Origin of the sequence: Geomonas edaphica (genome assembly GCF_004917075.1) — a bacterium.
GTDB lineage: Bacteria > Desulfobacterota > Desulfuromonadia > Geobacterales > Geobacteraceae > Geomonas > Geomonas edaphica.
Window position 1 is genome coordinate 1,093,728 of record NZ_SSYB01000001.1, and the last position, 55,798, is coordinate 1,149,525.

The window sequence follows — 55,798 nt, forward strand, 5'->3', positions numbered from 1 at the left end:
GTTAAGAAGCTGGGCTAAGGCTTAAAGCATCGAACGTAGAAGGCCCCGCCGGAATTCCGGCGGGGCCTTTTTTTGTTTGCTGTCACAGACAACAGTTGGATAAGACAGTCTCGACCTGTAGGGGCGAATGATCATTCGCCCGTGAACCTTACCGTCTGCAACCGCCTTCTACCTCAGAGCAGCGCCAGATCGTCCCCTCAAAGAAACCGCCCTCAAGCGTCTTGCCCCCTGCCGCATTACCGCCGCGGACATAAATAGCAGCAACACCAATGCGGCCATCGGATGCTCGACGGCGAAGATCAAGGGGAGCAGCATCCCACGCACCCCGCTCTTCATCCATTCGTGGCCGGCGATCACGTCGGCAATCGGCGGGCTCAGGCGGTAGTACGCTGAAACGAAGAGCCTGCCGGGCGCGTTGGTCATGAGCCAGTGATCGCGGAAGGCCCGCAGTTCGGCTACTTTCGGGTGGAGGTAACTGCCGTAGGCCGCCGTCGCGATGAAGCACCCTCCCCCGCCTCCGCCACCGCCTGTGCTTTGCGACGGGATGGTGAGGCGGTTGGCATCCAGCACCAGTCCGTCGTTGCCAAGTCCGGTACCATCGGTCACCGTGACCTTGTCCGCCTGGAAAGCCGGAGAGACCACCACCGGATCGCTCAAGTCGCCGTTGCCGTTGTTGCAGGCGATCAGGTAGACGACGTCCCCCGCCCCGAAAAGGGGAACCGTAATGCTCTGGGACGAGGCGTTGTAAGGATACTCAGTGACCCCGGAGGTACCGACCTTTTCTGCCGCCACTACCACAGTGGCGGGCAACCCAGTGAAGGTGATCATCAGGGTGCCGTCGGGGTTTGCCGGCAGGTACTTGTAGACCTGAAAGGTGTATGGGGCCGGTAGGGAAATGGCGGGCGCGGGTATGGTGCCGTCGACCGTGTTGGTCTGAGCAATTTTCAAGTCTCTCGAGGTGATCAATCTCATCGTCGGCAAATCGAGCAGATGACTTTCCCAGTCAGATAAGACCGTCCGCTTCGCAAACCCGAAGAAGTTGTTGCCAAGGTTGCCCTTTAGAACGGTATCAAGCGACGGAATGAAGGGGATCTCCACACCGAGATCGGGTGAGGTCGTGTTACTCGGCCTGGGCTGCGCCGCTAGATCGGTCCATACCGCCCTGATCGCGGTGCGGCTCTGCTGCAATTCGGTTAAGTAACGATTGAAGATCCAGCGCCCATACTCGGTGCCGCTACCTACTCCGGCATCCACCGCAACGGTATCCACTCTGGAAAAGTAGGCCCAAAGGTAGTCGTAGAGCTGGTTGCCGGAATCGTACACCTCGTCCTCCATCCACGTGGAGGTCATCTCGGCGAAGGCGGTATCGAAGTAGGCGTTGTACCCGAACTGAATCGCGTGATGGAACTCGTGGGCCGCGGTGATCCTAAGGCTCGTGATCGGGGTGTAGTCGCTGAATATGGGCGCTGTGAAGGACCGGTCAATCTGGATCCAGCTTGAATAGGAGACCGAACTGCCGGTGACAGGCGTCGAGTCGTTCTGGGTGTAACCATAGACCGCGTCCGTTGCCAGGTCCTGCAGGTAGACATCGTAACTCGTGTCGGGGGGGGGATGATACCCCATCTTCTCCACTTCGACGCTGTAGACGTATTCGAACACACCGGCAACCGTCTCGACCCAGTCGGGCACGCCGTTGCCGTTGTTGTCGGTGGTGTCGACGGCGTCACCGCCGCTCGTCGTGTAGTGGATGGTGAAGTGCCCGCCGACCGGGGTGCAGGTCTTCTCCTTGCTGAGCGAGGGGCGAGCGAGGTACTTGGCCAGCACCTTCTGGGTGGGGGCCTCGAGCCGGCTCCAGTCCTTTTTCAGTTGTCTAAAGAACCCGGTACGGCACCTTTCGGCGTGCGTCGTCTGGGACTGAACCGAGCTCAGCGCCTTGGCAACACTCGCCTCATGGCCGAACCTGGCAAGGTAATAGTCGTCGAGAGCCGCCGCAGAAGCGAAGGCCGGAAAGAGCAGTGCCGCGCAAAGCGCAGATGCAAAAAGTTTGTTTACCACTAGTCCACCATCCTTTTGCCCACTCGAAGCGGGACCAGTTTTGTTGCGCCCACCTCAACCTTCACCTCGACTCCCTGGTTGCCTACCCGGTAGGTGCCGACCGGGAGTACCGCCACATAAAAGCCGTTGCCGTCGGTATCCACCGTCGTCACCAGTTTGTCCCCGGCAGCGATGGGAACCGGAAGCAGCGGCACCGCATGGTACCCAGCGGCGGGGCGCAGCTTTCCACCGTACGACTGCACGAAGCAGACCCCCGCGATCGCCCCGGTGCCTTCGGTCAGCGCCACCTCACGGATCCTCTCCTCGTTGGTCTCCACCACGGGACGGAACCCGGGGCGCACCGCCACGAAGGGGACGAAAGGCTCTCCCGGTTTGCCGGCAGCGAACCCCTTCCCGTCGAAATGAAGGTAGGACCAGAGTTCGGAAGGGCGCTTGGCGAAGGCATGCGCAGTCAAAGCGGTTAGGGCTACTGTCAAAGCAGCAAGAGCTAGGCGTCTGAGACCGTGCATGTGAATCACCTGGATACTGATCGGATGGGAAGCGAAAAACATGAAGGGAAATGCTGATAGCATTACACGAGGCGGCAGCAGAATTACAGTAAAAAAATGTAAAGGCAGGAAAAGGAAGCCAGGCGGCTTCCTTTTCCTGTACTGCGGTTCAGAGTGTGTTGCAGACGACTAGAGAGATTCTATTTCGCGATCGGTAGCGAAGTAGAGTCGGTTCAGCGCATCGATGTACGCCTTTGCCGAGGCCTCGATGATGTCGGTGGAGGAACCGCGCCCGACGACCGGGTTGCGCTCCCCCTCGGTGATGCGGACGGTGACCTCGCCGAGCGCGTCGGTGCCGCCGGTGATCGAGCCCACGTTGTACTGAAGCAGCTGCGCGTCGCGCTTGGCGAGTTTCTTGATCGCCTTGAGCGTTGCGTCTACCGGGCCGTCGCCGAGCTCGGCCGTTCTCACCTGCATGCCGTCGATCTCCATCTGGACCGTTGCCGTGGCGACGGCGAACGAGCCACAGGTGACGGTGATGTGGGAGAGCTTGTACTTCTCGTCGATCTTCTTCGCCTGGTCGGCGACGATGGCGTCCAGATCCTCGTCGAAGACCTCCTTCTTCAGGTCCGCAAGCGCCTTGAACCGGGTGAACGCCTTGTTCAGCGCGTCATCGTCCAGTTCGTGTCCGAGTTCCTCGAGCCGCTTCTTGAAGGCGTGGCGCCCGGAGTGCTTGCCGAGAACGAGCGCGCTCGCCTTGAGGCCGACCGACTCAGGCGTCATGATCTCGTAGGTCGACTTGTCCATCAGCATGCCGTGCTGATGGATCCCGGCCTCGTGGGCAAAGGCGTTCGCACCGACGATGGCTTTATTCTGCTGCACCGCGATGCCGGTAACCTGGGTGAGCAGGCGGGAAGCCGGGGTGAGCTGCTCGGTGACCACGTTGGTCTTGAATGGGAGGATGTCGCCGCGCGTCCTGATCGCCATGACGAACTCCTCGAGCGAGCAGTTGCCGGCGCGCTCGCCGATGCCGTTGATGGTGCACTCGACCTGTCCCGCGCCCGCCTGCACGGCGGCGATGGAATTGGCCACGGAAAGGCCCAGGTCGTTGTGGCAGTGAACAGAGATGATCGCGTCGTCGATGTTCCTCACGTTGTCCTTCAGGTACTTGATGATGTTGAAGTACTCGAAGGGGATGGTGTAGCCGACCGTGTCGGGGATGTTGACCGTGGTAGCGCCTGCGTCGATGACCGCACCCACCACTTCGGCGAGGAATTTGAGGTCGGTGCGCACCGCGTCCTCACAGGAGAACTCAACGTTTGCGGTGTAGGAACGTGCCCTTTTCACACCTTTGACCGCCGCGTCCAGCACCTGAGCCGGGGTCATCTGCAGCTTGTACTTCATGTGGATGTCAGAGGTGGCGATGAAGGTGTGGATGCGCCCCTTCTCCTCGGCGTACTTCAGGGCCTCCCAGGCGCGATCTATGTCCTTGAAACCGGCGCGGCAAAGACCGGCGATCTCCGGCCCCTTGATGGTCTGGGCCACCTTTTGCACCGCCTCAAAATCCCCTTCCGAGGCGATCGGGAAGCCCGCCTCGATGACGTCGACGTTCAGTTTCTGAAGCTGCCTGGCAAGGCGGAGTTTCTCCTCGATGTTCATGCTGGCGCCCGGGGACTGCTCCCCGTCTCTGAGTGTCGTGTCAAAGATCTTGATGGTTTTCGGTTCCGTGTTGTTCACTTGCGCTCCCCCTCTTAGTGGTTGTGCTGCCTCGTTAGCCTGCCCTCCCCTGCCTGCTTGATCAGGTCAGACACGGTGGCAAAAACCGACAGGCCGAAAATAAAAAAGCCTCCGCCCCAGCAAGGGGCGAAGGCTTCAAAAAGCTTCCGCGGTACCACCCTCATTCATCCACCCTGCGGCGGACCTCGTTGCCCCCTTTACGCGGGGTTTCGGCCATGGCTAGGAGCGACGCGTTCTCAGTAGAACGGGTGTTCTTCACCACGACGGCTCGAAGGCGAGTTCACCTGCTTCCTCACCGGTTTGCACCAACCACCGGCTCTCTGTAGGGGAAGTTATAGGCTACTACTCCTCGTCATTGCCTTTACATTACGGGAGATAATAGAAAACGCTCGAACCCGTGTCAAGCCTTTTTGTTTTATTTTCCGACACCACCCTACTAAAACGGCGTTGCCCATACTGGACAACGCCGTGTTTTTACCATCGAGCCGCCGGAGTACCGTTGCGTCCTACGGTCATCAACGTAGAACGTTGAACGCAGAACGTTGAACGGGTTTACTGGTTCTTCTTCCCCTCGTAGACCCGGTGCATGGCGCGTTCCAGCCTGCGCCTGCGCGGGTAACCGATGACGAAACCGATCGGACCGGAGAGGATGTAGCAGATGAAGATGGTGAAAAGCATCACCACCGGTTCCGCCGCGATCACGATGAGCAGCAGCACCGCGAGCACCAGGATGGCGAAGGGCTGCCTCTTGATCAGGCTTGGGTCCTTGAACGAGTAGTATTTTACGTTCGAGACCATGAGGAGCGCGAGGAAGTAGATGAGCACCAGGATGGCGAGCTTATTGTACGAGGCGGGCCACCCCATGTGGTAGAAGAAGAGCACCGTCGCGGATACCATGCTCGCCGCGGCAGGGGTCGGCAGACCCACGAAACGCTTGCTCTCCACCGTCTCCACCTGGACGTTGAAGCGCGCAAGCCTCAGGGCCGCGCAGGCGAGGAAGAGGAAACCGGCGAGCCAGCCTAGGCGCCCAAAGGGTTTCAAAGCCCAGCAGTACATGAGAAGCCCCGGAGCGGCGCCGAAGGAGACCACGTCGGCAAGCGAGTCGAACTCCACGCCGAACTTGCTGGCGGTCCCGGTGAGGCGGGCCACCTTGCCGTCCAGGCCGTCGAAGATCGACGATGCGAGGATCCAGAGGGCGGCGGTGCGGTAGTCGCCGTTCACGGTGGAAACCATGCAGTAAAAGCCGGCGAAGAGGCTCCCGGCGGTGAACAGGTTGGGAAGGACGTAGATCCCCTTGCGCATCCCTTCCCTTTCTACTTTTGGTTTCTCTTCACTCACGGCAGTATCCCCAGTACGGTCGCCCCGGCGACCGTTTTCTGTCCCATGACCACGTCGATCTTCGTGCCGAGCGGCAGGTAGACGTCGAGCCGCGAACCGAAACGGATCAGGCCGTACCTGCGGCCGCGGGTCAGTTGGTCCCCGGTCTTCGCGTAGCAGACGATGCGCCTTGCGATGAGCCCGGCCACCTGCACCACCACCAGCTTGAGCCCGGAGGCGGTCTCAAGGACGAGCCCCTGCTGTTCGTTCTCGAAGCTCGCGCGCTCGTCGCGCACGTCGTAGAACTTACCCTTGTTGTAGAAGCCGTCCACCACCTTCGCGGTCAAGGGCGCGCGGTTCACGTGGACGTTGAAGACGGACATGAAGATGCTGATCTTCTCCATCTCAGTCGAGGTGTGCGGCTCGATCACCTTGCCGAGGAAGATCACCTCGCCGTCGGCCGGGGCGATCACCTTGTTCTCACCGGCAGGGGTGTTACGTTCGGGGTTTCTGAAGAAGAAGACGGAGAACAGGGTGAGCAGCGCGAAGAGGGCTGCCGGGAAGAAGAAGCCGCAGTGCAGGAACTGCCCCATGACCGCGAAGACCGCGGCCACAGCGGCGAAGCCTGCTATGAACGGGTACCCCTCGACGGCGATCGGGGTATTGGTATTGCGCATCTAGTACCTCTGGTTGAGTTATTGTCGCGGACAACAAAAAGGCCGTTTCCGGGCGTCCGCGCAGCAAAGCGGGAGTATAGCCCGAAAACGGCCCATCATGCAATGAAAAGAAGCTATTACCCCTTCCACCCCTTGGCGCCGCGGCCGATCACCACGGGGCCGGTGCTGACCAGTTCCTTGAGCCCCAAGGGGCGCAGGAGCTCGATCATGGCGCCCACCTTGGCGGGGGTACCGGTTGCCTCGAGCGTGTAGGACTTGGGCGTCACGTCGATGACCTTGGCGCGGAAGATGTCCGCGATCCTTAAGACCTCGGCACGGCTTTGGTCCTCGGCGGCGACCTTCACGAGCACCATCTCGCGCTCGATGGCGTTCTCCGCCTCGAAGTCGATGACCTTGATCACGTCGATCAGCTTGTTGAGCTGCTTGGTGATCTGCTCGATGATCTGTTCGTCACCGCGGGTGACCAGGGTGATGCGGGAAAGCGCCTCGTCGTTCGTGGGCGCCACGGTAAGGGAATCTATGTTGAAGCCGCGGCCGGAAAAGAGACCGACCACGCGGGAGAGAACACCGAATTCGTTCTCCACGAGCACAGCTATCGTATGTTTCATCGTATCCTCCATGGGCAGGCAGTTAGCTAGCAAGAACCATCTCGGTCAGCGAAGCGCCGGCCGGGACCATCGGGAGCACCTTCTCCTCGCGTGCGACCTTGAACTCCATCAGAACGGGTCCCTTGATGGAGAACCCTTTCTTGATCACGTCGTCCACCTCGTCCACCTTGGTCGCCTGCAGACCGGTGGCGCCGAAGGCCTCGGCGAGCTTGATGAAGTCGATGGGAAGTTCCATGCAGGTCGAGGAGTAGCGCTTGTCGAAGAAGAGCTCCTGCCACTGGCGTACCATGCCCAGGAAGTTGTTGTTCAGGATGACGATCTTTACGTTGAGACGGTTCTGCACGATGGTGGCGAGTTCCTGCATGTTCATCTGGAAGCCGCCGTCGCCGCAGATCACCATGACCTGACGCTCGGGGAAGCCGGCCTGCGCCCCCATGGCCGCCGGGAGGCCGAAGCCCATGGTGCCGAGGCCGCCGGAGGAAAGGAGCGTCCTCGGTGCGGTAAAGCCGAAAAACTGCGCCGTCCACATCTGGTGCTGCCCGACGTCGGTGGCCACGATGGCGTCCGGGTCGGAGAGCGCCCGCAGCCTCTGGATCACGTACTGCGGCTTGATGGTGGAGGTGGTCTGCTTGTAGGACATCGGGTGCTTTTCTTTCCACTCGTCGATTTCGGCGCTCCAGGTAGCGACCGCCTGGCGACACCCTTCGGCGTCCGGACCGATTTCGTCTGCGATCTTCAGCATCTTCGTAAGCACGTCGCGCACGTCGCCTACGATGGGGAGATCGACGCGCACGTTCTTCTTGATCGAGGTGGGATCGACGTCGACATGGACGATCTTCGCGTGCGGCGCGAAAGAGGCGATCTTGCCGGTGACGCGGTCATCGAAGCGGGCCCCGATCGCAATCAGCATGTCGCAGTTGGAAACCGCCATGTTCGCGTAATAGGTGCCGTGCATGCCGAGAAGCCCCAGCGACAGCGGATCGTTCTCGGGGAAGGAGCCAAGGCCCATGAGGGTGGTGGTGACCGGAATGGCGAGGCGCTTCGCGAGTGCCACGAGTTCGGCGGAGGCGTTACCAAGGATGACCCCCCCCCCGACGTAGAGCACCGGTTTCTTCGCCTGCATGATCATGGCGACCGCCTTCTCGATCTGTTTCGGGTGCCCCTCGACGGTGGGCTTGTAGCCGCGGATCTCGACGGTTTCGGGATACTTGAACTCGGTCTGAGCGACCTGGACGTCCTTCGGGAGGTCGACCACGACCGGGCCGGGGCGGCCGGTGCGGGCGATGTAGAACGCCTTCTTCATGATGGTCGCGAGGTCCTTCACGTCCTTCACGAGGAAGTTGTGCTTCGTGCATGGGCGGGTGATGCCGATGATGTCCGCCTCTTGGAAGGCGTCGTTGCCGATGAGGGCGGTCGGCACCTGTCCGGTGATGATCACCATCGGGATGGAGTCCATGTAGGCTGTGGCGATACCGGTGATGGTGTTGGTGGCACCAGGTCCCGAGGTAGCGATGGCGACACCGACCTTACCGGTTGCACGAGCGTAACCGTCGGCCGCGTGAACCCCTGCCTGCTCGTGCCTGGGCAGTATGTGCCTGATCTCCTTGAACGAGAAGAGCTCGTCGTAGAGGTTGATGACCGTCCCGCCGGGATAGCCGAAGATCGTGTCGACCCCCTCCCGCTTGAGACACTCCAATAGAATACGTGCACCGTTCATCTTCATGCGATGTCCCCCTTGCCGCGGCAGTTCGCCTGCCTGCGTATTGATCGATCCCACGCCTGGTAAGCACGGAATCACTAGTAATGAGTTTCCCCTGGGGCCGATCCGTCCCGGTAAGGAAGGGACCTGCCCCTGCCCCTCACGGTAGAGGGGGTCGAGGTTTTATTCAGCGGTGGTGATGGCACCGGTATGGGCCGAGGTAACCACCTTCGCATAGCGGGCGAGCCAACCCTTCTTGATCTTCGGCTCCGGGGCGACCCAGCGGGCGCGCCTTGCCGCCAGTTCCTCGTCGCTCACGAGGAGCTTCAGGGAACGGGACGGGATATCGAGTTCAATCTTGTCGCCGTCTTCAACAAGGGCGATGGGGCCGCCCACCGCGGCTTCCGGCGAGATGTGGCCCACGCAGGGACCGCGGGTGCCGCCCGAGAAGCGGCCGTCGGTGATGAGCGCCACGGAGTCGCCAAGGCCAAGGCCCATGATGGCGGCGGTCGGCGCGAGCATCTCGCGCATCCCCGGTCCCCCCTTGGGTCCCTCGTAGCGGATCACCACCATGTCGCCGCTCTTGATCCTCCCTTCCATGATGGCTGCCATGGCGAGGTCCTCGGAGTCGAAGCAGCGTGCGGTACCGGTGAACTGCATCATCTTCTCGCCAACGCCGGACTGCTTGACCACGGCACCCTCTGGGGCGATGTTGCCGAAGAGGACCGCAATGCCCCCTTCCTTCTTGACCGGCGCATCGATCGGGCGGATCACGCTGTCGTCCACCGCTTTGAGGCTCGCCGCGATCTCCTTGGTGGAGAGGCCCATGAGGGTCGGGCAATCGTGGATCTTGTCCCCAAGCTGCTTCATGACACCGGCGACACCGCCCGCCGCGTCGAGGTCTTCCATGAAGTGCTCGCCGGCCGGGTTCATCGACGCGATCTGCGGGGTCTCTTTGGAGAGGATATCGAAGGTGTTGAGCGGCAGATCCACGCCTGCCTCGTGGGCGATGGCAAGGAGGTGCAGCACGGTGTTCGAGGAGCCGCCAAGCGCCAGATCGACGCGGATCGCGTTCTCGAACGCCTCGCGGGTCAGGATGGAGCGCGGGGTAACGTTCTCGCGCACGAGGTCGACGATGCGCTCGCCCGAGGCAAAAGCGATGCGGCGCTTGAGCGCCGAGACGGCGAGTGCGGTGCCGCAGCGCGGCAGGCTCATCCCCATGGTCTCGGTCAGGATCGCCATGGTGTTCGCGGTGAAGAGCCCCTGGCAGGAACCCATACCGGGGCAGGCGTTCTCCTCGCAGCGGGCGAGTTCCTGGTCGTCGATGACGCCGGCCTTGTAGCGGGCCATCGCCTCGAAGGTGTCGGTGACGAAGGAGTACTTCCTGCCGGCGTCGCCGCGGCCGCTCATCATGGGGCCTGCGGTGACCACGATGCAGGGGATGTCGAGACGAGCCGCCGCCATGAGCATGCCCGGGGTGATCTTGTCGCAGTTGGTCAAAAGGACGAGGCCGTCCAGGCGGTGCGCCTCGGCGACCGACTCGACCATGTCAGCAATCAGCTCCCGGGTCGGCAGCGAGTAGTGCATCCCCTTGTGCCCCATGGAGATGCCGTCGCAGACGCCGGGAATCCCGAAGAAGAAGGAGTAGCCGCCGCCGGTGTGCACCCCCTTCTCGATGAAGCGCTCGAGGTCGCGCATCCCGACGTGGCCGGGGATGAGATCGGTGAAGCTGGTGGCGATGCCGATGAAGGGTTTCCCCATCTCGCTCTGCGGGAGGCCGGTTCCTTTCAAAAGGGCGCGGTGCGGGGTGCGCTCCAGCCCTTGGGTGATCATGTCGCTACGCATGCAGTTCTCCCGTGACGCCGGCGGCACCCTTGTTCAAGGAGGCCAAACCGGCAGTTGATATTGCCAAAAACTGTGTAGTTGAGAACAGTTACCGAGAATTGGTAGGAAGGGTCACCATAATACATTAAAACGAGGCTGTCAACAGACTAAAACGGTGTTAAAGGGACTCGCGCTTTCGCTTCGCGATCTCCGCCTCGGAGGCGCGCAGGTAGATGGGGTTCAGCTGGGCAAGCGGGGTGAACTTACCGGCTCGGGCCGCTTCGCGTGCCAGCACAGCTCCGGCGCTCGCGCGCGGCAGGTTCGCGTGCCAGGGAGGGAAGATGGCGAGCTCGCCGACCGTAGCCGAGATCAGGTCGCGGTATCGCACCGCGCCGTCCCCAATGAAGACGGTCGGCTGCGTGATGCGGGAAAGAAAGTCCTGCGGGGGAAGGACCGCATCGGCAAAGACGGCTTCGGGGAACGAACCTAAGCGGTAAAGGGCGGCGTAGACCTCGGCCTTCCTCGCATCGAACATGGGCGCCACCTGGGCCGAGCAGTAAGGGAGGTTCATGGCGAGCATGGCGAGGGAGGAGAAGCCGACCGCGGGCTTGCCGGTCGCGATGGCAAGCCCCTTGACCGTTGCGATCCCGACACGCACCCCGGTGAAGGAGCCGGGGCCCAGCGAGACGGCGAAGGCATCCACCCCTTCCGGGGCAAGGCGCGCCGCCTTCAAAAGCTCGGAAACCGAGTCCATGAGGCGGCCCGAGTTGCAGCGGTCTTCGCCTAAGATGCACTCACCGAGTAGGGTCGCATCGTCGGAGAGCGCAACCGAGGAGCAGTTGCTGGAGGTGTCGATGGTGAGTATCTTCATCGATCAGGCCTTGCTGGCGAACATGCGCGCGATGTCGTTGTAGAAGGCGAGCATCATGAGGCTTATGAGAAGGACGAGTCCTACCTGCTGCGCGATCTCGCGGGTTCGCTTGCTGACCGGCCTGCCGAGTACCAGTTCGATCACGAAGAAGGCCAGGTGCCCGCCGTCCAGGATCGGCACCGGCAGAAGGTTAAGCACACCGAGGTTCACGGAGAGAAGTGCTACGAAGGCGAGGAAGCTCACCCCCCCGGCGGCGGCCTGTTCGCCCGCCATCTTCACGATCATGATCGGTCCGCCGATGTTGTCCAGCGGGATGGCTCGCTCCACGAGGCGCACCAGCGAAAGCACGGTGAGCTCGATCACGTTCCAGCACTGGGCGCTCCCCTTCACGATGGCTTCCCCCGGAGGGAAGTGATCGATTACGGTTTCCCCGGCGGCGACGACGCCGATGATCGGCTGGGTGACGGTCTCGCCCAGAACGTTCTTCGCAACGCGCTTCTCCGGGACCATGTTGAAGTTTAGGCGTGACTGGCCGCGCTCGACCTCGACCTGCACCGGCGCCCCTTTCCCCTCGGCGATCACCTTGGCGAACTCGTCCCAGCGCATCACCGGTCTGCCGTTCACGGTCCGGATCGCGTCGCCGGTTTTGATCCCCGCCCGCGCAGCGGGCTTGTCCGGCATCACCTCACCGACCTTGGTGGTCAGCGACGGCACACCGACCATGAAAAGGACGATGAAGATCAGGTAGGCGAAAAGGAGGTTGAAGACGGGGCCGGCGGCGACGATGACGATGCGCTGCAGCACCGGCTTGTCGGCGAAGGAGCGTTTTGTGTCCTCCTCGGAGAGTTCAGCCTCCTCCCCCTCCCCCACCATCTTCACGTACCCGCCCAGCGGAAACGCCGAGACGAGGTATTCGGTCTCCCCCACCTGCTTGCCGAAGATCTTCGGGCCGAACCCGAGGGAAAACTTCTCGACACCGACCTTGAAGGCCTTGGCGAAGAGGAAATGACCAAGCTCGTGAATGAAGATCAGCGCCCCGAGGGCTATGATTGCGAAAAGTATGCTCATCGTCGTCCCTTTTTTCGGCGGGCGGCACCCTGCCGTCACCGCCCCTTTGGCACGTCATGCGTGCGGATCGGCGGTGGTTTGAGTTATTCCGACACCCCAAGGACTTCCCTGGCGGTTCTTCTTCCCCAGCGATCTGCCTCCAGCACCTCTTCGATGGAGTGCAGGGCGTGGGGGGTGTGCAGGTCCATGACCTTCTCGATCGCCTCGGCGATGGCCATGAAACCGATCTTTCCTGCAAGGAAGGACTCCACGGCGATCTCGTTGGCGGCGTTCATCACGGCGGGCATGCTCTCACCCGCGTTGGAGGCCTCGTAGGCGAGTCTTAACGCCGGGAACCGGTCCGTGTCCGGTTTGAGAAAGGTCAGCCCGGAGAGGGCGGTCAGATCGAGCGCTTTCACCCCGGAAGCGACCCGGCAGGGGTAGGTAAGCGCGTAAGCGATCGGCCCCTTCATGTCCGGCACCCCCAATTGAGCCATCACGCTGCCGTCGATGTATTCCACCATGGAGTGCACGATGCTCTGCGGGTGCACGTTGACGGCGATGCGCTCCACCGGGATGTCGAAGAGCCAGCGGGCCTCGATCACCTCGAGTCCCTTGTTCATCATCGTGGCGGAGTCGACGGTGATCTTCTTCCCCATGCTCCAGTTCGGGTGGTTCAGCGCGTCGGTTACGGTAGCGTTTCTAAGCTGCTCCAGCCCCCAGTTGAGAAACGGCCCGCCCGAGGCGGTGAGGATGACGCGGGCGATGTCCTCGCAGCGGTGTCCCGCCATGGACTGGAAGACGGCGCAGTGTTCGCTGTCCACCGGGTAGAGGCGCACCCCTTTGTCACGCACCATCTTCATGATCAGGTGACCCGCGGTGACCAGGGTCTCCTTGTTGGCGAGGGCAACGTCCTTGCCCGCCATGATGGCGGCGGCGGTCGGAATGAGGCCGGCCGCACCGACGATGGCCGCAACGACCATGTTGCTCTCGGCGGCGGTGGCCGCCGCGATGAGCCCTTCGACTCCGTACATGATCTGGGGTTTCTTCCCGCTCAAGGATCTGCTGAGCGTTTTCGCCTTTTCGGCGGTGAGCACCGAGACCAAGTCCGGCTTGAAGGTCTCGATCTGCTGCTGAAGAAGTTCAAGGTTGGAGCCCGCGGTGAGTGCCACCACGCGGAACTTGTCGGGGTGGGCCGCCACCACTTCGAGGGTGCTGACCCCGATCGACCCTGTCGAGCCCAAAATCGTAAGATTTTTCATTTTCCCTCGCAGACGTCTCAAGTCAACCGACGCCGATGCCGGATTACGCACGCCCGCGTGAAAAATCGGGCGAGCGGCCGGGCCTTCTGACGCCGTTTAGAACAGGAAGTAGGCGTAGTAGTACGCCGCAGGTGCCGCAAACAAGATGGAATCGATCCGGTCGAGAACGCCGCCGTGACCGGGGATGATGGAGCCGGAATCCTTCACGCCGCAGCTCCTTTTGACGAGCGATTCAAACAGGTCGCCCAGTTGCCCGAGCACGCCCAAAACGAGCGCGGCCCCGAAGCAGTGGACGATGGAAAGCTCAGGGAAAAAGGTGAACTTTGCGATGACCGCACCACTCACGCTGCCTGCCAGCCCCCCCAGGGCCCCCTCGACGCTCTTTTTCGGACTCACCGCCGGGTAGAGCGGGGTTTTACCGATACTGGAGCCGACGTAGTAGGCAAAGCTATCCCCGGCCATGACGATCACCATGATGAGGAACAGCCAGGAGGTCCCGTGCGGCAGCGCACGCACGAGCACGAGGTGCGCCAGAAGAAGCGGCACGTAAAGAAAGCCGGTGAGGATCAGCGCCACGTCGGGAGCCGCCTGTCTGATCTCCTTCAGCCGGAAAAGCGCCACGAGCGAGAAGGCGAGCACCAGCGCGGTGAGGGTCAGAAGCGGGACAACGGGGCTGCCGGAGAAGATGACGAAGACGGAAGCGGCACCGGCCAAAGCGGCGCCCCGGCCTTCGGCGCGGCGATGCGGCAGCGCCATGCGGTAGAACTCGTCGAGCCCCAAAAGGGAGAGCAGGAATACCAGCAGCGAGAACTGGAACACCGTCGCCTTGAGGATGAAGAGGATCACGAGGGGCAGCAGGACGGCTGCGGTGATTAGTCGTTTGATGGCGGACTCCTTCGGGGCACCTGCCCCTGCAAGGCTTTAGCCTTTTTATGCAGGCAGCTGACCCAGCTGCTCGCTGGTCATGCCGAACCTGCGCTCGCGGGACTGGAAGTCGCGGAACGCGCGCATGAGTTCTTCTCTGTCGAAATCGGGCCAGTTAACGTCGGTGAAGTAAAGCTCGGCGTAGGCCAACTGCCAAAGCAGGAAGTTACTGATACGCATCTCCCCGCTGGTTCTGATGAGAAGGTCCGGATCCGGAATCCCGACGGTGAAGAGCGATGCGCCGAAAGCGCGCTCGTCGATGCTCGCAGGATCGAGTCTGCCGGCGGCGGCCTCGGTTGCGAGCTTCCTGGCGGCGGACACCATCTCCTGGCGGCTGCCATAGGAAAGGGCCAGGGTGAGGAGCATCCCCTTGTTGCCGGAGGTCTTGTCGATGGTCGACTGGATTTCCCGATCCACGTCCGGCGGCAGATCGCCGCGGTTGCCGATCACGTTGAAGCGGATGTCGTTTAGCATCATACGGTCGGTCTCGGCGCGGATGTACTGCTTCAAAAGCGTCATGAGCGCCTTGACCTCGGCCTTCGGCCTCAGCCAGTTCTCGGCGGAGAAGGCGAAGAGGGTGAGGTAACCGATGCCCAGACGCGAGCACTCCTCGACGATGACCCGCACCGTCTCCACTCCTTTTTGGTGTCCAACGATCCTGCGCAGCATGCGCTGCTTGGCCCACCGGCCGTTGCCGTCCATGATGACGGCGAGGTGCTGCGGGAGTTTCTTCGGGTCTAAGCGTTTGTCCATGAGCATCCTGAAAACAAAAAAGCCCCTTTGAATAGGGGGTTTGCCTGTGAACGCGAAGGCCGGGCGGCAGCGCGAAAGGGAGTTGCCTCCCCCTCGCGCCTCGGTCCGTTAGACCTCCATCACCTCTTTTTCCTTGTGAGCCAGCACTTCTTCGACCTTGGAAACGTACTTGTTGGTCCCGTCCTGGACATCCTTCTCGGCGCGTTTCAGGTCGTCCTCGGAGATCTGCTTGTCCTTCTCGAGCTTCTTCAGCTTGTCGATGGCGTCGCGGCGGATGTTCCTGAGCGCCACCTTGGCTTCCTCGGCGTCGCGCTTCAGCTGCTTCACGATGTCCTTGCGGCGCTCCTCGGTGAGGGGCGGAAGGCAGAGGCGGATCACCTTGCCGTCGTTGGCCGGGGTGAGCCCGAGGTTCGCGTTCATGATCGCCTTCTCGATGGGACCGATCATCTTGTTGTCCCACGGCTGGATCGTGATGGTCCTGGCCTCGGGGACGGAAAGAGTCGCCACCTGGTTGATCGGGGAGAGCATCCCGTAGGAGTCCACCTTGACGTCCTCCAGAAGCGAGGTGCTGGCGCGCCCGGTGCGGACCTTCTGGTAGTCCTTCCTGAGGGAATCTATGCTCTTGTCCATATGGACGTTCATGTCGGCAATGACATCCTTGATCATGCTATTCTCCTTCTTTCACGAGAGTGCCGATCGGCTCGCCCGTGACAACCCGCACGACATTGCCGTCGGTCGTCACGTCGAAGACGATGATCGGAAGGCTGTTGTCCATGCACAGCGAGATGGCGGTCGCGTCCATGACCTGAAGCCCTTTTCTCAGGACCTCCAGGTAGCTGAGCGTACCGTACTTGGTGGCATTTTTGTCCTTGGCGGGGTCTGCGGAGTAGACGCCGTCGACCTTGGTCCCCTTGAGGATCACGTCGGCGCCGATCTCCATCGCCCTAAGGCTCGCCGCAGTATCGGTGGTGAAGTAGGGGTTGCCGGTGCCGGCTCCGAAGATGACCACCCTTCCCTTTTCCAGGTGCCTGATGGCGCGCCTGCGGATGTAGGGTTCGGCAACCTCGGCCATGGCGATGGCGGACTGGACGCGGGTGTCGACGCCGACCTTCTCGAGGGCGTCCTGCATGGCCAGCGAGTTGATCATGGTGGCGAGCATCCCCATGTAGTCAGCGCTGGCGCGATCCATCCCTTTGGAGGATGCCGCCACGCCGCGGAAGATGTTGCCGCCGCCGATGACGAGGCACAGCTCGACGCCCAGTTCAACCACCTGCTTCACCTCGCGGGCGATCACGGTGATGGTGTTGGGATCGATACCGTACCCCTGGTCGCCGCCGAGGGCCTCGCCGGAAAGCTTGAGAAGTACTCTTTTGTAATAGGGTTCTGCCATCGTAGTCACCTTGCCTTTTTTAGACGGCAAAAAGCCTTCACGCAGAACAGGTTCGGGCAGAGCCCGTTCGCCTGCCGGGGCTTGACGCCGCCCGCGCAGGGCTTTTTGCCTTGCTGCAGATAAAAAAAGAGCCGCCCATTTTCATGGCCGGCTCCCTTTGGGACGTGTTACACGCCGGCCGCCGCGGCGACCTCTGCCGCGAAGTCGCTCTCCTTCTTGGCGAGCCCTTCGCCAAGTACGAACTTGGTGAAGCGGCGGATGCTCATGTTCTCGCCGATGGAAGCGATGGTCTCGTTCAGGAAGGTCTGGATGGTCTTGTCCGGGTCCTTCACGTAGGCCTGCTCGAGGAGACAGATGTCGCCGTAGAACTTGTTGATCTGGCCTTCGAGGATCTTCTCGATGATGGCCGCCGGCTTGCCGCTCTCTTTGGCCTTCTCGCGGTAGATCGCCTTCTCGCGCTCGATCAGCTCTTCGGGCACTTCCTCACGACGCACGTAAAGCGGGGAGGCCGCTGCGATGTGCATCGCGATGTCCTTCACGAAGTTCTGGAAGTTATCGTTCTTGGCGACGAAGTCGGTCTCGCAGTTGACCTCAACCAGGACGCCGATCTTGCCGCCTGCGTGGATGTAGGAACCAACCATGCCCTCGGTCGCTGCGCGGCCGGCCTTCTTGGATGCGGCGGCCAGGCCCTTGGTACGCAGGTAGTCGATCGCCTTCTCATGATCGCCGTCGGTCTCGGTAAGAGCCTTCTTGCAGTCCATGAGGCCTGCGCCGGTTGCTTTCCTCAGTTCGTTTACCTGTGCAGCTGTAATGCTCACGTTATCCTCCACAGTAGCCCGCACCGGTTTCGGCGCGGGCTTCTTAGTGATGTAGATTTTTTAAAAAGGTGATGCCGGTACGGTGACCGAAGGAGCCTTAGGCTTCTGCGGGGGTTTCTTCGGCAACCTCGCCCTCGGTGAAGGCCACTTCTTCCTCAGCGCCGGTCTGGAGACGGGCGTTGCGAGCCTGGGCACCTTCGAGGACGGCGTCAGCCATCTTGCTGGTCAGCAGACGAATGGCGCGGATTGCGTCGTCGTTGCCCGGGATGACGTAGTCGATGTTGTCCGGATCGCAGTTGGTGTCGACGATGGCGACGACCGGGATGCCCAGCTTCTTCGCCTCGGATACCGCGATCTCCTCGTTTTTCGGGTCAACCACGAAGAGCATGCCCGGGGTCCTGCCCATACCCTTGATGCCGCCCAGGGTCTTCTCGAGCTTCTCGCGCTCTTTGCCGAGCTTCAGCTGCTCTTTCTTGGTGTACGCCTCGATGGTGCCGTCGGCGATCATGCTGTCAAGACGCTTGAGACGGTCGATGCTCTGCTTCACGGTGGAGAAGTTGGTGAGCATGCCGCCGAGCCAGCGGTCGTTGACGTAGAACTGCCCGCAACGCTGTGCCTCTTCAGCCACGGAATCCTGAGCCTGCTTCTTGGTGCCGACGAAGAGGACGGTCTCGCCAGCCTGCGCCATTTCGGTCACGAAGCTGTAAGCGTTTTTGAAGAGCCTGACGGTCTTCTGCAGGTCGATGATGTAGATCCCGTTACGAGCGCCGAAGATGTACGGCTTCATTTTCGGGTTCCACCTCTTGGTCTGGTGTCCGAAGTGGACGCCGGCTTCGAGCAGTTCTTTCATGGTGATGTTCGACATTTTTACATTCTCCTTTTGGTTTTCCCTCCGCCACCAGTTAATGCCGGAACCCGCGAGCGGGCACCACCGACACGACTGTGATGGCGTGTGAATTTTGAACAGCGAACTTATATAGCACAGGGGAGAAATGAAGGCAAGACCAAAACCATGTCACGAAGAGCCGCAAAGCCGCAAAGAACGACAGACATAAGCCGGGCAAAACTAGAGGCAGGTACAACAGCAAAAATCGTTAACGCAAAGACGCGAAGGCGCTGAGACGCAAAGGATGAGGCTGAAAGTTTTTTTGCATTTGCATTTACCTTGTCGTTCATGGTCTTTGTCTTTCTCTTTGCGCCTTTGCGGCTTCGCGTCTTTGCGTTAGTGGTTTTAAGCTCAAGCCGCCATCGACCGCTCCTCAGCCAGTTGCCAGAAAGCCTTCACGCTTGCCCGCTGCAGGTTTCTTTTGCTGGTGCAAAGCCCGACCTGGTACGGCTTCAACACAGGAGCGTCCTGGAGCACTACTACCTCATCGCGGAAGGGACTGCGCTCAAGCACAAGCTGCGGGACGATGCCCACGCCGCAGCCAAGACGTACCATGGCGATGATCGCCTCGTTCCCTGAGACCTCTGAGGTGATATTGGGGGTGATGCGATGCTCCTTTAGCCACTGATCCAGACGTCGACGCGAGAGGCCGGTTTGCGGCAGCACGAGCGGAGCGCGGGAAAGGTCGAGCCGATCGCCGGGAACCGGCACCTCGGCCGCTCCTGCAACACGTGGGGCGATGAAGATAAGCGGTATGGTAACGATAGGGAGGAACTCGATGTTTGGGCGTGTTCCATCCGGGAACGCCGCCACAGCGAGGTCGATTTCCCCGCTTTGTACCTGGGCCACAGCCTGTTCCGCGGCGCCAGTTCTCAACTCAAGTTGCACCTCCGGGTACCGCTCCCTGAAAGATTCCAGAAGTTCCGGGAGGAGACTGTAGACAGCGGTGATGGAAGCGTATATGGAAAGGGAGCCGGTGACAGCCTGCTCATTGCGGATCGACGAGCGGAGGCTTTGCCATTCGTTGAGGCAAAGGCGCGCGTAAGCCTTTAGGCGCTCCCCCGCAGGCGACAAGGTGACCGTGCGGTTATCGCGCAAGAAGAGCGGTTGTTCCAGCTTTTCCTCCATGCGCTGGATGGTGCGAGTAAGCGCCGAGGGGCTCAAGTTGCACGCCTGGCTCGCGCGGCCGAAATGCTTCAGCTCCGCCAGGGTAAGAAATATTTCGAGTTCCCGCAGATCCATAAAAGTCTCCTTCTTCTTCTCCATCCACGGCGTCCGCAAGGCACACAAGGTCCATCACCACGCGCCTTCATTGCGTTACACGCAACACAATATGCACAACAAATCAATTTACGCAATGTTAAATATGGTATACAGTCAGCACACTTTCAGACTTGTAACCACACCAGCAATATAATCAGGAGGAGAAAACGATGGGACAGAACTATTTCAACACCCTGCCGCTGCGCCGTCAGCTGCAGGAACTGGGGACCTGCCGCTTCATGGACGCATCCGAATTCGCCAACGGCTGCGAGTACGTGAAAGGCAAGAAGATCGTCATCGTCGGTTGCGGCGCACAGGGTCTCAACCAGGGCCTCAACATGCGCGACAGCGGGCTTGACGTCTCCTACGCCCTCAGGAAAGACGCCATCGAGCAAAAGCGTCAGTCCTACGTAAACGCCTCGGACAACGGCTTCAAGGTTGGCACCTACGAGGAACTCCTCCCCACCGCCGACATCGTCATGAACCTTACCCCGGACAAGCAGCACACCAAGGTGGTGGAAACCGTCATCCCCTTCATGAAGCAAGGCGCCGTGTTTAGCTACGCCCACGGCTTCAACATCGTCGAGGAAGGCACCCAGATCCGCAAGGACCTGACCGTCGTCATGGTAGCACCGAAGTGCCCGGGTTCCGAGGTGCGCGCCGAGTACAAACGCGGCTTCGGCGTTCCGACCCTCATCGCGGTGCACGGCGAGAACGACCCCAAGGGTGACGGCCTCGAAATCGCAAAGGCCATCGCCTCCGCACAGGGCGGCGACCGTGCCGGCGTTCTCGAGTCCTCCTTCGTCGCCGAAGTGAAGTCAGACCTCATGGGTGAGCAGACCATCCTCTGCGGCATGCTGCAGGCGGGCGCGCTCCTTTGCTTCGACAAGATGGTCGGAAACGGCATCGGCGCCCCTTACGCCGTAAAGCTCATCCAGTTCGGCTGGGAGACCATCACCGAGGCACTGAAGCACGGCGGCATCACCAACATGATGGATCGCCTCTCCAACCCGGCCAAACTCGTTGCCTTCAAGCTCGCCAGCGAACTTAAGGACATCATGCGTCCGCTGTTCCAGAAGCACATGGACGACATCATGAGCGGCGAGTTTTCCAGCACCATGATGCAGGACTGGGCCAACGACGACGTGAAGCTCCTCACCTGGCGCGAAGAGACCGGGAAGACCACCTTCGAGCAGACCGAAGCTGCCGGCGAGATCTCCGAGCAGGAGTACTTCGACAAGGCGATCCTCATGGTCGCCATGGTGAAGGCAGGCGTCGAGCTCGCCTTTGAGACCATGGTCGAGACCGGCATCGAACCGGAGAGCGCCTACTACGAGTCGCTGCACGAGACCCCGCTCATCGCCAACACCATCGCCAGGAAGAAGCTGTACGAGATGAACCGCGTCATCTCCGACACCGCTGAGTACGGCTGCTACCTCTTCTCGCACGCCTGCGTACCGCTTCTGAAGCCCTTCATGGCAAAGGTCGGCACCGACGTGATCGGCAAAGGTCTCGACGTGAAGGACAACAGCGTCGACAACCAGCTTCTGGTCGCGGTGAACGCTGAAATCCGCAACCACCTCGTCGAGGAAGTCGGTGCCGAACTGCGCGCCGCCATGACCGGCATGCAGAAGATCGTTTAAGAGATCACCGCCGCAGACAAAAAAGGCGCTCCATATGGAGCGCCTTTTTTATTGCGCACAGAAACATCGCCCCCCTATCAGACCCCAGTTATCTTGGGGGGCGCATGCACGGCCTCAAGCAGGGTACTCAGCAGGTAGACCATCGGTTTAATGACGGTCTCGTCACTCCAGTAGGCGGCATGGTTGCCCGGGTTCCAGGAGGTGAGGATGTTACCTACGCTCACCTCGATGTCCTCGTTCACCGCCGCGGCATAGCCCGTGCCGAGGGGCTTCAGCGGCCAGCCGAGCACGTCGTCGGAATCGTAGAGGTTCAACCACTTCGCTTTTTTTCTAAGCAGCTCAGGAAGGGTTGGCGGCGGGAACTCGATGCAGGCGGGATTCTCGTGTACGACACAGAAAAGCGGAATGGTACTCCCCAAAGTAACCATGCCGGAAAGCGTCTCCATCCGCTCGAACGGCGTAGCTCCGTAGCGCTCCCGTCCATACCCCATCTGCCTGTCCCAGATATAGTCGCTCATGAACAGTGATCCGAGGGAGTGGGCAACTACGACAAGCGGTTTGTCGTCGTCGCCAAGCTTCACGCGCAGCTGTTTAACCGCATCATGGATAAGGCCATGAATCGTGTGGTAAAACCCGCCCGACCTGCCGCTTTGGCTGTGGTAGGCGCTCACGGTACCAAAGGCGCTCAGGAAGAACTTGCGCAGCTTGGCCCAGTTCAGGTCGTTGTTCGCGGCAAGGTCCACCCAGAGTTGGTGTTCCCGCGCCGAGAGCAGCGGTGCCCAATACACCCCATGCCAGGCTATCTCTTCACGATTCAGGCCGCGTCCCGCAATCCGTTCGCGCAGTTCATGTACCGTATCGTGCGCAAAATCGTCGGACATCGTCCCCATTCCATGCACAAGCAATACGCCGAGCTTCTTATCCATGTTCGCCTCCTGTAGCCTAGAAGTTTCCAGCCCTCGTCCCACGCCAAACACATAAACTACAGCTAATGGGTGCAAACAAATATAACTGGATAATCAGCCTGTGCAAGCAGAGCCGAAACAAGACCCATGGTGCGGTCTGCACTAGAGGGGAGGCGCCAGAAAAAGACTTGTTATTCAGAAAGGAAAAAAGTAGTCTGCCGGGAGCAAAAGGATCCCTCTAAGGAGTCATTACATGAACCAAGTACTGAAACACCTCTTCCTGCTGCTTATGTTCGCCGTCTTGACCGCTCATCAGGCCGGCGCGGCGGACACCGCCCGGAAAGAGATCCCCCTTTCCGGCAAGGTCCTGGAGACCATGGACGGCGGGGGATACACCTACCTGCTGTTGCAAAACGGACCGGAAAGGGTGTGGGTGGCGATACCGCTAAGCAAGATCACCGTGGGACAGCAGCTTACCCTCACCCCGGGCTTCGCCATGAAGAACTTCAGCAGCAAGGCTCTCAACCGCAAGTTCGACCAGGTCATCTTTTCGGCGGGGCCGAGCGATGCGAAGAAGATGCAACTGAGCCCGTCCGCCATAAAGGCGCTGCACCAGGGCGTTCCCGGTGCGCCCGGTGGGCAGCAGGAGCAAGCGACTAAAGAAAAAGCAACCACCCAGGCAGCTAAACCAGTTCCCAAGAGCCAGAAAGTCACCAAGGCAAAGGGTGCCAATGCATACACCATCGCCGAAGTGTTCGCCAAGAGTAAGAAACTCGAAAAGAAACAGGTGGTGATCAAAGGCCGCGTCGTGAACGTCGCGGAGAAGATCATGAAGAAGAACTGGATTCACCTGGAGGACGGCACCGGCTCCAAGGCCAAGAAAACCGACAACCTCGTGGTGACTTCGAAAGAACTGCCAAAAGTGGGAGATGTGGTGACCATCACAGGCACCCTCTACAACAACCTCGACTTCGGTTCGGGCTACCGTTACAAGGTCCTGATTCAGGACGCGAAGCTGAAAAAGTAATTACCTGCAAGACATCCCTTCTCCCACCGAACCTGAGCGCCGTAGCGCTTCGGCCCACGAGGGGGGAGAAGGGATGTTCCCATCCCCTACCCTCGCCTGCTTCTCACTTCTTCGTTGAACTTCTGCATGTTGCCGCTCAACTCTCCGGTCAAGGCATGATAGTCGTCTATCGCCCGTCCCAGTAGAAATTCCGCCTCGCTGCGCACATCCATGTGCACGAAGAGGTCGGTCTCGTGCGCTGGACGACTTTCCCCACGGGCCGAGGCCCGTGCCGGCCGGAAGAGATTCAGCACAGAGCGGAAAGGCGTTTCTTTTTCGCCGGCACCGATCTGCAACAACTGCCCAAGTATCTCCTCTGCGGCACCAGCCAGGGTGATGACACTGAAGAGATCCTTCTTGGCGAAGTACAGAAGCAACGCCGTCTCCAACTGACGCAACGCGATCTCCTGTTTGTGATGTTTTTCGATATTCACGGGTCCCCCCAATGTGCAGCGCAGGTACGGGCGGGCGATGATCTCCAGTAGCGCGCGACCATAACGGCTATCTTCAAAATAAAAAGGGCCGCTCTCACAGGAGGCGGCCCTTTATTATTACAGATAGGTTCGGCTTTGCAGCGGGCCTAGGCCTTGGTGACCACGACCTTCAGGTTGGCCGCAACTTCCGGGTGCAGCTTAACGATGGCGGTGAACTCGCCCAGATGCTTGATCGGCTCGTCAAGCACGATGCGCTTGCGATCGATTTCCACGCCCTTCGCCTTCAGCTGCTCGGCGAGTTCCATGTTGGTGACTGCGCCGAAAAGCTTGTCGTCCGCACCGGCCTGGTGTGCCAGGTTGAGGGTGATTGCCTCGATCTTGGCGCCAAGCTGTTTGGCAGCTTCGAGAACCTTGTTTTTCTTGTATTCGAGGTGACGCTTGGCGTGCTCGAGCGCCTTGGCGTTCTTCTCGGTAGCCTCGATGGCGAACCCTTTCGGGAGCAGGTAGTTCCTTGCGTAGCCCGGGGCTACCTTGACGATGTCGCCGATGTGACCGAGGTTTTCAACGTTTTCCTTGAGAATCAACTTCATGTGTTGCCTCCTAGCCTGATTAGTTACAGGTTTTCCTGTTTATTGGGGGACCTGAAGTCCGCCCAGAGATCGAATATCCCAAGCGCCGCGATTGCCAGCACCATCATGGGCTGGAAAACGAGGAGCAGGGTTGCCAACAATCTGATGAAGACCGGTACCGCCAGCTTCTGAAAGAAGAAGCTGATGATGGCGAGCCCCTGGGTCGAGTACAACGCACCCAGAACGATCAGTACGTTCAAGGCGGAGAGGTGCACTATGTTCTCAGGGACCAGCACGCAAAACCCGGCCGCGATAAGCAGCCAGACAAGCGGCTCCGGATTTTTGTACTTCTTGAAGTCACCGACTTGCAGCGGCATTCCCATGCGCGAAGCGATGCCCGCTACGAGCAAAAGGTTCATGCATGCGATGACCCCGTAGGCCACGGTGACCATGGCCGGATAGATGGTTACCACCAACTGCCCCGCCTGGTGCATCGAGTCGTTGAGCGCTTTCAGATCATCACCCTTGACTCCCGCTTTCTCGTAAAGAAGCGCAGTCTGGTTGATGCTGTTTTGCACTCCCTTGGTGATCTTCGCCTGCAGGTCGGCGCCGGTAGCGAGACCGTAGACGACGGCTGCAGCCAGCAACACGGAGACGTTGACCGCCACAGCGTAGATCACCGAGCGGGCCCCACCTTTACCGCGGGCGAGGAACTCGGGAAGCGCCATGGAAAGCACACCGGCCTGCAAAAGGTAGATCGCGGTGGCCGCCGGATCGGCAATCGCCAAAAGAAGCGCGCAGCTTCCGATGACGACACCGAGACCAGTTCCCCTCCCCCGCTTCAAAGTGTAGAAAACGGCTGGAGCGGAGGCGAAAAGCCCGGGGATCATGCCGACCACGGGGAGGTAGACGAAAGCAAGGAAGAGCGTTACCGTGGCAACGCTCCCCTTGATCACATCAAAAACCTTACCCTGCGGAGGGTTCACCGGTAGCGGCATTTACGCGGTCGCGTGGCTGCCTGCGATCGGGAGCAGCGCGATGTTCCTGGCGCGCTTGATCGCCTCGGTGATTTCCCTCTGGTGCTTGGAGCAGTTACCGGAGATACGACGCGGGATGATCTTGCCGCGCTCGGACACGAAGTAACGAAGGGTACGGGGATCCTTGTAATCGATGCTAACCTGCTTGTCTGCGCAGAAACGGCAGACCTTGCGACGCTGGAACGGACGCTTCTTCCTCGGCCCGCTGCTGGTTCTCTGGGGTGCTCTTTCGTCAGCCATCTTTTATTCCTCCACCGTAGTAGTCGTTTCGGCCGGAGCCTCGGTAGCGGCGGCTGCCACTTCCTCGGTCCCTTCCTCGGCGCTCTTAACCGGAGCGGCTGCCGGGGCAACCACTTCCTGCTCGAGTTTCACGCTCTGGTACCTGATCACCTTGTCGTCAAGACGCAGACGACGCTCAAGCTCTGCGATCAACGGGGCATCGGCGTCAAAACGGAGGTAAAAGTAACGGCCACGCGGGTTCTTGTTGATCGGGTAGGCCAGCTTCCTGGTGCCCCAGTCCTCAAGCCTCTTGAAATCGCCGTTCATGCTGGCGATGACGTCCTGTACCTTGGTGGAAAGAGCTTTGATCTCTTCATCACCGAGGTCCGGCTGGACGATGTAAATCGTCTCGTACATCCTGCTCATTGTTAAGCCTCCTCACGGTTAATTTAGCCCCGGTCCGACCCGGAGCAAGGAGATACGGCCATGGGCCGTTCTGGTGAACGCTGCTTATTACTACAGTTTTCAAACTTTGACAAGCAAAATGGCAAAAGCGTGCAAATAATTATTCCGCCCCTACAGTCGCCATGACCTACCCGAGAGGTTCGTAGGGGCGAATGATCATTCGCCCTCCCCCGCGCACAATTACACGTTGAACCTGAAGTGCATGACGTCACCGTCCTGCACCACGTACTCTTTCCCCTCAAGGCGCATCAGTCCCTTCTCCTTGGCGCCTGACTCACCACCGGAGGCTATGAAGTCCTTGTAGGCGATAACTTCAGCGCGGATGAACCCTTTCTCGAAGTCAGAGTGGATCACGCCGGCCGCCCCGGGAGCCTTGGTCCCGCGGGTGATGGTCCAGGCACGCACTTCCTTCACCCCAGCGGTGAAATAGGTGATGAGGCCGAGCAGTTCGTAGCCCGAGCGGATCAGACGGTCCAGGCCTGACTCGGCAAGTCCCATCTCCTCGAGAAAGGCCTGCTTCTCCTCACCCTCCAGTTCGGAAATCTCCGCCTCGATGGAGCCGCAGATGAACACGACGCCGTTACCTTCCTTGGCCGCGAGTTGGCGCACCTCCTCGACGTAGGGGTGTTTCCCTTCCAGGTCGTCCTCGGCCACGTTGGCGACATAAAGAACAGGCTTTGCGGTCATCAGGTGCATGTCGCGCAGGATCAGCCTTTCGTCCTCGTTCTCCGCAAGATTGCGCGGCGAAAGTCCCTTTTCCAGGGTCGCCTTCACCTTCTGGCAGAACTCCACGTCTTCCTTCGCCTTCTTGTCGCCGCTTCTCGCCTGCTTTTCGGTGCGCAGCATGCGCTTTTCCACCGTATCCAGATCGGCCAGGGCAAGCTCGGTCTGGATCACCTCGATGTCACGCACCGGGGAAACGCTTCCGCTCACGTGTACCACGTTCTCGTTCTCGAAGCAGCGCACCACGTGCAGGATCGCGTCGACGGAACGGATGTGTCCGAGGAACTTGTTACCAAGCCCCTCGCCCTGGCTTGCGCCCTTCACCAGCCCGGCAATATCGAGGAATTCGATGGTGGTGGGGAGGATGCGCTCGGGGTGCACGATCTCGGCGAGCTTGTCCATGCGCGGATCGGGAACGGACACGATGCCGACGTTGGGGTCGATGGTGCAGAACGGGTAGTTGGCGGACTCGGCGCCTGCCGAGGTGAGTGCGTTGAAGATGGTCGACTTCCCGACGTTGGGGAGACCTACGATGCCGCAGTTAAAGCCCATGATTTATCCTTTTGAGTCGTTACTTGGCGTTGAAGATGCTCATCGCCTTCGGCATCCCTTCCTTCATCGCCATCTCGATGGCGTCCAGGGAGGTGTCCAGCACTTCAAGCAGTTCGTTCATCTCTTCCTTGGCGAAGTTCGTGAGCACGAAGTTCACCACGTCGCCGTGCAGCGGCCGTCCGATACCGACACGCACACGGGCGAAGGAAGTGGAACCTAATTCCTGGGCCAGCGAGCGAAGCCCGTTGTGCCCGCCATGTCCGCCACCTTCCTTGAGCCGCACCTTGCCGAAAGGGATGTCCAGGTCGTCGTGGATCACGATGAGATCAGAGAGGGACAACTTGTAGAAGCGGAGCGCCTCGGCGACCGAGCGCCCGGAGAGGTTCATGAAGGTCTGCGGCTTGAGGAGATAGACACGCTCACCCGCCCAGTTCCCGTCACCGGAAAGCCCTGAGAAGGCCTTCCTGGTGACGGAGATACCGGACTGGCTGGAGAGACGGTCTAAAACCATGAAACCCGCGTTGTGGCGGGTCCATGTGTACTTGGGCCCGGGGTTGCCGAGCCCTACGATCAGTTTTGCAGCCATAACGGTCCTGGTTAGGCGGCAGCCTCTTCCTCAGCGGCAGCTTTACGGCCGAGGATGCTGACCACCGGAGCCTTCGGATCGCTCAGGATGGCGGTGCCCACCGGAGCCTTGATATCGCCCACGTGGATGGAGTGGCCGATGGCGAGTTCGACGACGTCGACGTTGATGTGCGCCGGGATGTGAACCGGAAGGCACTCGACCTCAACTTCGTGCATGGCGAAATCGAGGAAGCCGCCCGCCTTGACGCCGGCCGGGGTACCAACGAGGTTCAGCTTCACGTGCACCTTCACCTTGTCGGCGAGGTTGATCTTGTGCAGGTCTACGTGACGCGGGGTGTTTTTCAGGGAGTCGCGCAGCAGGTCAGCCACGATGACGTTGGCGCCTTCCAGCGCGGGAACGCCCTGCAGGGTCAGGATGTGGTTGCGGCCGCCCTCGCCTGCGATGGCTTCGGAAAGCTCTTTCTGGCCCAGGGAGATGCAGACCGGCTCGAAACCTTTACCGTACACGACGGCCGGAACGCGGCCGGCAGCGCGAAGACGACGGCAGATACCCTTGCCGGTTTTTTCTCTCAGTTCAACATTCAGCACCTGCTTACTCATACATCCTCCGATGTCAATCTTGGTATTTGATCTTCCAATGACAGTTTTATATTTGGTACTACACGAAAAGGGAGCTGACGGATTCGTCCTCGTGGATGCGGCGGATCGCCTCAGCCAGAAGGTCGGCCACGGACAACACTCTCAGTTTCTCGGTCTGTTCAGCCTTATCTCCCAGCGGGACGGTGTCCGTGATGACCACCTTCTCGATGACGGAGTTGTTGATCCTCTCGATTGCCGGCCCGGAAAGAACGCCGTGGGTGGCGCAGGCATAGACGTTGGCAGCGCCGTGCTCCTTTAGAGCCAGGGCTGCCTGGGTCAAGGTCCCGGCGGTGTCGATCATGTCGTCAAGGATGATGGCGTTCTTCCCCTTGACGTCACCGATCAGGTGCATGACTTCCATGACGTTCGGACCGGTGCGGCGCTTGTCGATCACGGCGAGAGTGCAGCCAAGCCTCTTGGCAAAGGCCCTGGCGCGCTCGGTACCGCCGGCATCGGGAGAAACCATGACCAGGTTGTTCAGGTCGTCCGCGAAGCGGCTCTTCAGGTGGGCGAGGAGCACCGGCGCGGCGTAGAGGTTGTCCACCGGGATATTGAAAAAGCCCTGGATCTGACCGGCGTGCAGGTCGATGGTGACAACCCTGTGAGCGCCCGCCGTGGTGATCAGGTCGGCCACGAGCTTCGAGGTGATCGGCGTCCTCGGGGCGGCCTTCCGATCCTGGCGCGCGTAGCCGTAATACGGCATGACGGCGGTGATGGTGGAGGCCGACGCCCTCTTCAGCGCGTCGATCATGATGAGCAGTTCCATCAGATTGTTGTTGGTCGGGCAGCAGGTCGACTGCACCACATAAATATCCCGCCCACGAACGTTCTCGCCGATTTCGACCATGATCTCGCCATCGGAAAAGGTTCTCACCTTGGCCTTGCCAAGGGGCACCTTGAGGCAGTCACAGATCTTCTCCGCCAGAACCGGATTCGAGTTACCGCTGAACACCCTGATCTTGTTTTCCATTAACGCACCGGCCCTCTCTGCTTCTTTTCTTTATAAATTAGCTGCGTGTGTACCAGCCGAAACCTCAGGAATCCGCATCCCAAATCCAGGAAACGCTACTTAATACAATACTTGCCTTGTGAAGTCAACGGAAAACCTGCCGCCACCGAAGCCATCTTCATGCCGGCACACTGCGTCTGCAGCCAACGCACCCCGCCCCGCGCCGTGCGGGAGCGACCCAAAAAACTTGTTGCAGAACTGTATGTTGACAAAATCGGCTACAGTTTGTATGGATCATGGTCGATAAGGAACCTGCCGAACATCCCATAGCATGCGAGGAGGGCTTCACCCATGAACCAGCGGCGTTTTCACCGGGTCAAACACACGGCGCCCGGCGAACTGAAGCATCATGATATGAAATATCGTTGCCGCATTGAAAACATATCGCTGCGCGGCGCGCTCATCAGTGCGGACGAATGCCTGATGGTCCCGCTCAACGAATCCTGCACCCTTTCCATTGAGGTCGCACCCGGGCAAGCCCCCATGGTTGTGACGGTCGGCGTGGTGCACTGTTTCTTCTCGATGATGGGGGTGAAGTTCATCGCCTTCGAGGGGAATGCGGAGCAGACCCTTCTGGAACTGATCAGAAGGATCACGACCGAGCCGGAAAAGCTCGCGCAGGAATGGGAAAGCATCCAGCAGGAAAAGGCGGGAGGCAAACAGCCGACCCCAGCCGAGCCTTCTGTCGCTCACTGCAACTGAAGAAGTCAAGGCTACTCTTTATATGCTAGTGGCCGCCGAAGTCGTCCGAACGCGTAGAGGAGGGAACCCGTCTCTCATAGGGAAGACAACTGTTGATGTTCAGCACCTCCTCGGCAAGCGCCACGCTTTTGTACATCAACGAAACCTGTTCCAGTTTGTCCTTCAACCGGACGAGAACGTCCAGGCTCTCCGTGCGTGCATACTCGTTGTACAACTGCATCACTTCCATGAAGACGTAGTCGAGAGATTCCTCAATGGATGGGCGTACGTCACACGGCTCGCCTTTTCTCTCGTCCGCACCGATATCTGCGTTGCGGCGTGCTTCCTCCCTGAAACGGCATAGCGCGAGCCTGTCTATCTTGTACTTGGCGTTGCCGATATCAAGGATACTTCTCACCATACTCCCCCCTCGCACTACACTGGAATAAACAGAACAACAAAAGGCATCTCTTACAGTATTAAGAAGTTCGGCACTGCTCCGGGAAACTTTAGTCTTTTTCACCCCTATCTGCTTGTGATCAGTAGGAAACAGCCGAGACGAGCAAAAGCTCGCTTGACAGGGTACAGACCTTGCGTTATCGTTCCTGCGAAATCCACAACAGCACCGATAGACGACAATACTAAACCATCCGCGAGGATGGGACGGAAAGCCTACAGGGTCTCACAGAGACAGCCGGGTCGCCGAAATATCAATAGATATTAGGCCCCGGCTTTTTTATTGCGCGGAGTTTGAGACAGAGGCTGAGATTCCCTGCTTGAACTCGGGATACAAAAGACGTGGCAAATACCATCCCGAAAGGAATCCGATATGCGCGTGAAACCACCCTCAACCTCACTGGCTGCCTTAGCTCTCACCTGCTTCATGCTGGCAACCCCGACGACAGGCCACTCAGGAACCGTCGGCGTCAACATCCAGCTAAACGGCTACATCCCCGCCCCCCCGGGAGTACACATCTACTACGACTCCGGGCGCCCTTATTACGTAGAGAACCACCAGCGGGTTTACCTGAAGAAAAAGGAGAAGGACCACCACGACCACGGCAAGAAGAAAGGACACAAAAAGCATCATCGTGACTAACAGCGGATCTCCAAACAAAAGGAGGACATCACCATGCGAAAGATCTTTGTTTCCTACCGTTATCTGCTCATCGCCCTTTGCACCGTCACCGCAGCCCTTTTATACCTGGGCGGATGCGGCGGAGGCGGCAGCAGCAGCACCAGCAAGGGAACACTCAAGCTTGCCATCACCGACCGTCAAAGCGACGAATTCCAGAACCTCTTCATATCCATCCGTGAGATAAGGCTCGTTCCCGCGGGGCGTGAAAACGCCGCCGACGACGACCCTGCCCTCCCCGTCTTCGCAAAGTACACCACGGCAAAATCGGTGGACGTGATGACGCTACGCTTCAGCCAGGAAGCACTGGGTGACGTCGCCCTTCCCGCAGGGACCTACAGCCAGATCCGCCTGATCCTCAACCCTAACCCAAACGGAAACCAGGATCCGGTCAACTACCTCGTGCTTGCGAGCGACCCGAACACCAAGATTCCCCTTACCACACCCAGTGGGCAGCAGTCCGGCCTCAAGATCCTTGGCCCCATCGAGGTCAAGCCTGGCGTCATCAACGCCGTCATGATCGACTTCGACCCAAATACGGCCGTGGTCAAACGCGGCAACAGCGGACAGTACAACTTGAAGCCTACCGGGATAAGGCTCATCCAGATGGCGAACATGCTTGAGACTTTTGGTTCTATCGCCGGCAACGTCAGCAACCCGTTCGTCAACTGGAGCAGCGCCACCGTCTCCATCAAGCGTCGCGGGACCATCAACGACACCAACCCGATCGCCGCGGGTCAGATTTTCGCGAGCTACACCAGCGGCAAGTGGCAGGCGCCTTTCTCCGCCTTCGTTCCTGCCAACACAACCGACTACGGCTACAAGGCCTTCATAAGCGCGAATGGCTTCGCCCTGTACTCGTCGGCTGCGGTATCGGTCACCGCCGGCCACGAAACATCTCTGGGTGAGATCACCCTGACACCCAACCAGTGATCCATATGTGCCCGGTCCGTCCCTCGCGGGGGGACGACCGGGCACGACTTCTAGAACAGGAGAACAGGCTGTATGCCTATTATTGAATGGAAGGACTGTTATTTGGTTGGCATACAAGAGATCGACCAGTATCACCGTCACCTGGTGCAGTATCTCAACAAAAGCTACGACCATTTTCGTGAAAACCACACGTTAGAGCCGGGGGTCCTGGAGATCCTGATCGATTTCTCGATTCAGCAGTTCAACTGTGAGGAACGCTGGATGCAGCGAACCCTCTATCCGAAACTCGCCGCTCACAAAGAAGAGCATCGGCATTTCCAAACCGAGATAGCCCTGTTGAAAAAAGGAAGCGGATTGGATACCAGGGGGTGCGTTGACCTGCTCTGGTTTTTGTGCTCTTGGGTCACCAACCACATGCGCGAGAGCGACGCGGAGTTCGGCAGATTTCTCGAGTCCCAGCCGCGACGAACCTGAACACGGCTCATAAACGGGCAGAGAGCCCGTCACTAACGAGACTGCCGGGTTGCGATTCAGGACATCGCACCCGGCTTTTTTATGCCTAGATTAAAAGCCGCGCCGGAAGTTGGGTGGAGGCGTATCATTTACCTGTAGTATTTGAGTGACAACAAAGGAGGATATCATCCATGAGAACGATAAGACTGATTACCGCGGCGATCGTCACCCTGCTGCTGGGGACGAGCATCACGCCGGCCTTCGCTGCCGGTGAGACGCGGAAGATCGAGGACTGCATCGAAGTAGTCAAGGCGATCAAGGCCATCCCTGAGCAAAGCATCCCACCCGCGCTCCTCGAGAACGCCCAGGGGGTCATGGTGATTCCGGGAGTGATCAAGGTAGGGTTCGTGGTCGGCGGCAGGTACGGCACGGGAGTGCTGACGGTCCGTGATGAAAAAGGAAACTGGACCGATCCGGTCTTCATCAAGATTGCAGGCGGAAGCCTCGGGTGGCAAATCGGGGCGGAATCCACCGACCTCATCCTCGTCTTCAAGACCAAAAAGAGCGTAGAGGGCGCTCTGAAAGGTAAATTCACCCTGGGCGCCGACGCGTCCGTGGCGGCAGGTCCGGTAGGCCGCAGTGCCGAAGGGGCCACCGACGTCACCCTGAAGGCCGAGATCCTTTCCTACTCGAGAAGTCGCGGGCTCTTCGCCGGCATCGCCCTTAACGGCGCAGCCCTCATGATCGACGACGAAGCCAACGCCTCCTTCTACGGCAAAGATATCACCCCCAAGAGCATACTGTCCGGTCAGGGAGGCAAGCGCACCCCCGAAGTCGCAGCGTTGCTGAATCTCTTCTGATTGAAGCACGCTGGCATCTAAAGGCTGTCCCCCGCTGCGTGGGGGACAGCCCCTTCAGCCTCATTGGCTGATTTTCTTTCCACTTTAATAGTTTGCTCACCCCTCAGTATCACTGCCTTATCTCTTATCCCACACTTCGTACCGCTAATGAAGCTCACCCTAGCCTTCTTCATTGCCGCTCAACTAGTTGCGAGCACGAAAGTCGCCGCTAGAATCCTGTGGTCTGGCTGGAACCTGCCGAAGAGAAGGAGGTTAGCTATGTCCTACATAAAAGTTTCCATCGACCTGAAAGGAAAAGACACCACAGTTCTCAGCACCTTGCACCGTTGCACCCGGGGATTGGAAACCCTGCGCGTGTTTAAGCAAGGGCCGTTTCCTGTAGATGAAGTGCAGGGTGCCGTGAACAACTATGACTCTTTCTACGAAAGCGCGAAAACCGGTAACCGTGTGGAGATCTTGAAACGCAACAATGCGCGCAATTTGGTCACTGAAATGTTCAAGAAAATCGCTTCATTTCTGCAATCCGTGGCCACTGAAGAGGACATTCCAGCTCTGTTGGAGGCGGGATTCGATGCCCGCGTGCCCTCGTATCGGAAAAAAACCGCATCAGCACCTGTAGCGGGTTAACTAAGGAGACGATTTCGTCAGGGCATCCAGACAGATCCTACAGTTGTTTGCAATGATCAATCCCCCGAGTGCAGCCGCACGTGCCGTGTACCCGGGGGATTCCCTTCACCTTTGCCTCCCCTTTTAGCCATCCATTTCGGGTTAGCCCATCGGCGTGTCCATGCGAACGGCAAAGTGTCGGTACCCATCGCCAAAGCGTCGGTACCCATCGCCAAAGTGTCGCTACCCACCGCCAAAGTGTCGCTACCCATCGCCAAAGTGTCGGTGCCCATCGCCAAAGTGTCGGTGCCCATCGCCAAAGTGTCGGTCCCCATCGCCAAAGTGTCGGTGCCCATCGCCAAAGTGTTGGTCCCCATCGCCAAAGTGTCGGTCCCCATCGCCAAAGTGTCGGTGCCCATCGCCAAAGTGTCGGTGCCCATCGCCAAAGTGTCGGTCCCCATCGCCAAAGTGTCGGTGCCCATCGCCAAAGTGTCGCTACCCATCGCCAAAGTGTCGCTACCCATCGCCAAAGTGTCGCTACCCATCGCCAAAGTGTCGCTACCCATCGCCAAAGTGTCGCTACCCATCGCCAAAGTGTCGGTGCCCATCGCCAAAGTGTCGGTGCCCATCGACAAGGCAATGAAACCACGTAAAGAAAAACGGGCACCTACCCGAAATGGTAGGTGCCCGTTTTTATTGGCTGGGGCGCCAGGGATCGAACCTGGGAATGACGGGATCACTGTATCCTATTGTTATTTCTAGGAATTTAGCTATCACACCAGTTAACACTATCTAACACAAGACCTTATATTCTGGCTTTTAGTGGATGTTGTGGTACCAAATGTGTACCCACTCTTGTAACTCAATTTCAATGTTATTTCTAGTAGTTCTTGGCTAATCTACCTCTCCAGAGCTGCCACTGCTAGTACCAATTTGTCAGGTCTCAGGTGAGCATACCGTTCTGTTACCTGAACGGTGATAAAAGGCCTCTTGCTTCAATGCTGCGCCTAAAAATCTGAAAGGATCTGGTCCAACGAGATTATACGAGTTGCCAAAAGTCGGACATCATCCCAGTCATAATTAGGATTTACGCCTTTAATGGCCTCGATCTTGCCGAACATTGGAAGGATTTCTTCCTCTTTGTTAACGATTATGTACTTGATATCCTTAGGTTGGAATGAGAGCTTAAAATGTTCAGCAACCTTAGCGTTGGCTTGTTCCCTGGTTGTGTCATCAAAAAACTCGTTTTTATATAAGCCTAAAGGTAAACCAAGTGCTGTTCTCTGCTCAGGATCAGGAACGAATCTCCACTCCCTTTCGTCATAGAATACCTTCTCGGTACGCGTTCTGGAATCCTCCCCTTTGTAAGGTTTAGTATACGTCAAGAATGAATCAAGAAGGAAACCTATCTTCTTGTAGCTCTCAGCTGGTCCCGATGGCTCACCTTGGAGGTTTTTTAAAACATGCCGAAAGCTTTCCTTTATGGCAGCGGTAGAGCTTGAGGTAGCTGACGCATACATCATTGGGGAAATATTCTTTTCTTCCCCCCACTCTTTCGAAAGACCAATGGCATAACCTCCATAGACATCTGCATGCTTAGTTATATGGGACAAAGGGATATCGCAAAAGCAGACCATAGGTATGGCACGTTCCAGATATGAATCAAGCCAGAAGCCGGGAGAAAACATCCTGTGGTCCTCAAGGCAATACCGAGGATGAAATTCGTAGCGGAGTATGCTTTCTAGGTTCTCCAAGCTGCGTGTAAAGTGAAAAAGTGTATTAGCGCTTACATTATTGCCCACCTATTCCTCCTATCTATAGTCCAAATTGCAATGGACCGAGGGCCTTTCAGTCGCGGGATCATTCAACTGGAAGAAACGAATAGGTATTCAATTTTTACTACGATCATAATTATCCATGCCATCATAAACAATACTGATAATACTATCATACAATGACTGACAGAAGGTTTTTCTTTAATTTCATGATGAAACGTTCTCTTAAACCAAGAGGCTTCTTCAGGCAAGTTGCCAAGGCTTTCAGCCACGTCCTCGTCAGTAATTTCGCGGGTCGTATTGAAACATATTAAATCTGGCGCGATTTTACTCTCGACTTCGGCAAGCTTATACTCCCACCTAGATTGCCAGTATTTTCCACCAAGGTTTACTTGATACCAAAGATATGAAACAAGAAATCCAAAAAAAGCCAGAGCAAAGGCATATCCATTATTCTTCAAATTCAGGAAACCCACTGCCAAGCCGCTATTCAAAACCAAAAAATAATTGGATCTTTGCCAGAATAAAGATATCTCAAAGTTTCTTGTATCGAGTATATACTTGTATATATCCTTATCCTCTATTGTTGGTGCCATATTGAACGTATTTTTAGGTTTCTCGACAATCCTTACCTTTGATATCATCTATTTCCCCACTTATATTTCAAATTATCTACAGTCGAAAACTGACTACCTACCGAAGGGCTACGACTATGCTGTAGCCAAAGCACGAACGAGGTTAACGGCCATACTTAATGAAGTCAAGAAAATCTTAAACGTGCGGCTTAAGTTGGTTCTAACGCCAAAGCTGCCAAGATCAACTTACTTGGTGTCAGATGTGCATACCTCTCTGTCACCTGAATGGTGCTGTGACCTAACCACTCCTTAACGGTATAGAGGTCAATTCCTCTGTCCAGCAGTCTGGTAGCACATGTATGACGGAGTGAGTGCATTACGAATTCTCGGTCATCATCCAACAACATCCTCTTCCTAGCCCAGTTCCATGCCTTCTGTGCTTGGTCTATGTCGATAGCGAAGGGTTTTAGCCAGTTAACTTCCTGCCTTGCTTGTAGGATTCCCCCTACCCTCTTCGTCATGGGAATACTCCTGGGCTTGTCTCCCTTGTTGATCCAGATGCTAATGAGGTTGGTATCCCAGTTGATGTCCTCATACTTGAGGTTCAAGATCTCGCTTAACCTGCACCCGGTATCCACTAAGACCTCTACCAAGTCAGCCGCTTCAGGGTAGTAGCTCCTCTTCTTACCATGATCCGTATCCCGTAGCAGAGATACCACCGTTGACTCCTCTTCCCTGGACAGTACCCGAATCCTGCCCTTGCTTTCCTTCTTGAGCTTGATATGTTCCCAAGGCTGTTGGTGATGGCGTAACAGGGTCTTCATTGTTGCAAGGTATCGGTTGATGGTGGCTCCCTTAACACCTGAGTCCTCCAGTTTCTTCACCATGCGCTTGATGGTCTCGTCCTCTATCTTGCTGAGGGGAATGTCACCTATCAGGTCCATTGTACGTTCGGCCAATCGCTTGGCCTTGAGTCCGTCCTTGTTGTCCTTCCACCTCTCGTCGTAGGTCCTTTCGATGGCAACACTTAAGAGCATCCTTGCTGCTCTTTCCCTAGGCGACAAGGCACCATCTACCATCATCCTCTTCTTCTCGACTGCTTCAACGAGCTTGGCTTCCTTCTTGGTGAACTTACCGGTACTCCTGCTAACCCGGGCTCCATCAACTGTGAAATTCATGTAATACACTGCCTTAGCTCCTCGTTTGTAGACTGCCATGGTGATACCTCCTTTGATTTTGGACATAAAAAAAGAGCCTTATGGCCCTTAGTTGTCCTGCTGATATTAGTTGTGGAATTAATGAATGGTGAGAATGGTTGCTCGGCTTCCAAATTTGACTTCTGACGGGACTTTAGACTTAGAGGCAGGCAAGGACATGGGTTTGCTTAATTACTACTTAAATTAGGGTTAAAATTAGCTTGATTAAATTTTAGCTTCAGTTATAGTACGAGCTAATATTCCTCCTCTGAGGTATGCCATGTCAAGATGCACCTATATCAGCGCCTGTCCTTTTCCGAACGACAAGCTCCCCAAAATGCCTGTCACTACGAATTTCATGGTGGAGAACTACTGCTCTTGGGACTTCGCTAGATGCAGGGTCTATAGGAAAGCTGGGCAATATAGGGCTGAAAACATGTCGAACGATGAGACTTTTGAGGACCAGTTCTTATCAGGTAAGATACTGAACTGGCTAGTATGTGGCGGGATTGGCTGGTAGGGTATTACTGAGGTTGCTTACTTGAGGTTACCAAATGGTAAAGTGCGCGCTGGTCTGTTGCTGGGAGGCTAGCGATGTGCTGGATCAGCTTGTATCCATTCTTCATGAGGGAGGTTAGTTCAGTTACCATTTTTAACATGGTCGGGTAGCTCAATGCTCTGGTGTCCAGTGAAGAGTACACGATTTGGTAAACCTTGTTCCCGCATGGTCCGCATATCACTGTCACCGCAGAGTCCGATGCAGCCTTAAATCCGGTAAGGGTCAATGTCCCGTACTTGATGCCATGTATCGTATCTCCTTCCCGTAATGCCCTCCCGCAGTATTCGCACTTCATATATGTCCCCTTTCTGCAAATGAGTAGTGGCTGTCACCGATGATGATGTGGTCAAGAACCCGCACCCCTATGAGGTCTCCTGCCTCTTGGAGTCTACGGGTAATAGTGAGGTCTTCCGTTGATGGTGTAGGGTCACCGGTCGGGTGGTTGTGCAGGAGTATCACTGCTGCTGCCGATGATAAAAGTGCTGTCTTGAAAAGTTCTCTGGGGTGGACGATGCTTTGATTAAGGGAACCGGTGCTTACCATATCGCAACACACGATTCGATTCTTCCCATCAAGGTGAAGAGCTATGAAGTGCTCCTTGGTCTCATGCCTTAGAAAGCTGAAGGTGTCATAGACCTGAGAGGCGGAGGTGTAGCGGGTGTTGGGCTTAAGGTAGTCGGTGATGGTGTCGTTGACGGTGATGGTCTGGTAGACCGCTTTGATCGTCTTGAGCTTGATGGTACGTGGCTTAGGTGATGGGACTCCTTCTGGGCCAAACAGGGTGTCGATGGTCATAGTAGTTCCTCCATTAGTTTTAATGTCTGATGCTAACAACGTGAAATACTGACCTTAGATGACAGCTTTTCATCACGTAATTTTAGTCACTTATCCACCTCCTTCCTTTTGTTACAGGCTGATAGTAGAAATTGCATACAGTACACCTTTACCTTCGGCATACAAATAAATATTGACATATAATTACAGACAGTTAGGGGAATGTGCAGAAAATGTGCAAGACGTAAAAGTGCCTATTCTTACGTTACAACCTGAGACGATATCCACAGGATTAGAGGACTTATCAACAGGGGGAGTGGAAAGGTGGATTACTAGAGGCGTTATATCAAATAGTTAATGAGCTTCTGGGTGATGTCGATAGCTGGTACGTTCTCCCAGTTTGAGCCGAATAGGTCCTTGATCTCCTTTAGCGAATGCATATAGTAGGAGTTGATCGGGAATGGCTCTGGTGACATATAGGCGTTAAGTCCGATGATTCCATGCTCTCTGTTGACGGTAAGGACATACAGGGCAATGCTCTGGCTGAAAATGTAAATGGTGTCCTTGGTCCCGGCGTACAGGTGATAGTTGTTGCCGTTATGCGTAATGATGAGGCTGCTGATGTGGATGCCGTCTTTGTCCTGGTGGGTGTGCAGTTTCAGTTCTGGTGTGATTGGTGTCATTGGTCTTCCTCCTTGGAAATAGAAAAGCCAGACTCGTTATGGTCTGGCTCTGGGGTGATCTTGATAGTTCCTAACTTGCACTGAAGACAGGTATCATCCGGCGGGTAGTAGTCCTAATAGATCGAGTTACACTCTGGCAACGGAAGTAAACCATGCTAGTTCCTCCTGCTAAATTAGCGTTAGTATGGAATCCACTAAGAAAACGGCCTGTAGGGCATTTACGGAGCTTGAGATAGGACGTTTGACTGTTACGTTAATGAGATTTAGTGCTAGTGGATTGGTTTGACAGGTGGGTTAATGAGGGAGGACGGCAGGGCATAAGTGCGTTTCAATGAAGGGGTGGTCTCCCCAAAGGCTCTCTTGCCCTAGTCACTTCCTATGCTATCATTTATCACCCCATGCGATTGTCTATGATTGGAGGTTTGAATGGAAATCATCAGTAGCAAAAACATTCTGCCTGAAAATTTTGTACATGCTGCTAAAGATAACATTACAGAATCACAGGAGCTTCCTAACGGCTTACGTATAGAATCTGGAGCTGTTGGTTTTGGGCAAACTGCAGTTAGGTTTACCACTCCCTTTTCGACCGCCCCGACGGTCGTTATGGGGATCACTGGTTTCGATCTCGACCATGGTGCTAATTTGAGGCTTGGGTGCGGACCAATGACTAACAGCGTTACGAGAGATGGCTTTACAGCGACACTCGGCACTTGGGCTAACACCGGAGTATATTCCGCTAGCGCATTCTGGATGGCTATAGGTAAGTAGAAACTAAACCATTGACTGCAATTGCATGGGGCTTGATAGCTGCGGATAACTAAATACTACTGCGGAGTCTTTTGCTTGGTCACCATCCTTCCTGTTGAGTATGTAATCACTGGCATGTTGAGCCTGGGCTGCTGCATGTACCAGTAACGTTCTATCGTTCTTGAGAGCTTTAAGCCATCCAGCTATATATGCCGCTGAATTCTCCAAGGTCTTCTGTTCGACACCTGCACAACCGCAGAGGAATGCAGCTCCCATCTCGGCTACCAACTCTTCCTTGCTATACTCATGGCTACCAAAGTACGACGGCTCCAGTATCCCTTTCCTTCCTACCCTGCTGGCATGGCCGGTGCTGTGGATCAACTCGTGAAAGGCAGTGCTGTAGTATTCCTCTGGAGACTCAAACGATTCGGGTGTCGGTAGCTTCACGTAATCAAGGGTACCGGAGTAGCATGCTTTGTTACCTCCATGTCTGATATCTGGTGGTAGTGGCATACCGGCAATGATCTCTTGTGCTCGTTGGATCGGTGAGAATGGATTGGTGGTGGTCTCCAGTGATGGTGGTGCTGTGACCCCTTCTATCTGGTCAAGGTTGAACACATTGTAATATCGGAGTAATGGCACTTTACCATTCATGGCATCCTGCTCGTCGGTGTCATTAGCATTCTTACGATCCACCCATTTCCAGAAGACAACCGGCGTTGATTTCTCTCCCTTACGTACATGGCAGCCCTTATCCTGACACTGTTTGAAGGTTACCCAGTACGGGCTGCTGTACTCCTGACATGCCAACAAGAAGACATTGGCTCCCCGGTACTCCTTCTTTGAGATAAGGTTCTTCGGATAGTTGCTCTCTGAATGCCATGTCTTCCTCCATGGGACCGTTCCTTGTTGCAAGAGTTCAATGATCTTGTTGTTGATAACATCGTAGACTTTACACATGGTAAGACCTCCTTTGTGATTTATGTGGGGTGTGCAGCCTCAGGTTTGGGCAAAACGGTCATTGTCATAACGGTTCCTCCGTTGAAATAAAAAAGCCAGACTCCTGAAAGTCTGGCTCATCGTGATGCAGTGAGTGAATAGATGTTTAAATGCGAGATACCCCCTTTCAAGAGTAGAGATATTGCCTGAAAGAGGTTTTTAAAGAAGTTAAATAAAAGAGGGGCTAACCACACTGGTAGCCCCATCAGTTGCTTAAAGCACGTTAGCTCTTATTTTTTTGAGGCCGCGCTTCCAATTACAAGAATTAAGGCGATTATACAAACAATTACTGACGCTCCTCCAAACAACATATTTCCAAATATCATGCCGATTGCTGCCCCCATAACCTACCCTCCTCTCAATAATAGTGATTTGCGGACCTCTGATCTTATCTAATTCCCATTTCTAATTTGAAATAGGCCCTGCAAGAAGGACTTTGAGGGTCTTTATCGTCCGACTCATACTTGCCATAACATCCTCGCCTATAGGCTGCCCTAGCGCTATCCCTTTGGCCTAAAATCATGTAGGCATTACCTATTTCATACGCAGATTCGTCAGTCAAAGGTTTAGAGATCGAAATTTCAGCATCGACTAAACGTAACAAATTTGAAGCATCATTTACGTTTTCAGCAGCAGCCTTCGAAGCGTACTCGTGTGCTGTATTCAGGTCTTTAGCAGCGTCTTTACCTTCCCACAGTATTCCTGCATATGTGTATTGAGCCTCCTCGCACCCATTGTCCGCAGCCCTTTTGATAAGAGCTATTCCTTCTGGTATGTTTTTCTTACAAGCATTACCCAACCAATACATTCTGCCAAGGTGATAAATACCACGAGGCTCATTCTTACTTGCAGAGCTTTTAAAGAGTTTAAAGGCTTTACTCATGCTCTTTTTTTCACCGTCAACTGTGCCGTTATTGTATTCAACCCCCAATTGGTCTTCAGCTATCGGGTTGCCATCTTTAGCAGATAACTTGAGATACTTTAGATATTTTTGCCTGTCTGGAACTACCTCATTTCCAGACGAATATATTGCACTCAGCTGCAAGGAAGCTTCGTTATTATGCGCATCTGCAAGTCCAATCAACTGCCTTATCCCTGAATTGCTGTCTTGTTTGAACAGCTCGATAGCTGCGTCAACATCGTTGGCTTTTTCTGTTTTTGCACGTGTAGGAGGGGCTGCCTGAGGTTTTGAGGTAACAACCATCCCGTTGGGAAATAACAAATAAGCAGCTATCAACAGTATGACAAATGTGCAGGAGATGATTATTAAAGTTCGTGTTGCTTTTGCTTTGTAGATAGAAACATCAGGCCCATTAGCCGACATAGGTAATCCTCCTCAGTATTGCCGTCAACGCCCCCTTGAACAAGTGGACCTTTTAAGAACACAAACATAGCAATTAAGGGCATAAGATGTACCATACAGGACATAAAAAGTCCAGACCTTGTTAGTTTAAGGTCATTACATGTTGTTACAAAACGATTTGCTTCTGCGGATACTCACCTAATAAATCAGGAGGGTATATGCAGACAGCCAAACAGCTACTTGGATTTAGGATTAGAGAGGTACGAAAGCTGAGGGGATTGTCTCAAGAGAAGCTAGCTGAAAAGGTGGGGGTAGATCCCAAGCAGATATCGAGGATCGAAGGGGGTAAGAGTGCTCCGTCTTTGGACACACTGGAGGCCATCGCTAAGCACCTCCAGGTAGAGATGAAGGACCTATTTGACTTTCAGCACCTTGTACCTGAAGTAAGCATAGAGGATCAGGCATTGAGGTTGTTGGGAATGATGGATGAGGAGAGGAGAAAGTTGGCCGTTCGAATCTTATTGACGATAGCGGGGTAAGGAGTTGGCCCTATCTGGCATTAAGCAAAGTTCCAATTTCCTCACTCAAAGCAGTGAGTTCTGAATCTAACAGTAGTGATATTCTTTCCGCATAAGTGTTCCAGAAACGGTTATCTGACTGGTTAAGAAAGGTGTAAAATCTGTCATAGGAGTTAAGCATCTCTCGCTTAACAGTTATATTTATAGGGTCATAGTCATTATAATGAATAATTGCCGCATTACCTGATGGCATTTTCCAATTAGTCTCATTATACTTTTGTGGCAAATAATCATAAGGTATCTTAGCATCGTGTATTGCGATCCCGAATCCAACCTGTTCTATCAACACACTGCCCAAGAATGAAGACAACAAGGAATTAGTCCAACCCATCCAACACTGATTTAATATTTTACAATATCGCCTAGGTACTATAACAACTCCACTATTGAAATAAGGTACTCTTTTCCAAGAGTTTAAACCTAAGCCAGTAAAGGCTTGAATATAATTTTTACCCAATCCGTGTCGGAGTCCATGTTTTAAATTCTTTCTAGCATGGACCTTCTGAACAAGGTAATCAGTTAAATCCGAGAGGTTTAAAACCAAAGTATCGTGATCAAGCATTACCATGTAATCGAAATTGAAAAGATCTACAGCGTCCAGAGCTGATATTTTGTTAGAATATGGATATATTTGTCTTGGTTGTTTAATAATGTATAGCTGCTTTTCATCAATGAGACTGACATTGGAAGTTGTGTCATTATCTGAATTTACAATTAACAGAAAAGGACTACTTGCAAAAGCAGCGCCGTATTGCCTAATTGATCTAACTAGCAACACAGCAGCATTAATCCAAGCTATTTTAGGTTCGATTACACAGCAAAATAGCACACGATTTTGCTTACAATTCATCATTTTGTTGCCTGTAAACAACCTCATTTAAACATTTAACCATAACCTCAATCCCCTGTTCCAATTGGTACATTATCTGCTCTTGACACTGGTCTACAAAAATGTTTTCTACAAGCAAAAGGTCACGTATGACTGGAAAATTAATTTTACTTACCAGCTCTGTTTTGTCATATAGAATCTCTCCGCTGGTTATATAAATATAATTTCTCCACCACCAATTGATTTCTTTTTGCACTACAGGCCATAACATTTTTAAAGAGTATACATTAGAACGGCCTCGTCTAAGGTAGGCATTTCGGACCTTGATAATAACATTATCACTTAACCTCGACTTCAAGTAATATATCAAATCATTGATGTCAGGCGCGCTTATCGGTAGAGAACCATATATTACTTTAGCCATCATGAAGAACTGCATTGTATTATAGGGTGGATACACCTTTATCTCAGCGTCTCCATAAGGTAAGATATGAATGAAGGGATGTCGCATGTGAATATTTTGCATTTCATTAATTATGCAAGGGTCAATAACGTCAAATATAGCTATTAGATCGATATCCTTCGCTTCAAAGTTATGCTTTTGCAAATAACTGCCATGTACTGCCAGATACGTCAGCCTGCTTCTAACATTCTCGAAAAGACCCCAAATTATCTCTTCTGTATACTGCACTTATCCCCCTGTTGCACATGCTATAATATTCTCCCTCGCTTCAGACGAATTTACAAGGGGTAAAATACAGTTAAAGTTGTTGGTCTCGCTTATTACTCTTTTAATTCTTTTGTCAAAGCTACTGGCAATGAGGTAAAGGCCATTAAGGCCGATATCGTTAGCGGCTAAGATGACTTGGTGATCACAAATGCTATGAAGATATTGATCTAAATCAAGATAAGGAAACTCACACACCATGTTCAATATGCCACAGTAATTGACAATACGTTTGGACGGTTTTATGGTTAGATTTGGGCCAGACATATAGCTAAAAGGTCTATACCCCCCCTCTCTCCCCCCAGCTAAAGACATATAATCTTCGACCCTTACAAAATCTAAATCACTCTGCAGTCGCATTCCCAATATTTTACCTGTAAAGAAAATAGGGGAAAACTTTATTTTTGAATAGATACCACTCTTCAATTTCACACTGAGATCATCATGATCGAAGTCAGAGCCAATCTCGTCTAGGTAATTCATTGCAAATCGATCAAACATTTCATCTTCGATCAGTAAAGATCTAAAAGAACTTGTCACATTTGAGGCAGACTTGCCCAAAAGTTCATGAACAAAAGTCATTATTGCATCAGTCGGAGTTTTGGCTTGATGGAACATATCAATACTAAACCTGACCTCTATTTTTTTGAAACGTGGGGCCATTTCCCGAATAATCTTTAAAACAACCTCATCATTGGATCCTCTTCCACACCAATTCCCAGATGTGTTAATTGTTAAACTTGATGCTTTAATGTTACCCAGCAAGTAGCTTACTTCTTTGATTGCATATAAGGGTTCTCCTCCTCCTGTTATCACTACTTCGTCAAGATTATAGCCATTCAAAGTTTCAACAATTTGTGCAATGTGATGGGATATTCCGAGAGGATTTATCTTTCGATTTGTATTGCCATACATACAGAAATCACAGCCAACATCGCAATGGTTAGTCACTTCTATGGAACATTTTCGCAAGACGGGAAGAATCCGAGAATGGGGAGGTGTGATAGGCGTTATGCCCCCAGGCCCTTTCACGTGCGCCCTAACCATTTTAATTATGTCTGATGATGTTATCATATTAACAGTGAGTTCAACGATTCAATGATATGCTCAGAACTAAAGCAAGCTAGGGTTCACAATTTAATTGGACTAATATCTTGACATATACCATAAAAGCAACGAACAATGAAAGCACATTCACACTCTTTTGCCGCCATATTTACCCCACAAACCGACTTTACCATTAGCTCAACCCTTACACTTAATTCTTGAAATAAATAACAAAACGAGTATTTTCGATCGTCATTTCAACCCCTATGGAGGGCGATCAATGACGGCCGAAAGCAAAGATACCAGTAAGAACTATAAAAAGGGTAAGATCCACGACATCAGCCTTGAGCTGCTGAACAGGGACGTTGACCAACCCCGTAAGCACTTTGACCAGGACGAACATGAATCACTCAAGAAGTCGATTGCAGACAAGGGCCTGCTCTATCCGGTCCTCTTCCGAGTAGACGAGAACGACAACCTTATCCTTGTATCTGGAGAGAGAAGGCTTAAGGCATGTATGGATTTTGGTCAGCGTGTAGATCTATCTCCTGTCGATGAGAGTGAGGCTTTATATAACTTCCAGGCCAAGTACAATCCTTCCCAGAGCAGCTAGGAAATCTGATAGGGAAGGCACAGAACACCGTAGCAGATATACTCGGGCTGATGAAGCTCTCAGAGGAGATAAGAGAGGATGCTAGGCACAGGAAGGAGCTTAGCAGAGGGGCATTGCTGAAGATTGCCAGGCTCAAGAGACCTATATCCCAGAGGAAGGCATATGATGCCCTTATTGCCTCTCTAGGTATGTCTAAGAAGGAGATTAAGAGACCTCACCGAACTGCCACCAAGAAGACCATTGATGCCACTGACAACACCCTTAAGTGCATCAAGGGCATAGACCTTGAGACCCTTGGTGATGATAGAGATGCAGTGGTATCTAAGCTACAAGAATTGTTGCAGGAGATCCAGAATAAACTTGGGAGTATAGGTGCTTAGGTTATATTGGCGCACCGATACAGCATTAGGCGCTAGAACAATTGTCACGTAACGCTTACCTCAAACCAACCGTCATCTTTCCTGGCAACATCAAGTTCTTTTTGCTTTATGAGGAAGCCAAGCACAATAATAGACACTAAAAAGGTACTTTTCCAGTCTTTGAAAACATCCACATCTGAATCGGGCCTTTTAGAACAACAGGAAAGAGGCCCTTCCTTTGTGTACAATGCCCCAGAATACTTAGACTTTATATTTTCGAATTTGAATGCGAATGGTTTGTGAGCCACGTTATTACGTAGGACATTTAGGCAATTACAATAGGCAATGATTTTTGAAGGAATTTCATCAAAGGCATCTGCGAGGTCTACTATTTGATTAAAACTCCAATTCTCGTACTGCCTTGGTAACCTTTTTATTTTTATTTGTATATAAGTCCAAAGCAAACTCTGTATGATCAGATGCAATTTAATGATTAAGTAGGAGTCATCGTCTTGCAACAAATTCTTGATGTATCCCTCTCCTACGCCTACTTCTTGTTCAACCCTCTTTAGGGGCCTATCAATTACTTCCGTTAAAAACGAAAAATATGCCTGCATTTCTCCTGTTGCATCAATTATTTTTTTGTCTTTGCCTTCAAAATGTTCAAAGACAACCTTCAGATTCTTTGCCTTACCAAAGTAGTAAGACAGAATCAGCTCTCTGGTTTGGAGCAAAAAATCAACATTAGGTAAAACACCTGCATCCCACAACCCCTCGAATGACATAGATATGGCTCCTTCATGAAAACACGACAGGAAATACCACCTTTTATATCACAAACCGCTTGATTCTAGAAGAGGAATAGCCTGAGGATCGAGCCGGGGTCGTTCATTGACCGAAATGGATCAACGCTATACGGTGAGGGAGGTGACGCTAACTTTATAAAATGAAATTGAAACGAACTACTGGCATACCTTGAGCTTATGTGTCATACCCTCCCCAAAAGGTATGACAGCTACAAACCCTGTATTCATGCGGGTTTGGCATACCTGGCATAGGTGTCACACCTTTTTTTGCTATTCGCTAATATATTGATGTGTAGGACATTATAGGAGAGAGTATCTTTTTTACCAATATAGGGTATGACAGGTATGACACCCATGACACTCCCAGTATCCATGCGGGTTCCCAGTGGCACACCCTGTTTTTAAGGGTGTGACAGGGTAGGACACTTTACCTTGATACAAGAAAACCCCTTCCATTTCTAGAAGGGGTATCTTTGTTTATTGACCACGTCAATACAGTAGATTACTCAGTTGGCCAATTCATTTCTGTATTTATGAACCTTTCGAAGCCTTTTCTACATTCTTCTAGCGAAGGGAATACGTAACAGTTCTTTCGTTCAGTTTTTTTACTGCCAGGGAGGCCAAATGATCTTTTCTCTTTTTTAAAGCTGTCACTAGGCACCATTACCTTTAGTTGCATACCTAATTCAATATCAGTAGCTTTATGTTTAAGCCCCACATCCTGGACAAACTTTTGATAGGATTGGTACAGATACTCAGTCATAATCACACCATCACCCCAACCATCTTCTAGTGAACAATGCAACTTCCCAGTATCAAGAACGTGATGCCAAAACTTTTGTACAGGTGTAAAGCTTAGCTGCTTCGCTTCCCTTAAAGCTGCTGTCTGAGGATATTGTCTAAGGTTCATGTTCGAGATATCGTAGTTCATCAGGTAATGCAACAGAGCTTCCCTGCCACCGTTATCCATCTGGCGGCCTATTGCCTCAAAATATTGATGATCCTGAAGGTGCTTATTCCCAACGTCAATGATGAAGAACCTTCTTTCTCGTGGTCCTGCTGGTGCGGCCCAATCATTGTTGGTAGCAAACATCATGTGGAGGTTGTTCTTTATAGTAAAGGCATCCTTGCCCTTCATTTCGATATTGATGGTTGGTTCGGTGATCATCGACTTCAGCTTACCCTCTGCCGCCTTATCTCCAGCCCAAAACGCTTCGTCTGCGAATAACAGGCACTTCTCTTTCATGTGACCGTTGAACTTCCCTACAAGCTGGCTGCTGTCGTTCAAGAGCATGTAGTGTTGGCCGAAGAGCTTTCCAAATTCATTAGCAAAAACACCCTTGCCCGCCCCCATAGAGCCTCGCATTACGACCGCTACCCCGATTAATTCGTCTGGGCGCTGAACCACCTGGGCCATCCACGCTATCAGGTAGTCGTACACCGCTTTGTCACCATTGGCAATGTTCTCCTCGATATGCTTTAGGTAAAGGCTGCAATCACCTTCTTTTGGCTCTACGGCGAACCCCTTCCAGATGTTGTAGTATCCCTGTGGTGTGGTCCTTGGATTGAAGGTAAGCCCTTGGTACTGCCTACGGCTTGGATGTCCAAACCATGCTTCGCCAAGCTTTTGCTTCTTGCCCTCGATTTCTACATAGCGGTTGCAGTAGAAGTCCTTGAATCCCTTAACACTCATCAGCTCAAAGTCTGGTCTATTGAACGTTGGGCAGGTGATCTCTTCCAGCACCCAACAGTTGCTTCCCATCTTGATAGCGGCATGTGTCTTGTTCAGTTCTAGGATCTCAGGAGGGATAGCACCAACCTCGTATCTATATGCGCTGGCAAGAGTCCTTTGTACCTCTTTACCTTGTAACGGTGGAACACACTTGCTGTTAGCACCAGCAACGACCTCCTCAGCCTCTGCATATGGCAGATTCTGTCTATTACACCCCATCGCCACCTTGAAAAGATGATCGTTTCTGCCACCTTCATGTACCACGTCCTCACTACCAGCAGGATACTTTGCCCCCAGAGCTTTCAGGATCAACCACTCAGGAGCATCTGCTATCTCAACGGACGCATCTACGACCTGATAGCTGACACCGTCGATGACAGACTGTGGTGCTACGACATATCCACCATCACAGCGAACATCAAGACCAAGCCCCACAAGACTTTTGCTGCCTGGAACGTGATAGCCTGGGTGCTTGAAGAAAATATGCTTTCCACCTGAAGGTGTCGTATGAGTTCTCGTCTCCGGAAGCTCACCATATTGGCGTTCCAGCTCTCTTAATGTTGCAGTCCCTGACACTCCATTCTTTTCATCAACGTCCAGCACCAACCATCCTGTCTCTGCACCGGTTGGGATTCCAATATTTGCATCGGGCCATTTATCCCACCACTGATTAATAACAGTTGTATCTGTAGTGGCGTCCTTGTGACCGTTTCCACCTTTGATTGATGGGACCTTTCCGTTCTTCCATAACGGGAACACTGGAATCCCTTGTGCTACGTAATCAAGTGCTACCTGTTTCATATTTATATTTTCCATCTTTAATACCTCGTATTAGAATAATTAGCTCCTCGCACGGAGCTTTTTGTTTATCAGCCATAGGCTCTCCTTTTTTTACGTTGGTTTGATTTGCAATTTAAAAATCAGGGTTATTACTCTTGATCGTTAATCGCCTCCTTTGCTTTCATGATCGCTTTAAGCCATTCGATTACGTCACATTCTCTGTAGCGGACCAATTTGCCAATTTTGATATAACGTGGACCAACACCTTTCCACCTATAATGTTCCAGCGTCTTCTCTGCGACCATCAAATATTGTGCAAGTTCTTTCTGATCCATCAACTTTTTACCACACCCGTCTAAGTACTCCTCATTCTCCATCTTTTTGCTCCTATCAACTCTGAATTTGATCGTCTTTTGTTTCGATCTTTATTGTTATTAACCACCTCTTCAAAAGTTGGCATAAAAATTCAAAAGTACTCGGGAACAGTCAGAGGCATACATGATATTAATCACGTCACCTCATAGAACAGAGACAGAATAAAAAAAAGACGGAAGCCTTGGTGGGCCTCCGTCTTGGGTACTGCTGAAGCAGTTGCACTGTTGCTGGAATTAGAAGTCGTCGTCCTCTTCGTAGTGTTTCTTGATATAGGCTTCTTTCCACTCCTTCTCGCGCGCAGCAAGGGTTTTCGCCTTATCAGGGTCAGTGACGGACAGTTCCCTGTGCCGCTTGTCGAAAGCTTTCTGAGCGTAGGTCTGGTAAGAGGTTGCTTTCCGCTGCTCAATACTCTCGTTGGTGATGGCCTTGGCGATTCTGTTGAGGTGCGCCTGACCTTTTGCTGTTGCCGCGAAATTTGCGTTAACGGTTTCGGTGAAGAGTTCCTCTACTTCGGTTACGGTCCAGTTCTTAGTCATTTCTTGTTCTCCTTTGTTGGTTTAGCCAGTATCAGTGGCTTGTGATGAAACCAACTTAGCAGGATCGTCCTGATCAAGAAATGTGAAGAACAAGCATCATTGTTTTTCACTATCCGACTGTATTGAGGGGGGGGGCAGATGTGAAAAAAAGGAGGTATAGGTCAGTACGGAAAGGTGCCGTGCTCTGCACTGGCGATTAACCTCTTTGCTTCATCTATATAGGTGGTCAGTTTGGCGCTGGCATTTGACATGTCACCACCAAGGTTGAAACCATACAAAGGCTTAAGGGGCGACGCATCCAAATCTCTTATGATATCCGTCTTTTTCTCCCCTTTGACATGGTGACGTATGTACGCCTCATGACATGCAAACCAATGCGTAAGTGTTTTGCTCCCCAACTCATCGTCACCAAAAATTTCGGCATGGAATAAGAAGAATGGCCCTAAACCTTTACAGTCCTTGGCAAGCTCCGTTACAACCATTTTGTATAGGGCTTTGACCGCGATTTTTAGAGAATCACAATACTCCTCCACATTCCTGATATTGACAGATAGCGGTTTAGCTAGATCTATGCTGTGTTTGAACTCAAACTTATCCGACTTTGACAATTCTTCGCAGATGGTTTGATATACGATCTCGTGATTTTTTATATACCTGCTGTAATCAAGTAATTTGTCTACATTAAAGCTATCACTTTGCATGTAGAACCTTTTTTGCCAAAGGAGCATTTCTTTTAATATTTGGTAGTTTACATCTATAGCTTTGGACTTCTTGGCTGCGCGACGAACCACAATTATAGCATTTATCAATTCATCTTCCGGAATATCTATTTCATCATAGCCTTCTGGCATTGCTTTAGCTAGTATGTGTTTAACCCTATCAGACATAGCTTCAACAATCTTCTTTGCATGACTATCTTCTCTTATCTGATCAAATACATAGTTTATCATTTCCATATAGAATTTCCCTTAGTTCAATCAAACACAATGGGATTGAGCATCCCTTGCTTATGCCATAGTCATCTTATATATCAGCCACTTGCACCTGCCAAGCATCAACTGTTGCATCTATTGCGGCAAATCGTCCAACGTCTATCACAACTAACCTCTTGAAACAACATATGATTGAGATGTTTATTGGCTCGGACCGAAGGAGATCTGTTTGCGGAGCAAATTGATCGACAGAGGCCGAAGAGGTTCTTCACCTTCCACCTCCAAATTAGCCTTCTAGCAGGACTTCTCTTGCCAGGGGATACCCATCACACCTTGACACTAAGACTCCTTATATTCTAGGAGAATGGACCCCGGGGTAGGGGATCTTGCCATTTCGGACTTCACATCTCAATCACTCTACTCACCGTATATATATAAAATGAAATCTTTGCGAGATTTTGCTTTTCTTACTGTCTGCCTTTCTGCCTGAAGCATCTACCAGACCAAGCCATCTGCCCCCTGTTTGTTGCTTCTCCGCTAGCGTGAGCTAACGACCGTGAGGAAGGAGAATACATTGCTGTGGTACTATCCTCTGCTCACCCTCATGTCACAAAAATACTTTCCCCGCCACTGCTCAAATATTGAACATGCAGATAGACCAATGCATATACGATATCTGAGAGTTAACTGTCATACCCTCGACCGTACACGTTCCATTAACATATTTAGATCAGAATGTGATTTGGGTACAGTCCCTAAGGGTCGAATCTTTTGATCTCAATGCCATAGTCCAAGTGTTTCAGGGCCTCCAAGAGAACCTTGGGCTGATACCGCTTACCATACCGGCTCATGGTCATAGCATGATTCCCATGGCTATGCCCTACCAACTCGGCAATTAATGAATCCTGAACACCAGCCTGCTTCAGGGTATCTGTCACTAGATGTCGGAACGAATGAAAAACCTTCTTAGGGTCATGGGTGACATGCTTGCGATTAAACCTCTGATACCAATTGCCAAACCCGTTACTGTAGCCGTGTACATCCATCCAGGTCAGATTCGACCATAACCTAGGAGCCGCTGTCTTCCTTATCTTTTCACAGTATTCGATGAGTCCTAGATCCACCAGTACTGGGTGTACTGGGACCATCCTCTCACTAGCTGCATTCTTTAGTCTCTTATCCTTCGCCCCATTAACGCTAAAGCACCATATACCCTCAACCTCTAGGATATCCTCAACGTACAACTGGCAGATCTCATTTAGGCGCATACCCGAGAAACACCCTATCAATGGTATCCAATATCGTTCAGGTGAGGTCTGTTTACATGGCAGGTTATTTACGATTGACGTTATGTCTTCGACACTGTAAATGCTTCGCTCTTCATCCACCCTTCTCTTCTCAGACAGCTTCAAACCGGCTGCATAGTTTGCTGTAACAATCCCAATATCAAGGCAATACCGGAGCACCCCCCCTATTCCTCCTACGTGCTTATTAACTGACTTTGTGCTCATTGGGACCATATCAGTCCTGTCCAGCAACTGTTTTATGGTCTGGTCTGGATACCTCTTGTGGAGGTTCGGTGGCAGTCTCATCAACGTAGCTCGTAGATGGAGCACTGTTTCTCTTGTTATTTCAGTTACATCAATGTCTCCAAGCAACTCCAGCAAGAGCCCGAAGACTCCACCCATCTCCATCTTGGTCTTAGGTGTCCATTGTGGTTGCTTGAACTCCATGTATTGCTTAATCATTTTGGATAGAGAGTGCCTTGCGGGGATGCCAACTTGTACCTTGCTCGACGTAGTCGCCACCGAAGGAACGATCTCGGATAACAGCTTTGCGACCATATAATCATCTAGCACACCTGACCGCAGAAGAGTGAATATCCGCATGGTCTGATACTCCATGGTAGCGAGTTGTGCTCTTGCAATGCTGAGATCGGTGGTCTTAAGTGACTTCTTAATGAAGGTGGAAGGAAAGTGCTGCTGAAGGTCAATGGGTACTTTTATCTTGTAGTAGAAGTGACCGTTACGGGATATTAGATGGGTTGGATATGACAAGACCTCTTACCTCCTTAGTATACCCACTTGTATACCCAGAGCTAAAAGGTCTTGGTTTTTCTCTAGCAAATCTAGCTAGTTATAGTATTGGCTGGGGCGCCAGGGATCGAACCTGGGAATGACGGGATCAAAACCCGTTGCCTTACCGCTTGGCGACGCCCCAATATTCACTTTTGATGGCTACAGCGTCTTCACCGCTACGGCGAACCACCCCTGCGCCGCGGCTATCTCCGTCGCGGCCTTCTGGGCGACCGCTTCGTCGTCGAAGATCCCGAAGACGGTGGCGCCGCTCCCCGACATGAGGGAACCGGCCGCGCCGGCTTCCAGCAGCATCGCCTTCAATTCGTTCAGAAGCGGATGCTTACCGCAGGTGACCGGCTCCAGGTCGTTGGAAAGAAGCTCGGCAACTTCTGCGGCGCTGCTGTATGAACCGCGGATTATAAAGTCGGCCTGTTTAGTTGTCAACCTCAAATTTTGATACACCCAGGCGGTCGGGACGTGGATTCCCGGATTCACCAGCACAACCCAGAGAGCGGGGATGGACTCGATCGCGGTCAGCTTTTCCCCGATCCCTTCGGCGAGCGCCGTTTTCTTGAAGATGAAAAAGGGGACATCGGCGCCAAGCTTCACGCCGATCTCCATCAGGCGCTCGTCGGAAAGCTTCAGGTCGAGCAGATCGTTCACACCCATGAGCACGGTGGCGGCATCGCTGCTCCCCCCTCCCAGTCCGGCTGCAACGGGGATCCTCTTGTTGATGGCGATGTCGATCCCGACGCCCTTCCCGGAGAGCTGCAAAAGCGCATCGGCCGCGCGCCAGGCGATGTTGCCCGGGCCGTCAGGAACCCCTTTCTTGCCGCAGGTGACGCGTATCCCCGGCACATCGTTCAGGGAGATGATGACCTCGTCACACAGGTCGACCCGTTGCATAACCATGCGCAGGTCGTGGTATCCGTCCGGCCGCTTGCCCAGCACGTCCAGCCGGTAGTTCACCTTGGCGGGCGCCAGCAGGTGCAGTTTTCCCACTGAAATACTCCTTTACCCTTTGCGGGTTTGTCTTTAGTGGTCCTTCATGATCTCGCTCAGCACGCAGGTCGCGTAGGCGCCGCGCGGCAGCGAGAAGTCGAACAGCAGGTCTTTTCCTTCCTCACGTACCGAAGCCGAGGAGAGCGGTACCCGGAGTGGGCGACGCTCGCCTTCCATGCGCAGACCGCCGGAGAGGTTGAAGCTCTCCGGGGTGAGGCCCTCGGCCGCGAGGATCCGGGCTTCGAGGCCCCCCTGGAGTCCCTGCGCCTCCATCATGGTGCACCCGAACATGGGGCCGGTTGGGGAGATCTCGAAAGAGAGAGCGCGCGGCGCCTCGACAGCGGCATCCTGAACGAGGAAGCAGGCGCCGTTTTCGTGCTTGAAGGCGACGTCCCCCACCTCGACCCGGTCGAAGGTCTCGAGCCGCTGTACCAAAACTGCGTCGAACAGCGAAGACTGGAAGGCGGAGAGGTACAGACGCTTCATGCGCGGCTGCACCGCATGGAAAGCCCGTTCAAAGGCGTCCGGGCGCTGCAGCAGACGTGAGAGGAGCTCCCGCTCAACGCGGAAGTGGCCGGGATAGAGCGCGAGGCTCCCGGCCAGGTCGCCGGCACGGTAGGCGCTTATCGCCTCGCGCCAACGCTCGTCGCTCACCTGTTC

The 55,798-nt window shown here is 54.2% G+C and carries 62 protein-coding genes, 1 tRNA gene, 1 riboswitch and 1 other annotated feature (2 of these 65 only partly in view); of the genes, 14 read left to right on the plus strand and 49 right to left on the minus strand.

The features are described from left to right. On the plus strand, nt 1–18 hold the final stretch of the coding sequence (locus E8K79_RS04710; RefSeq protein WP_135871471.1) for a cold-shock protein. It extends 186 nt beyond the left edge of the window; 18 of the gene's 204 nt are visible here — the last part of the coding sequence; its start codon lies off the left edge, out of view; its stop codon occupies nt 16–18. A gap of 150 nt (nt 19–168) precedes the next feature. Here E8K79_RS04710 and E8K79_RS04715 read toward each other — a convergent pair whose 3' ends face one another. The 19 genes from E8K79_RS04715 to ilvY all read right to left on the minus strand — a co-directional run bounded on the left by E8K79_RS04715 (nt 169) and on the right by ilvY (nt 19,598). Further along, nucleotides 169–2,055 carry an MXAN_6640 family putative metalloprotease gene (locus tag E8K79_RS04715; RefSeq protein ID WP_136513692.1) on the minus strand — a complete coding sequence of 629 codons (1,887 nt, stop codon included), beginning with the start codon at nt 2,053–2,055 and terminating at the stop codon, nt 169–171. Next, entirely contained in the window at nt 2,055–2,564 is a 510-nt protein-coding gene (locus E8K79_RS04720; RefSeq protein WP_136513693.1) for a hypothetical protein, read from the minus strand. The genes E8K79_RS04715 and E8K79_RS04720 overlap by 1 nt, the downstream gene beginning before the upstream one ends. A 168-nt stretch (nt 2,565–2,732) precedes the next feature. Then, nucleotides 2,733–4,280, minus strand: coding sequence for a 2-isopropylmalate synthase (locus E8K79_RS04725; RefSeq protein ID WP_136513694.1), 1,548 nt, complete (start codon nt 4,278–4,280; stop codon nt 2,733–2,735). Between the two features lie 119 nt (nt 4,281–4,399). Beyond that, nucleotides 4,400–4,645: a binding site (T-box leader), on the minus strand. Nucleotides 4,646–4,832: 187 nt separating this feature from the next. After that, nucleotides 4,833–5,582 carry a CDP-diacylglycerol--serine O-phosphatidyltransferase gene (gene pssA, locus E8K79_RS04730; protein WP_162604608.1) on the minus strand — a complete coding sequence of 250 codons (750 nt, stop codon included), beginning with the start codon at nt 5,580–5,582 and terminating at the stop codon, nt 4,833–4,835. 32 nt (nt 5,583–5,614) lie between these two features. Continuing rightward, complete coding sequence (locus E8K79_RS04735) at nt 5,615–6,274, minus strand: phosphatidylserine decarboxylase family protein (RefSeq protein ID WP_136513696.1); 660 nt, start codon at nt 6,272–6,274, stop codon at nt 5,615–5,617. A 116-nt stretch (nt 6,275–6,390) separates the two neighbouring features. Next, complete coding sequence (ilvN, locus tag E8K79_RS04740; protein WP_129126365.1) at nt 6,391–6,882, minus strand: acetolactate synthase small subunit; 492 nt, start codon at nt 6,880–6,882, stop codon at nt 6,391–6,393. A gap of 22 nt (nt 6,883–6,904) precedes the next feature. Further along, nucleotides 6,905–8,605 carry a biosynthetic-type acetolactate synthase large subunit gene (gene ilvB / locus E8K79_RS04745; RefSeq protein ID WP_136513697.1) on the minus strand — a complete coding sequence of 567 codons (1,701 nt, stop codon included), beginning with the start codon at nt 8,603–8,605 and terminating at the stop codon, nt 6,905–6,907. A gap of 159 nt (nt 8,606–8,764) precedes the next feature. After that, on the minus strand, nt 8,765–10,426 hold the full coding sequence (gene ilvD / locus E8K79_RS04750) for a dihydroxy-acid dehydratase (protein WP_136513698.1): 1,662 nt from the start codon (nt 10,424–10,426) through the stop codon (nt 8,765–8,767). 157 nt (nt 10,427–10,583) lie between these two features. Continuing rightward, the gene (tsaB, locus tag E8K79_RS04755; protein ID WP_136513699.1) at nt 10,584–11,276 is read right to left on the minus strand and encodes a tRNA (adenosine(37)-N6)-threonylcarbamoyltransferase complex dimerization subunit type 1 TsaB; all 693 of its coding nucleotides are present in this window, start codon (nt 11,274–11,276) and stop codon (nt 10,584–10,586) included. Between the two features lie 3 nt (nt 11,277–11,279). After that, nucleotides 11,280–12,344, minus strand: a complete 1,065-nt coding sequence (rseP, locus tag E8K79_RS04760; RefSeq protein WP_136513700.1) for an RIP metalloprotease RseP — start codon at nt 12,342–12,344, stop codon at nt 11,280–11,282. 83 nt (nt 12,345–12,427) lie between these two features. Then, on the minus strand, nt 12,428–13,585 hold the full coding sequence (locus E8K79_RS04765; RefSeq protein ID WP_136513701.1) for a 1-deoxy-D-xylulose-5-phosphate reductoisomerase: 1,158 nt from the start codon (nt 13,583–13,585) through the stop codon (nt 12,428–12,430). A gap of 96 nt (nt 13,586–13,681) precedes the next feature. Continuing rightward, entirely contained in the window at nt 13,682–14,470 is a 789-nt protein-coding gene (locus E8K79_RS04770; protein WP_136513702.1) for a phosphatidate cytidylyltransferase, read from the minus strand. A 45-nt stretch (nt 14,471–14,515) separates the two neighbouring features. Then, nucleotides 14,516–15,262 carry an isoprenyl transferase gene (locus tag E8K79_RS04775; RefSeq protein WP_136513703.1) on the minus strand — a complete coding sequence of 249 codons (747 nt, stop codon included), beginning with the start codon at nt 15,260–15,262 and terminating at the stop codon, nt 14,516–14,518. A 108-nt stretch (nt 15,263–15,370) separates the two neighbouring features. Then, nucleotides 15,371–15,928 (minus strand): ribosome recycling factor, encoded by a 558-nt coding sequence (gene frr, locus E8K79_RS04780; protein WP_136513704.1) that lies wholly within the window; start codon nt 15,926–15,928, stop codon nt 15,371–15,373. A 1-nt stretch (nt 15,929) separates the two neighbouring features. Beyond that, nucleotides 15,930–16,652, minus strand: coding sequence for a UMP kinase (gene pyrH / locus E8K79_RS04785; protein WP_136513705.1), 723 nt, complete (start codon nt 16,650–16,652; stop codon nt 15,930–15,932). Nucleotides 16,653–16,819: 167 nt separating this feature from the next. Then, entirely contained in the window at nt 16,820–17,470 is a 651-nt protein-coding gene (gene tsf, locus E8K79_RS04790) for a translation elongation factor Ts (protein ID WP_135871441.1), read from the minus strand. A gap of 97 nt (nt 17,471–17,567) precedes the next feature. Beyond that, nucleotides 17,568–18,335 (minus strand): 30S ribosomal protein S2, encoded by a 768-nt coding sequence (gene rpsB, locus E8K79_RS04795; protein ID WP_136513706.1) that lies wholly within the window; start codon nt 18,333–18,335, stop codon nt 17,568–17,570. A 107-nt stretch (nt 18,336–18,442) separates the two neighbouring features. After that, nucleotides 18,443–18,646, minus strand: a complete 204-nt coding sequence (locus E8K79_RS04800; RefSeq protein WP_136513707.1) for a hypothetical protein — start codon at nt 18,644–18,646, stop codon at nt 18,443–18,445. Between the two features lie 61 nt (nt 18,647–18,707). Continuing rightward, the gene (gene ilvY / locus E8K79_RS04805; protein WP_136513708.1) at nt 18,708–19,598 is read right to left on the minus strand and encodes an HTH-type transcriptional activator IlvY; all 891 of its coding nucleotides are present in this window, start codon (nt 19,596–19,598) and stop codon (nt 18,708–18,710) included. 191 nt (nt 19,599–19,789) lie between these two features. Between ilvY and ilvC the strand changes: the two genes are divergently transcribed. Continuing rightward, nucleotides 19,790–21,262, plus strand: coding sequence for a ketol-acid reductoisomerase (gene ilvC, locus E8K79_RS04810; RefSeq protein ID WP_136513709.1), 1,473 nt, complete (start codon nt 19,790–19,792; stop codon nt 21,260–21,262). 77 nt (nt 21,263–21,339) lie between these two features. Here ilvC and E8K79_RS04815 read toward each other — a convergent pair whose 3' ends face one another. Further along, nucleotides 21,340–22,143: a hypothetical protein gene (locus E8K79_RS04815; RefSeq protein WP_246043718.1), complete on the minus strand. Its 804-nt coding sequence runs from the start codon at nt 22,141–22,143 to the stop codon at nt 21,340–21,342. Nucleotides 22,144–22,420: 277 nt separating this feature from the next. Here E8K79_RS04815 and E8K79_RS04820 point away from each other — a divergent pair, with 277 nt between their 5' ends. After that, nucleotides 22,421–23,194 (plus strand): OB-fold nucleic acid binding domain-containing protein, encoded by a 774-nt coding sequence (locus E8K79_RS04820; protein WP_136513711.1) that lies wholly within the window; start codon nt 22,421–22,423, stop codon nt 23,192–23,194. A gap of 86 nt (nt 23,195–23,280) precedes the next feature. Here E8K79_RS04820 and E8K79_RS04825 read toward each other — a convergent pair whose 3' ends face one another. The 9 genes from E8K79_RS04825 to E8K79_RS04865 all read right to left on the minus strand — a co-directional run bounded on the left by E8K79_RS04825 (nt 23,281) and on the right by E8K79_RS04865 (nt 29,426). After that, on the minus strand, nt 23,281–23,667 hold the full coding sequence (locus tag E8K79_RS04825; protein WP_136513712.1) for a hypothetical protein: 387 nt from the start codon (nt 23,665–23,667) through the stop codon (nt 23,281–23,283). A 146-nt stretch (nt 23,668–23,813) separates the two neighbouring features. Continuing rightward, nucleotides 23,814–24,257 (minus strand): 50S ribosomal protein L9, encoded by a 444-nt coding sequence (gene rplI / locus E8K79_RS04830; protein WP_136513713.1) that lies wholly within the window; start codon nt 24,255–24,257, stop codon nt 23,814–23,816. A 23-nt stretch (nt 24,258–24,280) separates the two neighbouring features. Then, the gene (locus tag E8K79_RS04835; RefSeq protein WP_136513714.1) at nt 24,281–25,234 is read right to left on the minus strand and encodes a YybS family protein; all 954 of its coding nucleotides are present in this window, start codon (nt 25,232–25,234) and stop codon (nt 24,281–24,283) included. Then, entirely contained in the window at nt 25,235–25,513 is a 279-nt protein-coding gene (rpsR, locus tag E8K79_RS04840) for a 30S ribosomal protein S18 (protein WP_135871425.1), read from the minus strand. 3 nt (nt 25,514–25,516) lie between these two features. Continuing rightward, entirely contained in the window at nt 25,517–25,918 is a 402-nt protein-coding gene (gene rpsF, locus E8K79_RS04845; RefSeq protein WP_015720931.1) for a 30S ribosomal protein S6, read from the minus strand. Between the two features lie 219 nt (nt 25,919–26,137). Further along, entirely contained in the window at nt 26,138–27,232 is a 1,095-nt protein-coding gene (ychF, locus tag E8K79_RS04850; protein ID WP_135871424.1) for a redox-regulated ATPase YchF, read from the minus strand. A 19-nt stretch (nt 27,233–27,251) separates the two neighbouring features. Further along, on the minus strand, nt 27,252–27,818 hold the full coding sequence (gene pth, locus E8K79_RS04855) for an aminoacyl-tRNA hydrolase (protein WP_129126386.1): 567 nt from the start codon (nt 27,816–27,818) through the stop codon (nt 27,252–27,254). An 11-nt stretch (nt 27,819–27,829) separates the two neighbouring features. Next, the gene (locus tag E8K79_RS04860) at nt 27,830–28,417 is read right to left on the minus strand and encodes a 50S ribosomal protein L25 (protein ID WP_136513715.1); all 588 of its coding nucleotides are present in this window, start codon (nt 28,415–28,417) and stop codon (nt 27,830–27,832) included. 58 nt (nt 28,418–28,475) lie between these two features. Beyond that, the gene (locus E8K79_RS04865) at nt 28,476–29,426 is read right to left on the minus strand and encodes a ribose-phosphate pyrophosphokinase (protein WP_136513716.1); all 951 of its coding nucleotides are present in this window, start codon (nt 29,424–29,426) and stop codon (nt 28,476–28,478) included. A gap of 330 nt (nt 29,427–29,756) precedes the next feature. Here E8K79_RS04865 and E8K79_RS04870 point away from each other — a divergent pair, with 330 nt between their 5' ends. After that, nucleotides 29,757–30,167 (plus strand): PilZ domain-containing protein, encoded by a 411-nt coding sequence (locus E8K79_RS04870; RefSeq protein ID WP_136513717.1) that lies wholly within the window; start codon nt 29,757–29,759, stop codon nt 30,165–30,167. Between the two features lie 25 nt (nt 30,168–30,192). Here the strand turns inward: E8K79_RS04870 and E8K79_RS04875 are convergent, their stop codons facing one another. Further along, nucleotides 30,193–30,567: a hypothetical protein gene (locus E8K79_RS04875; protein ID WP_136513718.1), complete on the minus strand. Its 375-nt coding sequence runs from the start codon at nt 30,565–30,567 to the stop codon at nt 30,193–30,195. Nucleotides 30,568–30,776: 209 nt separating this feature from the next. Beyond that, nucleotides 30,777–30,853, plus strand: a riboswitch (cyclic di-GMP riboswitch). 122 nt (nt 30,854–30,975) lie between these two features. Here E8K79_RS04875 and E8K79_RS04880 point away from each other — a divergent pair. From E8K79_RS04880 to E8K79_RS21070, 6 genes are all read left to right on the plus strand, one after another. Further along, nucleotides 30,976–31,245, plus strand: a complete 270-nt coding sequence (locus E8K79_RS04880) for a hypothetical protein (RefSeq protein ID WP_246043719.1) — start codon at nt 30,976–30,978, stop codon at nt 31,243–31,245. Between the two features lie 33 nt (nt 31,246–31,278). Next, entirely contained in the window at nt 31,279–32,214 is a 936-nt protein-coding gene (locus E8K79_RS04885; protein WP_136513719.1) for a DUF4382 domain-containing protein, read from the plus strand. Between the two features lie 72 nt (nt 32,215–32,286). Then, nucleotides 32,287–32,688, plus strand: coding sequence for a bacteriohemerythrin (locus E8K79_RS04890; RefSeq protein ID WP_136513720.1), 402 nt, complete (start codon nt 32,287–32,289; stop codon nt 32,686–32,688). A gap of 170 nt (nt 32,689–32,858) precedes the next feature. Continuing rightward, on the plus strand, nt 32,859–33,527 hold the full coding sequence (locus E8K79_RS04895) for a lipid-binding SYLF domain-containing protein (protein ID WP_136513721.1): 669 nt from the start codon (nt 32,859–32,861) through the stop codon (nt 33,525–33,527). A 258-nt stretch (nt 33,528–33,785) separates the two neighbouring features. Further along, the gene (locus tag E8K79_RS04900; protein ID WP_136513722.1) at nt 33,786–34,154 is read left to right on the plus strand and encodes a hypothetical protein; all 369 of its coding nucleotides are present in this window, start codon (nt 33,786–33,788) and stop codon (nt 34,152–34,154) included. 174 nt (nt 34,155–34,328) lie between these two features. After that, nucleotides 34,329–34,895, plus strand: coding sequence for a ribosomal eL19 family protein (locus E8K79_RS21070; protein WP_162604594.1), 567 nt, complete (start codon nt 34,329–34,331; stop codon nt 34,893–34,895). Between the two features lie 245 nt (nt 34,896–35,140). On the opposite strand, the gene E8K79_RS04910 is transcribed toward E8K79_RS21070, so the two are convergent. From E8K79_RS04910 to E8K79_RS04935, 5 genes are all read right to left on the minus strand, one after another. Continuing rightward, entirely contained in the window at nt 35,141–35,935 is a 795-nt protein-coding gene (locus E8K79_RS04910; protein WP_162604595.1) for an abortive infection system antitoxin AbiGi family protein, read from the minus strand. 62 nt (nt 35,936–35,997) lie between these two features. After that, nucleotides 35,998–36,552, minus strand: coding sequence for a RipA family octameric membrane protein (locus E8K79_RS04915; protein ID WP_136513724.1), 555 nt, complete (start codon nt 36,550–36,552; stop codon nt 35,998–36,000). Nucleotides 36,553–36,692: 140 nt separating this feature from the next. After that, complete coding sequence (locus tag E8K79_RS04920; RefSeq protein WP_136513725.1) at nt 36,693–37,700, minus strand: tyrosine-type recombinase/integrase; 1,008 nt, start codon at nt 37,698–37,700, stop codon at nt 36,693–36,695. Nucleotides 37,701–38,529: 829 nt separating this feature from the next. After that, nucleotides 38,530–39,033 (minus strand): JAB domain-containing protein, encoded by a 504-nt coding sequence (locus tag E8K79_RS04930; protein ID WP_136513727.1) that lies wholly within the window; start codon nt 39,031–39,033, stop codon nt 38,530–38,532. A gap of 320 nt (nt 39,034–39,353) precedes the next feature. Further along, complete coding sequence (locus E8K79_RS04935; RefSeq protein ID WP_136513728.1) at nt 39,354–39,695, minus strand: hypothetical protein; 342 nt, start codon at nt 39,693–39,695, stop codon at nt 39,354–39,356. A gap of 426 nt (nt 39,696–40,121) precedes the next feature. Here E8K79_RS04935 and E8K79_RS04940 point away from each other — a divergent pair, with 426 nt between their 5' ends. After that, nucleotides 40,122–40,463, plus strand: a complete 342-nt coding sequence (locus E8K79_RS04940; RefSeq protein WP_136513729.1) for an H-type lectin domain-containing protein — start codon at nt 40,122–40,124, stop codon at nt 40,461–40,463. Nucleotides 40,464–40,466: 3 nt separating this feature from the next. Here E8K79_RS04940 and E8K79_RS04945 read toward each other — a convergent pair whose 3' ends face one another. Beyond that, a complete protein-coding gene (locus tag E8K79_RS04945) occupies nt 40,467–41,402 on the minus strand; it encodes an ArdC family protein (protein ID WP_136513730.1) in 936 nt (311 codons plus the stop codon). A gap of 427 nt (nt 41,403–41,829) precedes the next feature. After that, nucleotides 41,830–42,765: a tetratricopeptide repeat protein gene (locus E8K79_RS04950; RefSeq protein WP_136513731.1), complete on the minus strand. Its 936-nt coding sequence runs from the start codon at nt 42,763–42,765 to the stop codon at nt 41,830–41,832. A gap of 197 nt (nt 42,766–42,962) precedes the next feature. On the opposite strand from E8K79_RS04950, the gene E8K79_RS04955 reads away from it, so the two are divergent. Further along, a complete protein-coding gene (locus E8K79_RS04955; RefSeq protein WP_136513732.1) occupies nt 42,963–43,283 on the plus strand; it encodes a helix-turn-helix domain-containing protein in 321 nt (106 codons plus the stop codon). 10 nt (nt 43,284–43,293) lie between these two features. On the opposite strand, the gene E8K79_RS04960 is transcribed toward E8K79_RS04955, so the two are convergent. Genes E8K79_RS04960 through E8K79_RS04970 form a run of 3 tightly spaced genes read right to left on the minus strand, consistent with a single transcriptional unit; the run spans nt 43,294 to nt 45,793 of the window. Beyond that, nucleotides 43,294–44,175 carry a hypothetical protein gene (locus E8K79_RS04960; RefSeq protein WP_136513733.1) on the minus strand — a complete coding sequence of 294 codons (882 nt, stop codon included), beginning with the start codon at nt 44,173–44,175 and terminating at the stop codon, nt 43,294–43,296. After that, on the minus strand, nt 44,162–44,842 hold the full coding sequence (locus E8K79_RS04965; protein ID WP_136513734.1) for a hypothetical protein: 681 nt from the start codon (nt 44,840–44,842) through the stop codon (nt 44,162–44,164). Before E8K79_RS04965 ends, E8K79_RS04960 begins: the two co-directional genes overlap by 14 nt. Then, entirely contained in the window at nt 44,843–45,793 is a 951-nt protein-coding gene (locus tag E8K79_RS04970; RefSeq protein ID WP_162604596.1) for a hypothetical protein, read from the minus strand. A 412-nt stretch (nt 45,794–46,205) separates the two neighbouring features. Here E8K79_RS04970 and E8K79_RS21455 point away from each other — a divergent pair, with 412 nt between their 5' ends. Together E8K79_RS21455 and E8K79_RS21460 are read left to right on the plus strand one after the other, a co-directional pair. After that, nucleotides 46,206–46,538, plus strand: a complete 333-nt coding sequence (locus E8K79_RS21455; RefSeq protein ID WP_246043721.1) for a ParB/RepB/Spo0J family partition protein — start codon at nt 46,206–46,208, stop codon at nt 46,536–46,538. A 50-nt stretch (nt 46,539–46,588) separates the two neighbouring features. After that, nucleotides 46,589–46,918 (plus strand): hypothetical protein, encoded by a 330-nt coding sequence (locus tag E8K79_RS21460; RefSeq protein WP_246043723.1) that lies wholly within the window; start codon nt 46,589–46,591, stop codon nt 46,916–46,918. Between the two features lie 44 nt (nt 46,919–46,962). Here the strand turns inward: E8K79_RS21460 and E8K79_RS04980 are convergent, their stop codons facing one another. The 9 genes from E8K79_RS04980 to truD form a co-directional block, all read right to left on the minus strand. Further along, entirely contained in the window at nt 46,963–47,682 is a 720-nt protein-coding gene (locus E8K79_RS04980) for a hypothetical protein (RefSeq protein WP_136513736.1), read from the minus strand. A 523-nt stretch (nt 47,683–48,205) separates the two neighbouring features. After that, on the minus strand, nt 48,206–50,251 hold the full coding sequence (locus E8K79_RS04985; RefSeq protein ID WP_136513737.1) for a bifunctional DNA primase/polymerase: 2,046 nt from the start codon (nt 50,249–50,251) through the stop codon (nt 48,206–48,208). A gap of 113 nt (nt 50,252–50,364) precedes the next feature. Continuing rightward, nucleotides 50,365–50,592: a helix-turn-helix transcriptional regulator gene (locus E8K79_RS04990; protein ID WP_136513738.1), complete on the minus strand. Its 228-nt coding sequence runs from the start codon at nt 50,590–50,592 to the stop codon at nt 50,365–50,367. A gap of 231 nt (nt 50,593–50,823) precedes the next feature. After that, nucleotides 50,824–51,126 carry a hypothetical protein gene (locus E8K79_RS04995; protein ID WP_136513739.1) on the minus strand — a complete coding sequence of 101 codons (303 nt, stop codon included), beginning with the start codon at nt 51,124–51,126 and terminating at the stop codon, nt 50,824–50,826. Nucleotides 51,127–51,287: 161 nt separating this feature from the next. After that, the gene (locus tag E8K79_RS05000) at nt 51,288–52,082 is read right to left on the minus strand and encodes a hypothetical protein (protein WP_136513740.1); all 795 of its coding nucleotides are present in this window, start codon (nt 52,080–52,082) and stop codon (nt 51,288–51,290) included. 731 nt (nt 52,083–52,813) lie between these two features. After that, on the minus strand, nt 52,814–54,115 hold the full coding sequence (locus E8K79_RS05005) for a site-specific integrase (RefSeq protein ID WP_136513741.1): 1,302 nt from the start codon (nt 54,113–54,115) through the stop codon (nt 52,814–52,816). A gap of 88 nt (nt 54,116–54,203) precedes the next feature. Next, nucleotides 54,204–54,278: transfer RNA gene (locus tag E8K79_RS05010), tRNA-Gln, on the minus strand. Between the two features lie 17 nt (nt 54,279–54,295). Beyond that, a complete protein-coding gene (ispE, locus tag E8K79_RS05015) occupies nt 54,296–55,138 on the minus strand; it encodes a 4-(cytidine 5'-diphospho)-2-C-methyl-D-erythritol kinase (protein WP_136513742.1) in 843 nt (280 codons plus the stop codon). A gap of 33 nt (nt 55,139–55,171) precedes the next feature. Continuing rightward, nucleotides 55,172–55,798, minus strand: the 3' portion of a protein-coding gene (gene truD, locus E8K79_RS05020) for a tRNA pseudouridine(13) synthase TruD (protein WP_136513743.1). Its footprint extends 570 nt past the window's final position; only the last 627 of its 1,197 coding nucleotides appear in the window; its start codon lies off the right edge, out of view; it ends in the stop codon at nt 55,172–55,174.

Excerpts from the sequence above, each read along its gene's own strand:
- E8K79_RS21460 (WP_246043723.1), top strand. The coding sequence starts at position 46,589 with ATGAAGCTCTCAGAGGAGATAAGAGAGGATGCTAGGCACAGGAAGGAG.
- ilvC (WP_136513709.1), top strand. The coding sequence starts at position 19,790 with ATGGGACAGAACTATTTCAACACCCTGCCGCTGCGCCGTCAGCTGCAG.
- E8K79_RS04995 (WP_136513739.1), bottom strand. The coding sequence starts at position 51,126 with ATGACTAAGAACTGGACCGTAACCGAAGTAGAGGAACTCTTCACCGAA.
- E8K79_RS04970 (WP_162604596.1), bottom strand. The coding sequence starts at position 45,793 with ATGTATGGCAATACAAATCGAAAGATAAATCCTCTCGGAATATCCCAT.
- E8K79_RS04980 (WP_136513736.1), bottom strand. The coding sequence starts at position 47,682 with ATGTCATTCGAGGGGTTGTGGGATGCAGGTGTTTTACCTAATGTTGAT.
- E8K79_RS05000 (WP_136513740.1), bottom strand. The coding sequence starts at position 52,082 with ATGGAAATGATAAACTATGTATTTGATCAGATAAGAGAAGATAGTCAT.
- ilvY (WP_136513708.1), bottom strand. The coding sequence starts at position 19,598 with ATGGATCTGCGGGAACTCGAAATATTTCTTACCCTGGCGGAGCTGAAG.
- ilvB (WP_136513697.1), bottom strand. The coding sequence starts at position 8,605 with ATGAAGATGAACGGTGCACGTATTCTATTGGAGTGTCTCAAGCGGGAG.
- E8K79_RS04735 (WP_136513696.1), bottom strand. The coding sequence starts at position 6,274 with ATGCGCAATACCAATACCCCGATCGCCGTCGAGGGGTACCCGTTCATA.
- E8K79_RS21455 (WP_246043721.1), top strand. The coding sequence starts at position 46,206 with ATGACGGCCGAAAGCAAAGATACCAGTAAGAACTATAAAAAGGGTAAG.
- rpsF (WP_015720931.1), bottom strand. The coding sequence starts at position 25,918 with ATGAGCAGGATGTACGAGACGATTTACATCGTCCAGCCGGACCTCGGT.
- E8K79_RS04880 (WP_246043719.1), top strand. The coding sequence starts at position 30,976 with ATGCGCGTGAAACCACCCTCAACCTCACTGGCTGCCTTAGCTCTCACC.
- E8K79_RS04815 (WP_246043718.1), bottom strand. The coding sequence starts at position 22,143 with ATGTCCGACGATTTTGCGCACGATACGGTACATGAACTGCGCGAACGG.
- ilvD (WP_136513698.1), bottom strand. The coding sequence starts at position 10,426 with ATGCGTAGCGACATGATCACCCAAGGGCTGGAGCGCACCCCGCACCGC.
- rplI (WP_136513713.1), bottom strand. The coding sequence starts at position 24,257 with ATGAAGTTGATTCTCAAGGAAAACGTTGAAAACCTCGGTCACATCGGC.
- E8K79_RS04990 (WP_136513738.1), bottom strand. The coding sequence starts at position 50,592 with ATGGAGAATGAGGAGTACTTAGACGGGTGTGGTAAAAAGTTGATGGAT.
- E8K79_RS04870 (WP_136513717.1), top strand. The coding sequence starts at position 29,757 with ATGAACCAGCGGCGTTTTCACCGGGTCAAACACACGGCGCCCGGCGAA.
- E8K79_RS04900 (WP_136513722.1), top strand. The coding sequence starts at position 33,786 with ATGTCCTACATAAAAGTTTCCATCGACCTGAAAGGAAAAGACACCACA.
- E8K79_RS04960 (WP_136513733.1), bottom strand. The coding sequence starts at position 44,175 with ATGATGAATTGTAAGCAAAATCGTGTGCTATTTTGCTGTGTAATCGAA.
- E8K79_RS04860 (WP_136513715.1), bottom strand. The coding sequence starts at position 28,417 with ATGAGTAAGCAGGTGCTGAATGTTGAACTGAGAGAAAAAACCGGCAAG.
- rseP (WP_136513700.1), bottom strand. The coding sequence starts at position 12,344 with ATGAGCATACTTTTCGCAATCATAGCCCTCGGGGCGCTGATCTTCATT.
- E8K79_RS04865 (WP_136513716.1), bottom strand. The coding sequence starts at position 29,426 with ATGGAAAACAAGATCAGGGTGTTCAGCGGTAACTCGAATCCGGTTCTG.
- frr (WP_136513704.1), bottom strand. The coding sequence starts at position 15,928 with ATGATCAAGGATGTCATTGCCGACATGAACGTCCATATGGACAAGAGC.
- E8K79_RS04720 (WP_136513693.1), bottom strand. The coding sequence starts at position 2,564 with ATGCACGGTCTCAGACGCCTAGCTCTTGCTGCTTTGACAGTAGCCCTA.
- E8K79_RS04950 (WP_136513731.1), bottom strand. The coding sequence starts at position 42,765 with ATGTCGGCTAATGGGCCTGATGTTTCTATCTACAAAGCAAAAGCAACA.
- ilvN (WP_129126365.1), bottom strand. The coding sequence starts at position 6,882 with ATGAAACATACGATAGCTGTGCTCGTGGAGAACGAATTCGGTGTTCTC.
- E8K79_RS04890 (WP_136513720.1), top strand. The coding sequence starts at position 32,287 with ATGCCTATTATTGAATGGAAGGACTGTTATTTGGTTGGCATACAAGAG.
- rpsB (WP_136513706.1), bottom strand. The coding sequence starts at position 18,335 with ATGTCGAACATCACCATGAAAGAACTGCTCGAAGCCGGCGTCCACTTC.
- ychF (WP_135871424.1), bottom strand. The coding sequence starts at position 27,232 with ATGGGCTTTAACTGCGGCATCGTAGGTCTCCCCAACGTCGGGAAGTCG.
- E8K79_RS04800 (WP_136513707.1), bottom strand. The coding sequence starts at position 18,646 with ATGAACGACAAGGTAAATGCAAATGCAAAAAAACTTTCAGCCTCATCC.
- E8K79_RS04930 (WP_136513727.1), bottom strand. The coding sequence starts at position 39,033 with ATGACCATCGACACCCTGTTTGGCCCAGAAGGAGTCCCATCACCTAAG.
- pyrH (WP_136513705.1), bottom strand. The coding sequence starts at position 16,652 with ATGGCAGAACCCTATTACAAAAGAGTACTTCTCAAGCTTTCCGGCGAG.
- E8K79_RS04835 (WP_136513714.1), bottom strand. The coding sequence starts at position 25,234 with ATGCCGCTACCGGTGAACCCTCCGCAGGGTAAGGTTTTTGATGTGATC.
- tsaB (WP_136513699.1), bottom strand. The coding sequence starts at position 11,276 with ATGAAGATACTCACCATCGACACCTCCAGCAACTGCTCCTCGGTTGCG.
- rpsR (WP_135871425.1), bottom strand. The coding sequence starts at position 25,513 with ATGGCTGACGAAAGAGCACCCCAGAGAACCAGCAGCGGGCCGAGGAAG.
- E8K79_RS04920 (WP_136513725.1), bottom strand. The coding sequence starts at position 37,700 with ATGGCAGTCTACAAACGAGGAGCTAAGGCAGTGTATTACATGAATTTC.
- E8K79_RS04875 (WP_136513718.1), bottom strand. The coding sequence starts at position 30,567 with ATGGTGAGAAGTATCCTTGATATCGGCAACGCCAAGTACAAGATAGAC.
- E8K79_RS04985 (WP_136513737.1), bottom strand. The coding sequence starts at position 50,251 with ATGGAAAATATAAATATGAAACAGGTAGCACTTGATTACGTAGCACAA.
- E8K79_RS04775 (WP_136513703.1), bottom strand. The coding sequence starts at position 15,262 with ATGGACAAACGCTTAGACCCGAAGAAACTCCCGCAGCACCTCGCCGTC.
- E8K79_RS04945 (WP_136513730.1), bottom strand. The coding sequence starts at position 41,402 with ATGTGTAAAGTCTACGATGTTATCAACAACAAGATCATTGAACTCTTG.
- E8K79_RS04895 (WP_136513721.1), top strand. The coding sequence starts at position 32,859 with ATGAGAACGATAAGACTGATTACCGCGGCGATCGTCACCCTGCTGCTG.
- E8K79_RS04935 (WP_136513728.1), bottom strand. The coding sequence starts at position 39,695 with ATGACACCAATCACACCAGAACTGAAACTGCACACCCACCAGGACAAA.
- E8K79_RS04820 (WP_136513711.1), top strand. The coding sequence starts at position 22,421 with ATGAACCAAGTACTGAAACACCTCTTCCTGCTGCTTATGTTCGCCGTC.
- E8K79_RS04940 (WP_136513729.1), top strand. The coding sequence starts at position 40,122 with ATGGAAATCATCAGTAGCAAAAACATTCTGCCTGAAAATTTTGTACAT.
- E8K79_RS04915 (WP_136513724.1), bottom strand. The coding sequence starts at position 36,552 with ATGATATCAAAGGTAAGGATTGTCGAGAAACCTAAAAATACGTTCAAT.
- E8K79_RS04765 (WP_136513701.1), bottom strand. The coding sequence starts at position 13,585 with ATGAAAAATCTTACGATTTTGGGCTCGACAGGGTCGATCGGGGTCAGC.
- pssA (WP_162604608.1), bottom strand. The coding sequence starts at position 5,582 with ATGCGCAAGGGGATCTACGTCCTTCCCAACCTGTTCACCGCCGGGAGC.
- pth (WP_129126386.1), bottom strand. The coding sequence starts at position 27,818 with ATGGCTGCAAAACTGATCGTAGGGCTCGGCAACCCCGGGCCCAAGTAC.
- E8K79_RS04955 (WP_136513732.1), top strand. The coding sequence starts at position 42,963 with ATGCAGACAGCCAAACAGCTACTTGGATTTAGGATTAGAGAGGTACGA.
- E8K79_RS04885 (WP_136513719.1), top strand. The coding sequence starts at position 31,279 with ATGCGAAAGATCTTTGTTTCCTACCGTTATCTGCTCATCGCCCTTTGC.